The 56,313-nt window shown below is 72.9% G+C and carries 51 protein-coding genes (2 of these 51 only partly in view); 36 read left to right on the forward strand and 15 right to left on the reverse strand.

Annotated features, from left to right (window positions below; genetic code table 11):
* The 13 genes from ACIGFK_RS01495 to hypE form a co-directional block, all read left to right on the forward strand.
* Window positions 1-388, forward strand: partial view of a nickel-dependent hydrogenase large subunit gene (locus tag ACIGFK_RS01495; protein ID WP_376656132.1) — the 3' portion only. 1,397 nt of this gene lie to the left of the window's left edge; 388 of the gene's 1,785 nt are visible here — the last part of the coding sequence; its start codon lies off the left edge, out of view; the stop codon is at window positions 386-388.
* Window positions 385-924, forward strand: a complete 540-nt coding sequence (locus ACIGFK_RS01500) for a hypothetical protein (protein WP_376656133.1) — start codon at window positions 385-387, stop codon at window positions 922-924. The genes ACIGFK_RS01495 and ACIGFK_RS01500 overlap by 4 nt, the downstream gene beginning before the upstream one ends.
* The gene (locus ACIGFK_RS01505; protein ID WP_376656134.1) at window positions 921-1,577 is read left to right on the forward strand and encodes a DUF5947 family protein; all 657 of its coding nucleotides are present in this window, start codon (window positions 921-923) and stop codon (window positions 1,575-1,577) included. Before ACIGFK_RS01500 ends, ACIGFK_RS01505 begins: the two co-directional genes overlap by 4 nt.
* A complete protein-coding gene (locus tag ACIGFK_RS01510) occupies window positions 1,574-2,317 on the forward strand; it encodes a DUF6084 family protein (protein WP_386463368.1) in 744 nt (247 codons plus the stop codon). Before ACIGFK_RS01505 ends, ACIGFK_RS01510 begins: the two co-directional genes overlap by 4 nt.
* Window positions 2,314-3,759, forward strand: a complete 1,446-nt coding sequence (locus ACIGFK_RS01515) for a hypothetical protein (protein ID WP_376656136.1) — start codon at window positions 2,314-2,316, stop codon at window positions 3,757-3,759. Before ACIGFK_RS01510 ends, ACIGFK_RS01515 begins: the two co-directional genes overlap by 4 nt.
* Window positions 3,756-4,262, forward strand: a complete 507-nt coding sequence (locus tag ACIGFK_RS01520) for a hydrogenase maturation protease (protein ID WP_376656137.1) — start codon at window positions 3,756-3,758, stop codon at window positions 4,260-4,262. The genes ACIGFK_RS01515 and ACIGFK_RS01520 overlap by 4 nt, the downstream gene beginning before the upstream one ends.
* 10 nt (window positions 4,263-4,272) lie before the next feature.
* Window positions 4,273-4,374: a DUF6893 family small protein gene (locus ACIGFK_RS01525; protein WP_376656138.1), complete on the forward strand. Its 102-nt coding sequence runs from the start codon at window positions 4,273-4,275 to the stop codon at window positions 4,372-4,374.
* Between the two features lie 168 nt (window positions 4,375-4,542).
* Window positions 4,543-4,956: a hydrogenase maturation nickel metallochaperone HypA gene (locus ACIGFK_RS01530; RefSeq protein ID WP_376656139.1), complete on the forward strand. Its 414-nt coding sequence runs from the start codon at window positions 4,543-4,545 to the stop codon at window positions 4,954-4,956.
* 3 nt (window positions 4,957-4,959) lie between these two features.
* Window positions 4,960-5,754, forward strand: coding sequence for a hydrogenase nickel incorporation protein HypB (gene hypB / locus ACIGFK_RS01535; protein ID WP_376656140.1), 795 nt, complete (start codon window positions 4,960-4,962; stop codon window positions 5,752-5,754).
* The gene (gene hypF / locus ACIGFK_RS01540; RefSeq protein WP_376656141.1) at window positions 5,754-8,171 is read left to right on the forward strand and encodes a carbamoyltransferase HypF; all 2,418 of its coding nucleotides are present in this window, start codon (window positions 5,754-5,756) and stop codon (window positions 8,169-8,171) included. The genes hypB and hypF overlap by 1 nt, the downstream gene beginning before the upstream one ends.
* Window positions 8,140-8,475 carry a HypC/HybG/HupF family hydrogenase formation chaperone gene (locus tag ACIGFK_RS01545; protein ID WP_376656142.1) on the forward strand — a complete coding sequence of 112 codons (336 nt, stop codon included), beginning with the start codon at window positions 8,140-8,142 and terminating at the stop codon, window positions 8,473-8,475. Before hypF ends, ACIGFK_RS01545 begins: the two co-directional genes overlap by 32 nt.
* A complete protein-coding gene (gene hypD, locus ACIGFK_RS01550) occupies window positions 8,472-9,605 on the forward strand; it encodes a hydrogenase formation protein HypD (RefSeq protein WP_400050126.1) in 1,134 nt (377 codons plus the stop codon). Before ACIGFK_RS01545 ends, hypD begins: the two co-directional genes overlap by 4 nt.
* Complete coding sequence (gene hypE / locus ACIGFK_RS01555; protein WP_400050127.1) at window positions 9,598-10,659, forward strand: hydrogenase expression/formation protein HypE; 1,062 nt, start codon at window positions 9,598-9,600, stop codon at window positions 10,657-10,659. Before hypD ends, hypE begins: the two co-directional genes overlap by 8 nt.
* A 45-nt stretch (window positions 10,660-10,704) precedes the next feature.
* On the opposite strand, the gene ACIGFK_RS01560 is transcribed toward hypE, so the two are convergent.
* The 3 genes from ACIGFK_RS01560 to ACIGFK_RS01570 are packed head-to-tail and all read right to left on the reverse strand — an operon-like array spanning window position 10,705 to window position 14,734.
* Complete coding sequence (locus ACIGFK_RS01560) at window positions 10,705-11,904, reverse strand: NAD(P)/FAD-dependent oxidoreductase (protein WP_400050128.1); 1,200 nt, start codon at window positions 11,902-11,904, stop codon at window positions 10,705-10,707.
* Window positions 11,901-13,301 (reverse strand): FAD-dependent oxidoreductase, encoded by a 1,401-nt coding sequence (locus ACIGFK_RS01565; RefSeq protein WP_376662024.1) that lies wholly within the window; start codon window positions 13,299-13,301, stop codon window positions 11,901-11,903. Before ACIGFK_RS01565 ends, ACIGFK_RS01560 begins: the two co-directional genes overlap by 4 nt.
* Window positions 13,298-14,734, reverse strand: a complete 1,437-nt coding sequence (locus ACIGFK_RS01570) for an FGGY family carbohydrate kinase (RefSeq protein WP_376662025.1) — start codon at window positions 14,732-14,734, stop codon at window positions 13,298-13,300. Before ACIGFK_RS01570 ends, ACIGFK_RS01565 begins: the two co-directional genes overlap by 4 nt.
* Before the next feature lie 292 nt (window positions 14,735-15,026).
* Here ACIGFK_RS01570 and ACIGFK_RS01575 point away from each other — a divergent pair, with 292 nt between their 5' ends.
* The 3 genes from ACIGFK_RS01575 (at window position 15,027) to ACIGFK_RS01585 (ending at window position 18,133) form a co-directional block, all read left to right on the forward strand.
* Window positions 15,027-16,007, forward strand: a complete 981-nt coding sequence (locus ACIGFK_RS01575; protein ID WP_376662026.1) for a hypothetical protein — start codon at window positions 15,027-15,029, stop codon at window positions 16,005-16,007.
* A gap of 91 nt (window positions 16,008-16,098) precedes the next feature.
* Complete coding sequence (locus tag ACIGFK_RS01580) at window positions 16,099-17,631, forward strand: amino acid permease (RefSeq protein WP_376662027.1); 1,533 nt, start codon at window positions 16,099-16,101, stop codon at window positions 17,629-17,631.
* A 169-nt stretch (window positions 17,632-17,800) separates the two neighbouring features.
* The gene (locus ACIGFK_RS01585; protein WP_386463341.1) at window positions 17,801-18,133 is read left to right on the forward strand and encodes a carboxymuconolactone decarboxylase family protein; all 333 of its coding nucleotides are present in this window, start codon (window positions 17,801-17,803) and stop codon (window positions 18,131-18,133) included.
* Window positions 18,134-18,398: 265 nt separating this feature from the next.
* Here ACIGFK_RS01585 and ACIGFK_RS01590 read toward each other — a convergent pair whose 3' ends face one another.
* Together ACIGFK_RS01590 and ACIGFK_RS01595 are read right to left on the reverse strand one after the other, a co-directional pair.
* Window positions 18,399-19,655 carry an acyltransferase gene (locus ACIGFK_RS01590; protein WP_376661019.1) on the reverse strand — a complete coding sequence of 419 codons (1,257 nt, stop codon included), beginning with the start codon at window positions 19,653-19,655 and terminating at the stop codon, window positions 18,399-18,401.
* 2 nt (window positions 19,656-19,657) lie between these two features.
* Window positions 19,658-21,748 carry a bifunctional polysaccharide deacetylase/glycosyltransferase family 2 protein gene (locus tag ACIGFK_RS01595; RefSeq protein ID WP_376661030.1) on the reverse strand — a complete coding sequence of 697 codons (2,091 nt, stop codon included), beginning with the start codon at window positions 21,746-21,748 and terminating at the stop codon, window positions 19,658-19,660.
* A 59-nt stretch (window positions 21,749-21,807) separates the two neighbouring features.
* Here ACIGFK_RS01595 and ACIGFK_RS01600 point away from each other — a divergent pair, with 59 nt between their 5' ends.
* Entirely contained in the window at window positions 21,808-22,299 is a 492-nt protein-coding gene (locus ACIGFK_RS01600; protein ID WP_386463338.1) for a hypothetical protein, read from the forward strand.
* Between the two features lie 450 nt (window positions 22,300-22,749).
* On the forward strand, window positions 22,750-23,694 hold the full coding sequence (locus ACIGFK_RS01605; RefSeq protein WP_386463336.1) for a glycoside hydrolase family 16 protein: 945 nt from the start codon (window positions 22,750-22,752) through the stop codon (window positions 23,692-23,694).
* Here the strand turns inward: ACIGFK_RS01605 and ACIGFK_RS01610 are convergent.
* Window positions 23,672-24,403: a substrate-binding domain-containing protein gene (locus ACIGFK_RS01610; protein ID WP_376661022.1), complete on the reverse strand. Its 732-nt coding sequence runs from the start codon at window positions 24,401-24,403 to the stop codon at window positions 23,672-23,674. The genes ACIGFK_RS01605 and ACIGFK_RS01610 overlap by 23 nt on opposite strands.
* Before the next feature lie 75 nt (window positions 24,404-24,478).
* On the opposite strand from ACIGFK_RS01610, the gene ACIGFK_RS01615 reads away from it, so the two are divergent.
* From ACIGFK_RS01615 to ACIGFK_RS01645, 7 genes are all read left to right on the forward strand, one after another.
* A complete protein-coding gene (locus ACIGFK_RS01615; RefSeq protein ID WP_386463331.1) occupies window positions 24,479-25,246 on the forward strand; it encodes an IclR family transcriptional regulator in 768 nt (255 codons plus the stop codon).
* 104 nt (window positions 25,247-25,350) lie between these two features.
* Entirely contained in the window at window positions 25,351-26,562 is a 1,212-nt protein-coding gene (locus tag ACIGFK_RS01620) for a 4-hydroxybenzoate 3-monooxygenase (protein ID WP_400050129.1), read from the forward strand.
* Between the two features lie 30 nt (window positions 26,563-26,592).
* Entirely contained in the window at window positions 26,593-27,618 is a 1,026-nt protein-coding gene (locus tag ACIGFK_RS01625) for an amidohydrolase family protein (protein ID WP_400050130.1), read from the forward strand.
* Between the two features lie 16 nt (window positions 27,619-27,634).
* Window positions 27,635-28,324: a 4-carboxy-4-hydroxy-2-oxoadipate aldolase/oxaloacetate decarboxylase gene (gene ligK, locus ACIGFK_RS01630; RefSeq protein WP_376661026.1), complete on the forward strand. Its 690-nt coding sequence runs from the start codon at window positions 27,635-27,637 to the stop codon at window positions 28,322-28,324.
* A 2-nt stretch (window positions 28,325-28,326) separates the two neighbouring features.
* Window positions 28,327-29,247: an amidohydrolase family protein gene (locus ACIGFK_RS01635; protein WP_400050218.1), complete on the forward strand. Its 921-nt coding sequence runs from the start codon at window positions 28,327-28,329 to the stop codon at window positions 29,245-29,247.
* 25 nt (window positions 29,248-29,272) lie between these two features.
* The gene (gene ligA / locus ACIGFK_RS01640) at window positions 29,273-30,583 is read left to right on the forward strand and encodes a protocatechuate 4,5-dioxygenase subunit alpha (RefSeq protein ID WP_376661028.1); all 1,311 of its coding nucleotides are present in this window, start codon (window positions 29,273-29,275) and stop codon (window positions 30,581-30,583) included.
* A 1-nt stretch (window position 30,584) separates the two neighbouring features.
* Window positions 30,585-31,559 (forward strand): Gfo/Idh/MocA family oxidoreductase, encoded by a 975-nt coding sequence (locus tag ACIGFK_RS01645; RefSeq protein WP_400050131.1) that lies wholly within the window; start codon window positions 30,585-30,587, stop codon window positions 31,557-31,559.
* Window positions 31,560-31,807: 248 nt separating this feature from the next.
* On the opposite strand, the gene ACIGFK_RS01650 is transcribed toward ACIGFK_RS01645, so the two are convergent.
* The 5 genes from ACIGFK_RS01650 to ACIGFK_RS01670 form a co-directional block, all read right to left on the reverse strand.
* Window positions 31,808-33,220 (reverse strand): NAD(P)/FAD-dependent oxidoreductase, encoded by a 1,413-nt coding sequence (locus ACIGFK_RS01650; RefSeq protein WP_376657753.1) that lies wholly within the window; start codon window positions 33,218-33,220, stop codon window positions 31,808-31,810.
* Between the two features lie 165 nt (window positions 33,221-33,385).
* Window positions 33,386-33,847, reverse strand: a complete 462-nt coding sequence (locus ACIGFK_RS01655; RefSeq protein WP_376657754.1) for a MaoC family dehydratase — start codon at window positions 33,845-33,847, stop codon at window positions 33,386-33,388.
* A 68-nt stretch (window positions 33,848-33,915) separates the two neighbouring features.
* A complete protein-coding gene (locus tag ACIGFK_RS01660; protein WP_386463321.1) occupies window positions 33,916-35,469 on the reverse strand; it encodes a long-chain fatty acid--CoA ligase in 1,554 nt (517 codons plus the stop codon).
* A gap of 11 nt (window positions 35,470-35,480) precedes the next feature.
* Window positions 35,481-36,380, reverse strand: a complete 900-nt coding sequence (locus ACIGFK_RS01665) for an amidohydrolase family protein (protein ID WP_376657756.1) — start codon at window positions 36,378-36,380, stop codon at window positions 35,481-35,483.
* Between the two features lies 1 nt (window position 36,381).
* A complete protein-coding gene (locus ACIGFK_RS01670) occupies window positions 36,382-37,293 on the reverse strand; it encodes an SDR family oxidoreductase (protein WP_400050132.1) in 912 nt (303 codons plus the stop codon).
* Between the two features lie 217 nt (window positions 37,294-37,510).
* Here ACIGFK_RS01670 and ACIGFK_RS01675 point away from each other — a divergent pair, with 217 nt between their 5' ends.
* On the forward strand, window positions 37,511-37,930 hold the full coding sequence (locus tag ACIGFK_RS01675; protein WP_400050133.1) for a MarR family winged helix-turn-helix transcriptional regulator: 420 nt from the start codon (window positions 37,511-37,513) through the stop codon (window positions 37,928-37,930).
* Between the two features lie 28 nt (window positions 37,931-37,958).
* Here ACIGFK_RS01675 and ACIGFK_RS01680 read toward each other — a convergent pair whose 3' ends face one another.
* The gene (locus ACIGFK_RS01680; RefSeq protein WP_376657759.1) at window positions 37,959-38,669 is read right to left on the reverse strand and encodes a TetR/AcrR family transcriptional regulator; all 711 of its coding nucleotides are present in this window, start codon (window positions 38,667-38,669) and stop codon (window positions 37,959-37,961) included.
* Window positions 38,670-38,763: 94 nt separating this feature from the next.
* Here ACIGFK_RS01680 and ACIGFK_RS01685 point away from each other — a divergent pair, with 94 nt between their 5' ends.
* Window positions 38,764-40,398 (forward strand): amidohydrolase, encoded by a 1,635-nt coding sequence (locus ACIGFK_RS01685; RefSeq protein ID WP_376657760.1) that lies wholly within the window; start codon window positions 38,764-38,766, stop codon window positions 40,396-40,398.
* Here the strand turns inward: ACIGFK_RS01685 and ACIGFK_RS01690 are convergent.
* The gene (locus ACIGFK_RS01690) at window positions 40,365-41,456 is read right to left on the reverse strand and encodes a LacI family DNA-binding transcriptional regulator (RefSeq protein WP_400050134.1); all 1,092 of its coding nucleotides are present in this window, start codon (window positions 41,454-41,456) and stop codon (window positions 40,365-40,367) included. The genes ACIGFK_RS01685 and ACIGFK_RS01690 overlap by 34 nt on opposite strands.
* A 131-nt stretch (window positions 41,457-41,587) precedes the next feature.
* Between ACIGFK_RS01690 and ACIGFK_RS01695 the strand changes: the two genes are divergently transcribed.
* From ACIGFK_RS01695 to ACIGFK_RS01720, 6 genes are all read left to right on the forward strand, one after another.
* Window positions 41,588-43,222 carry an ABC transporter substrate-binding protein gene (locus ACIGFK_RS01695; protein WP_386463311.1) on the forward strand — a complete coding sequence of 545 codons (1,635 nt, stop codon included), beginning with the start codon at window positions 41,588-41,590 and terminating at the stop codon, window positions 43,220-43,222.
* Entirely contained in the window at window positions 43,219-44,172 is a 954-nt protein-coding gene (locus ACIGFK_RS01700; protein WP_386463308.1) for an ABC transporter permease, read from the forward strand. The genes ACIGFK_RS01695 and ACIGFK_RS01700 overlap by 4 nt, the downstream gene beginning before the upstream one ends.
* Window positions 44,169-45,047, forward strand: a complete 879-nt coding sequence (locus ACIGFK_RS01705; protein WP_400050135.1) for an ABC transporter permease — start codon at window positions 44,169-44,171, stop codon at window positions 45,045-45,047. Before ACIGFK_RS01700 ends, ACIGFK_RS01705 begins: the two co-directional genes overlap by 4 nt.
* A 5-nt stretch (window positions 45,048-45,052) precedes the next feature.
* Window positions 45,053-46,072 (forward strand): ABC transporter ATP-binding protein, encoded by a 1,020-nt coding sequence (locus tag ACIGFK_RS01710; RefSeq protein ID WP_376657783.1) that lies wholly within the window; start codon window positions 45,053-45,055, stop codon window positions 46,070-46,072.
* Window positions 46,069-46,875, forward strand: a complete 807-nt coding sequence (locus ACIGFK_RS01715; RefSeq protein WP_400050136.1) for an ABC transporter ATP-binding protein — start codon at window positions 46,069-46,071, stop codon at window positions 46,873-46,875. The genes ACIGFK_RS01710 and ACIGFK_RS01715 overlap by 4 nt, the downstream gene beginning before the upstream one ends.
* A gap of 227 nt (window positions 46,876-47,102) precedes the next feature.
* Window positions 47,103-48,821 (forward strand): GAF domain-containing protein, encoded by a 1,719-nt coding sequence (locus ACIGFK_RS01720; RefSeq protein ID WP_376657766.1) that lies wholly within the window; start codon window positions 47,103-47,105, stop codon window positions 48,819-48,821.
* Between the two features lie 13 nt (window positions 48,822-48,834).
* Here ACIGFK_RS01720 and ACIGFK_RS01725 read toward each other — a convergent pair whose 3' ends face one another.
* Together ACIGFK_RS01725 and ACIGFK_RS01730 are read right to left on the reverse strand one after the other, a co-directional pair.
* Window positions 48,835-49,314, reverse strand: a complete 480-nt coding sequence (locus ACIGFK_RS01725) for a pyridoxamine 5'-phosphate oxidase family protein (RefSeq protein WP_376657784.1) — start codon at window positions 49,312-49,314, stop codon at window positions 48,835-48,837.
* A gap of 171 nt (window positions 49,315-49,485) precedes the next feature.
* A complete protein-coding gene (locus ACIGFK_RS01730) occupies window positions 49,486-50,361 on the reverse strand; it encodes a universal stress protein (RefSeq protein ID WP_376657767.1) in 876 nt (291 codons plus the stop codon).
* A 237-nt stretch (window positions 50,362-50,598) separates the two neighbouring features.
* Between ACIGFK_RS01730 and ACIGFK_RS01735 the strand changes: the two genes are divergently transcribed.
* From ACIGFK_RS01735 to ACIGFK_RS01745, 3 genes are all read left to right on the forward strand, one after another.
* The gene (locus ACIGFK_RS01735) at window positions 50,599-52,962 is read left to right on the forward strand and encodes a phosphoketolase (protein WP_376657768.1); all 2,364 of its coding nucleotides are present in this window, start codon (window positions 50,599-50,601) and stop codon (window positions 52,960-52,962) included.
* A gap of 140 nt (window positions 52,963-53,102) precedes the next feature.
* Complete coding sequence (gene ppdK, locus ACIGFK_RS01740) at window positions 53,103-55,811, forward strand: pyruvate, phosphate dikinase (RefSeq protein WP_400050137.1); 2,709 nt, start codon at window positions 53,103-53,105, stop codon at window positions 55,809-55,811.
* A gap of 82 nt (window positions 55,812-55,893) precedes the next feature.
* Window positions 55,894-56,313, forward strand: partial view of an oleate hydratase gene (locus tag ACIGFK_RS01745; RefSeq protein WP_400050138.1) — the 5' portion only. It continues 30 nt past the right edge of the window; the window shows 420 of its 450 coding nt (coding positions 1-420); the start codon lies at window positions 55,894-55,896; its stop codon lies beyond the right edge, outside the window.

The raw sequence follows: 56,313 nt of genomic DNA on the forward strand, positions 1-56,313 counted from the left end.
CCGGGCCGGCCGCACGCAGACCTGGGAGAAGTTCGAGGTGCCGAGCGAGTCCATCGGTGTCGGCTTCACCGAGGCCGTGCGCGGCGTCCTGTCGCACCACATGGTGATCCGGGACGGCAAGATCGCCAACTACCACCCGTACCCGCCGACCCCGTGGAACGCCAGCACCCGCGACACCTTCGGCACTCCGGGGCCGTACGAGGACGCCGTCCAGAACACACCGATCTTCGAGGAGAACTCCCCGGAGAACTTCAAGGGCATCGACATCATGCGTGCCGTGCGCAGTTTCGACCCCTGTCTGCCCTGCGGCGTCCACATGTACGTGGGCGGCGGCAAGACGGTGAAGTCGATGCACGTCCCCACCGGCCTGAGCGGACTGGGCGGATGAGCGCGGCGACGGCAGGGGCCCGGGAGGCGGGGCTGCGGGTCGAGGAGGTCCTCGACCGGCTGGCCGCCTCGGGCGACCGCGAGGCCGCGGCGGCGGCCGAGGAACTGGTGCGCGTGCTCATGGAGTTCTACGGGTCCGGGCTCGCCCGGATCGTGGAGCGCCTCGGCGGGGAACCGGGCGGCTCCGCCGCCCTCGCCGGGCTGCTGGACGACGAGCTCGTCGCCGGCCTCCTCACCCTGCACGACCTGCACCCCGAGGACGTGCACACCCGGATCGCCCGCGCGCTGGACGCCGTACGGGAACCGGTGGAGGTCGCCGGCTTCGACGAGGCCACGGGCCTCCTCCGGCTGCGCTCCACCGCAGCCGGCGGGGGCTGCGGCTGCGGCAGCACCGCCGACGCGTCGCGGCAGCGGATCGAGGACGCCCTGGCCGCCTTCGCGCCCGAGGTGACCTCGGTGGAGCAGGCGCCCGCGGAGGCACGGCCCGCGCTGCTGCAGATCGGCACCCGCCCGCAGAGCCCGGCGCGCGTTCCGTGAGCCCGCGCCACCCGCAGGCCGCACCCGCGCGCGGCCTGCGGCGTTTCACCGCCCCCCGGGCCCCGCGCCCGGAGACCTGCGAACTGTGCGGGGTGGTGGTGGCCGAGGACGCCCACCGCCACCTGGTGCAGACCGAGGAGCGGGCCCTGGTCTGCGCCTGCACGGCCTGCGCCCTGCTGTTCGACCGCCCGGGCACGGCCACCGGGCGGTACCGGGCCGTCCCCGACCGCTACCTCACCGATCCCGGGCACCCGTTGGACGACGGCGCGTGGGAACTCCTGCAGATCCCGGTCGGCGTCGCGTTCTTCTTCCGCAACGCCGCGCTCGACCGGCTCGTCGCGCTCTACCCGAGCCCGGCCGGGGCGACCGAGAGCGAACTCGATCCGGAGACCTGGCAGCGCGTCCTGGGCCCCGGCCGGCTCGCCGGACTCCTCGAACCCGACGTGGAGGCCCTGCTGCTGCGCCGCTCGGAGGGCCGGACCCGGTGCTACCTGGTGCCGATCGACATCTGCTACGAGCTGGTGGGGCGGATGAGGTTGCTGTGGCAGGGCTTCGACGGCGGGGCCGAGGCCCGCGCCGCACTGGACGCCTTCTTCGCCCAGGTGGAACTCCGGGCCAAGGCCCCGGCCGCGGCAGGGGAGGCACGGGCATGACCGGCTTCGCCTTCGCGGTCACCGGGGTGCGCGCCGACCCGTACGCGGCCGGCCCCACGCTGGTGTTCCGGCTGCGCATCACCGCCACCGGGGCCGAACCCGGCGAGGCCGTCCGCGTCCACGCCCTCGCGCTGCGCTGCCAGGTGCGCATCGAACCGGCCCGGCGCAGCTACGGCCCGGGCGAGGCCGCCGCGCTCCACGACCTGTTCGGCGAGCGCTCCCGCTGGGGCAGCTCGCTCCTGCCCGTCCAGTTCGCGCACGTCCCGGTCATGGTCCCGAGCTTCACCGGCGAGACCGAGACCGAGGTGGCCGTGCCCTGCACGTACGACATGGACATCGCGGCCACCCGCTACTTCGACGCCCTGGAGGACGGCGAGGCCCCGCTGCTGATGCTGTTCTCCGGTACGGCGTTCACCGGCTCCGGCGGCTTCCGCGTCGAGCCCGTGCCCTGGGACCGGGAAGCCGCGTACCGGATGCCCGTCGCCGTGTGGCGGGAGATGGTCGAGCAGCACTTCCCCGGCTGCGGCTGGCTGCGGCTGCCCCGCGACACCATGGCGGACCTGCTCGCCTTCCGCTCCCGCCACGCGCTGGCCTCCTGGGAGGCGACCGTACGGGCGCTGCTGGAGCGAGCCGATGGCACGGAGCCGCTCGCGGCGGCGGCCCCGGATCCGCCCGCTGCCGTGCCGGACCCGGTCCGGGGCGGCGTACTGCACCGCGTCATCGGGAGGGCCGCGCCATGACCACCACGTCCACGTCCACGTCCCCGCCCGGGTCCCGCTTCGCCGTCGCCCGGCAGGTCGCCGACGCGGTCCTGTTCGAGGGGTACGTGCTCTACCCGTACCGGGCCTCCGCGGCCAAGAACCGGCTGCGCTGGCAGTTCGGCGTGCTGGTCCCGCCCGCGTGGGGCCCGGCGCACGACGAGCACTCGTTCCAGCGCACCGAGCTGATCATGGAGCCCCGCGGAGCGGCCGCCCTCTCCGTCGAGCTGCGCTTCCTGCACGCGCAGCGGCGCACGGTCGAAGAGGCCCTCGGGGACGGCTCGTTCGCGGCCGTGCCCGAGCTGCACCTGTCCGACCGGGTCCTCGTCCCCTGGGACGAGGGCACCGAGGAACGCGTCGAAATGACCGTTCCCGTGGCCGAGTTGACGGCCGGGGAGATCACCCTCGCCTTCGCCCGGCCCGCCCGGACGCAGACCGAGGCCGTCCTCGACGCCGACGGCCGGGAACGTGGCCGCCTGGTCCGGCGGACCGAGCCGGTCGAGGGCGTGGTACGGCTCCGCGCCACGGAACTCGACGTCCCGTACCGGGCGTTGAAGCTCACCGCCGCGGTGGAGAACACCACCTCCTGGACGCCCGGGGCGGACGGCGCCGACCGCGACTCCGCGCTGCCCCGGTCGCTGGTCGCCTCGCACCTGCTGCTGGGGCTGAGCGCCGGTTCCTTCCTGTCGATGACCGACCCGCCCGAATGGGCCGCGGACGCCGTCGCGGGCTGCGGGAACCGGCACACCTGGCCCGTGCTCGCCGGGGGCCGCGACTCCCGAGGAAATGGCCGCGCCGACGTGGTCCTCTCCTCCCCGATCATCCTCGAGGACCATCCTGCGATCGCCCCCGAGAGCGCCGGGGCCATGTACGACGCCACCGAGATCGACGAGATCCTCGCCCTGCGGACGGCCGCCCTGACCGACCAGGAGAAGCGCGAGGCGCGCGGCACGGACGCCCGGGCCGCCGCCGTGATCGACCTGGCCGACAACATGCCCCCCGAGGTGCTGGAGCGCCTGCACGGCGCGGTCCGGGCACTGCGGGAGATCACCGGACCGCAGCCGTCCGGGGACCCCGGCGTCCCCGCGTTCTTCGAGGAGGACGCCGTGTTCAGGCCGGACACCCCCTGGTGGGATCCGGAGCATTCCGACGCGGCCCCGGCACCCGACCGGATCCAGGTCGACGGGACGTCCGTGGGCCCGGGCAGCCGGGTGCTGCTGCGCCCGGGGCTGCGGCGCACCGACGCCCAGGACCTGTTCCTCCAGGGCCGGACCGCCCTGGTCGAGGCCGTCCTGCACGACGTCGACGGGGGCGTGCACCTCGCGGTCACCGTCGAGGGCGACCCGGGCGCCGACATCCGCCGGGAGCAGGGCCGGTTCCTGTACTTCCAGCCCGACGAGGTCGCCCCCCTGGAGGACGCGTGAGCGCCCGGACCCTGGTGGCGGGCATCGGCAACGTCTTCCTCGGCGACGACGGCTTCGGCGTCGAGACCGTACGGCAGCTGTCCGTGCCCGGGAGCCGGCTGCCGGACCACGTGGAGGTGGTGGACATCGGCGTACGCGGTGTGCACCTGGCCTACCAGCTGCTGGACGGCTACGACACGCTGGTACTGGTCGATGCCACCTCCCGCGGCGGCCCGCCCGGGACGCTCTACCTGATCGAGGCCGCCGGACCCGGCTCGATCGCTCCGCAGGCCCCCGTGCTCGACGGGCACCAGATGTCGCCCGACGCGGTGCTGGCCCTGCTCGACACCCTGTGCGCGGGCACGGGCGGCACCCGGCCGCGGCGCATCCTCGTCGTCGGCTGCGAACCCTCCTGCCTGGAGGAGGGGATCGGGCTGAGCGGCCCGGTGGCCGCCGCCGTGCCGGAGGCCGTACGGATGGTGCTGGACCTGCTGGAGGACGACCGCAATGCCGTCGCCAACTGAGGAGAACCCCATGAAGAAGGTCATCGTCTTCGGCGTGGCCGCCGCCCTCGCCGCGGTGCTCGTCTCGGTCCTGCCCGACCTCAAGCGGTACTTCGACATCAGCCGGATGTGACCCCGCCCCGCGCGGGCACCCGCCGGGGCGGTCGCCCGGCACCCGCCGGGCGACCGCCCGGCGACCGCCCGGCACCCGAACGGCGTACGGGCCGCACGGCGCGTCGGCGTGCCCGTGCGGCCGGTGCGCCGCCTGCCGGTCTAATGAGGCCCGGCAGGACGGAGTCCCATGCACGAGATGTCGATCGCCATGGCCGTGGTCGGCCAGGTCGAGGAGGCCGCGACGGCCGGCGGCGCGAGCGCGGTCACGTCGGTCCGGCTCCAGGTCGGTGAACTGGCCGGAGTGGTGCCCGACGCGCTCGCCTTCTGCTTCGAACTGGCCTGCGCCGGCACGCTCCTCGAAGGGGCCGAGCTGGTGACGGAACCCGTGGCGGCCCGGGCGCACTGCGGATCCTGCGGGGACGACTGGGCCGTCGGCATGCCGCCGCGGCTGCTGTGCCCCGGCTGCGGCCTGGCCACGCACGTCGAACTCCGTTCCGGGCGCGAGCTGCAGATCCTCAGCGTCCGCTGGGAGGACGGCCCCGCCGGCCCTCCGGGACTCCCCGTCCCGTCCACCTGCGAACCGATCTCCGAGGAGCACTGAAGCATGTGCCGTGTGGTCGACCTGAAAGCGGCGGTCCTCGCCAAGAACGACTCCACCGCGCAGACCCTGCGCGGTGAACTCGGCGCCCGCGGCACGACGGTGGTCAACCTGCTGTCCAGCCCGGGCAGCGGGAAGACCGCGCTGCTGGAGCGGGAACTCGGCTTCGCCCGGGAGCGCGGGGTGCCGGTCGCCGCGCTGACGGCCGACCTGGCGACGGAGAACGACGCGCTGCGGCTCGGGCGTTCGGGCGTACCCGTCAAGCAGGTGCTCACCGACGGGCTGTGCCACCTGGAAGCCGGAATGCTGGGGCGGCACCTCGACGGGTGGCTGCCGCAGGACACGCGGCTGCTGTTCGTGGAGAACGTCGGCAACCTCGTCTGCCCGGCCTCCTACGACCTGGGCGAGTCCCTGCGCGTCGTACTGGCGTCGGTGACGGAGGGCGAGGACAAGCCGCTGAAGTACCCGACGGCGTTCGGGACGGCCCACCTGGTGGTCGTGACGAAGACGGACATCGCGCGGGCGGTGGAGTTCGACGAGGCGGCCTTCCGCGCGAACGTGCAGCAGGTCAACCCCGGCGTGGAGGTGGTGCTGACCTCGGCCAAGGCGGGCGAGGGCGGGGGCGTGCTCCTGGACCGGGCGCTCGCGGTCGCCGACGGACACCCGGTGCACGCACCGGTCATGGCACAGCAGCACCACGCGCACCACCACCACGGCCACGGTCATGACCACGACCACGACGGCCACGACGGCGGTCCCGGGCACGTCCACCCCCGTCCGGCCGCGGCGCCGACCCGCTGATGGAGGCCGTGCAGCGGCGCCGGGTCCTCGTGCGCGGGGTGGTGCAGGGCGTCGGCTTCCGGCCGTACGTGTACACCCGCGCGACCGGACTGGGCCTCGCCGGGCACGTCACCAACACCCCCGAAGGCGTGGTCGCGGAGGTCGAGGGAGCTCCCGGCGCCGTGTCCGCCTTCTGCGAGCGGCTCGCCGCGGACGCCCCGCCGCTGGCCGTCGTCGACGCCGTCGACCACTGCGAGATCCCCGTCGCGGGCGGCGCCGGCTTCTCCATCGTCGCCTCCCGCTCCGGCGGACCCGCGCGCACCCTCGTCTCCCCCGACACCGCCACCTGCGCCGACTGCCTGGCCGAGCTGGCGGATCCCGCCGACCGGCGCCACCGGCACCCCTTCATCACCTGCACCCACTGCGGCCCCCGGTTCACCATCGTCACCGGGCTGCCGTACGACCGGGCCCACACCACCATGGCCCGGTTCCCGATGTGCCCCGACTGTGCCCGGGAGTACGCCGATCCCGCCGACCGGCGGTTCCACGCGCAGCCCGTGGCCTGCCCCGCCTGCGGGCCGCGGCTGCGGCTGCTCGCCGGGTCGCCGCCGCGCGAGGTGCCGGGGGCCGACCCGGTGGCCGGGGCCCGCCGGCTGCTGGCCGAGGGTGCGGTCCTCGCGGTGAAGGGGCTCGGCGGCTACCACCTCGCCTGCGACGCGACCCTGCCCGGCGCGGTGGCCGGACTGCGGCGCCGCAAGGCCCGCGGGGACAAACCCTTCGCCCTGATGGTCCGCGCCCTCACCGACATCGAGCCCCTCGTCGAGCTCGGCCCGGCCGAGCGGGCCCTGCTCACCGGTCCCGTCCGGCCCATCGTCCTGCTGCGCCGCCGGCCGGCACCGGACGGCCCGGCGGCGGTCGTCGTCGCCGACGCCGTGGCCCCCCGCTCCCCCGACCTCGGGGTGATGCTCCCGTACACGCCCGTGCACCACCTGCTGCTCGGGCTCCCCGGCGACCCGCCCGGCCCCCGCCTGCTGGTGATGACCAGCGGCAACCTGTCGGGAGAGCCCATCGTCACGGACGACGCCGAGGCCCTGGACCGCCTCGGGCACCTCGCCGACGCCTGGCTCACGCACGACCGCCCCATCCACGTGCCGTGCGACGACTCCGTCGTACGGGTCTGCGACGGCGAGCAGCTGACCGTACGACGCTCGCGCGGGCACGCCCCGCTGCCGCTCGCGCTGCCGTCGTCCGTCCCCGCGGCGCTCGCCACCGGAGGGGACCTCAAGAACGCCTTCTGCCTCGGCGAGGGCCGCAGGGCGTGGCTGTCCGCGCACATCGGGGACATGGACGACCTGGCCACCCAGCAGGCCTTCGAACGCGCCGAGCAGCAGCTGGAGTCGATCACCGGGGTGACGCCGGGGCTGCTCGCCGCCGACCGGCACCCCGGCTACCGCTCCGCGCAGTGGGCCGTGCGGAACGCGGGCGCCCGGCCCCTGGTCCGCGTTCAGCACCACCACGCGCACATCGCCTCGGCGATGGCCGAGCACGGCCTCGACGGCGGCCGGCGGGTGATCGGCATCGCCTTCGACGGCACGGGCTACGGCGACGACGGCGCGGTGTGGGGCGGTGAGGTCCTGCTCGCCGACTACGGTGGATACGCGCGCTTCGCGCACCTCGCGTACGTCCCCCTGCCGGGCGGCGACGCCACCGTGCGGCGCCCGTACCGGATGGCGCTGGCGCACCTGTGGGCCGCGGGCATCGACTGGTCCCCGGACCTGCCTCCCGTGCGGGCCTGTCCGCCCGACGAACTGGTCGTACTGCGGCGCCAGTTGGAGCGCAACCTGAACTGCGTGCCCACCTCGGGCATGGGCCGGCTCTACGACGCCGTCTCCTCGCTGGCCGGGGTCTGCCACCACGCCGGGTACGAGGCCCAGGCCGCCATCGAACTGGAGGCGGCCGCGGTGGCGGCCGGCGGCTCCGGGCCCGTCTACCGGTTCGCGCTCCGCGTCCCGGAAGCGGGCACGGCCGATCCTGCCGCCTCTCCCCCGCTGACCGCCGATCCGGGGCCCGTCCTGGCCGCCGTCGTGGCCGATCTGCGCGCGGGCACCCCGCCGACGGTGATCGCGGCCCGGTTCCATGCCGCGGTCGCCGCCCTCGTCGGTGAGTTGTGCCTCGCGGCGCGCGGGCGGCACGGGCTGGACACCGTCGCCCTGACCGGCGGGGTCTTCGCCAACTCGACCCTTTCGTCGGCCTGTTCCCGGCTGCTGCGGGAGCACGGCTTCACCGTACTGCGCCACCACCGGGTCCCCCCGAACGACGGGGGGCTGGCGCTCGGCCAGCTCATGGTGGCGGCTGCGACCGCGACCGCCGGCTGCGCCGACGGACACCCACAGCGAGGAGGAACCCATGTGCCTGGCGGTGCCCGGCAGAGTGATTGACATCGGGGAGCAGGACGGCACCCGGATGGCCACGGTCGACTTCGGGGGCGTGCGCAAGGAGGTGTGCCTGGAATACCTGCCGGACCTCCAGGTCGGCGAGTACGCCATCGTCCACGTGGGCTTCGCCCTGCAGCGCCTGGACGAGGAGTCGGCCAAGCAGACCCTCGAGCTCTTCGCCCAGCTCGGCATGCTCCAGGAGGAGTTCGGCGACCCGTGGGAGCGGGCCGCCGCGGAGGCCGGCGGCGCTCCCTGGCCCTTCACCGACGACCCGGACGACGTCCCGCAGGAGGCGGCGCAGCAGTGAAGTACATCGACGAGTTCCAGGACCCCGCCCTCGCCAAGCGGCTGCTCGACGAGATCCACGCCACCGTGACCCGCCCCTGGGCGCTGATGGAGGTCTGCGGCGGCCAGACGCACACCATCATCCGGCACGGGATCGACCAACTGCTGCCCGATCAGGTGGAGTTGATCCACGGGCCGGGCTGCCCGGTGTGCGTGACGCCGCTGGAGGTCATCGACAAGGCCCTGGAGATCGCCTCCCGGCCCGAGGTGATCTTCTGCTCCTTCGGGGACATGCTCCGCGTGCCGGGGACCGGCCGCGACCTCTTCCAGGTGCGCAGCGAGGGCGGCGACGTGCGGGTGGTCTACTCCCCGCTCGACGCCCTGCGGATCGCCCGGCAGAACCCGGACCGCGAAGTGGTGTTCTTCGGCATCGGCTTCGAGACCACGGCGCCGCCCAACGCGATGACCGTGTACCAGGCGAAGAAGCTCGGCATCCGCAACTTCAGCCTGCTGGTGTCCCACGTACGGGTGCCCCCGGCGATCGAGGCGATCATGACCTCGCCGAGCTGCCGGGTGCAGGGCTTCCTGGCCGCCGGGCACGTGTGCAGTGTGATGGGAACCGCCGAGTACCCCGATCTGGCCGCGCGCCACCGCGTCCCGATCGTGGTGACCGGTTTCGAGCCGCTGGACATCCTGGAGGGCGTCCGCCGGGCCGTGCTGCAGCTCGAGCGCGGGGAGCACACCGTCGACAACGCGTACGCGCGCGCCGTCCGCCCGGAGGGCAACCCGGCCGCGCTGGCGATGCTGGAGGACGTCTTCGAGGTGACCGACCGGGCCTGGCGCGGCATCGGCGTCATCCCCGCCAGCGGCTGGCGGCTGTCGTCCCGCTACCGGGACTTCGACGCCGAGCACCGCTTCTCGGTGGGGTACATCGCCACGCAGGAGCCGGCCGAGTGCCGCGCCGGCGAGGTGCTCCAGGGCCTGCTGAAACCCCACGAGTGCGAGGCCTTCGGCACCACCTGCACCCCGCGCACCCCGCTCGGCGCCACGATGGTCTCCAGCGAGGGCGCGTGCGCCGCGTACTACCTCTACCGGCGCCTGGACATCCCGAACGCCGCGAAGGCCCCGCTGGAGGCGAACCCCGTTGTCTGAGACCGCACTCGACGTCACCGGCTGGACCTGTCCGGCACCCCTGCGCGACCGGCCCCGCGTGGTGATGGGCCACGGGGGCGGCGGCGCGCTCTCCGCCGAACTCGTCGAGCACGTCTTCGCGCCCGCGTACGGCGGGGAGGTGCTCGGCCGGCTCGGGGACTCGGCCGCCCTGACCCTCGGCGGGGCCCGGCTGGCCTTCTCCACCGATTCGTACGTGGTGCGCCCGCTGTTCTTCCCCGGCGGCAGCATCGGCGACCTGGCGGTCAACGGCACGGTCAACGACCTGGCGATGAGCGGGGCCCGGGCCGCCTACCTGTCCTGCGGGTTCATCCTCGAGGAGGGCGTCGAGATGTCCACGGTGGCGCGCGTGGCCGGGGCGCTGGGAGCTGCCGCCCGGGCCGCGGGCGTCGAGGTGGCGACCGGCGACACCAAGGTCGTGGAGGCGGGCCACGGCGACGGCATCTACGTCAACACCGCGGGCATCGGCCTGATCCCGGACGGGGTGGACCTGCGCCCGCAGCGGGTGGTGCCGGGCGACGTGGTCATCGTCAGCGGTGAGATCGGCCTGCACGGCGTGGCGATCATGAGCGTCCGCGAGGGGCTCGGCTTCGGCGTGGAGATCGAAAGTGACTGCGCGCCGCTGGGCGGCCTCGTCCAGGCGATGCTCGCGGTCACGCCCGACCTGCACGTGCTGCGCGACCCCACCCGCGGGGGGCTCGCGGCCTCCCTGTGCGAGATCGCGGCCGCCTCGGGCGCCGGAGTCGTGGTCCAGGAGGGCCGGGTCCCGGTCCCGGAGGCCGTGCGGAACGCGTGCGCGATCCTCGGCCTGGACCCGTTCTACGTGGCGAACGAGGGCAAGCTGGTGGCGTTCGTGCCCCGGGAGCACGCCGACGCCGTCCTCGACGCGATGCGCGCCCACCCGCTGGGCCGGAACGCGGCCGTGATCGGCGAGGCGGTGGAGGCCCACCCCGGCATGGTGGTGGCGCGGACGGGGCTCGGCGGCACGCGCGTGGTCGACCTGCCGATCGGGGAACAGCTGCCGAGGATCTGCTGACTCCGGGCCGTACGCCGGTCAGAGGTGACCCCGGTTCCCCGGGCCTCAGCCGATGGCCAGCACCACCGGGCCGCCCGCCGGGTCGACGCGGGTCGTCCAGGTCGACGGCACCCTCAGGGAGCGGGACGGGGACAGGCGGCCCACGGCCCGGCGCCGCCACAGCAGCCGGCCGTCCTGGCGCACCGTCACCACCGGGGCGGTCAGCGCCTCCCCGGAGCGCAGCAGCAGCGGGCGCCCGGCGGTCCCGGTGACCCGGTTCGGCGTCACCCACACGAGCGGGGCCCGGACCTCCAGGGGCGGCCCGGGCTCCGGCCAGGGGGCACCGGCCAGGTGGGCCAGGACGGGGGCGGCCGCGGCGGCGCCCTCCGCCGCCGCGGTGGCCGCGCTCTCGATGCCGTGGAGGGCGTTGCCGACGGCGAAGACGCCCGGCTGCGCCGTGCGGAAGGACGCGTCGACGCCGGGGCCCCTGGTACCGGGGTCGAGGGGGACTCCGCCGCGGCGTGCCAGTTCGTGGTCGGGGATCCAGTCTCCGGTGAAGACCACGGTGTCGCAGGCGAGGAGCCCGGACCGGCCGTCCCGGTGGCGGACGAGGACGCCGGTCAGCCGGCCCCGGCCGCGCAGTTCGCCCACCGTGGTCGCCGTGAGCAGCGGTACCCCCGGCACGGCGGCGGCGCGCGGGTGCTCCGTGACCATGGCCACCACGTCCGTGCCCGCCCGCCGCAGCGTGCCCACCGCGTGGCGGGCGACGGGCTCGGCGCCGACCACCACGGCCCGCCGCCCGACGGGCAGGCCGAAGCGGTGCACCGACTGCAGGAGCTCGCCGGTGGTCAGCACCCCCTGCGGACGGGAGCCCGGCACCAGCCGGGCGCTGCGGGGGCGCTCCCGGGCGCCGGTGGCGAGGACGACGGCCCGGGCCGTGATGCGTTCCGGGCCCGCCGGGCCCGTGGTCTCCAGCGCGAGGGGGCCGGCCCAGCCGGTGGCGCTGACACCGGTGCGGACGGCGGCCCCGGCGGCGAGTGCGGCCTGCGCGGCCCTCCGCGCGTACTCGGGGCCCCGGGTCCAGGGGCGCGGCGGCCGGCCGAAGCCGCCGTGGTGGAGGTGGCGCGGCATCCCGCCCGCCTCCTCCTCGCGTTCCAGGACCTCGACCCGCCCGGCGCCCGCCTGTGCGAGCCGGGCGGCTAGGGCGAGCCCGGCGGGGCCCGCGCCGACCACCAGTACGTCGACGGTCCGCTCCGTACGGTTCACCCGCGGGCCTCCTCGAACAGCGCGCGGACGGCGGCCCCGCAGTGGAAGCCCTGGCAGCGGCCGCCGCGGGCGCGCGTGCGCCGCCGCAGGCCGTCGAGCGAGCCGGGCGGGACAGTGGCGGCGAGCGCGTCGCGGATCTCCCCGCGGGTCACGCGCTCGCAGTGGCAGACGATGCGGCCGTACTCCGGGTCCGCCGCGATCATCGCCGCGTCCTGGTAGGGCCGGGGGAAGGCCTCGCCGAGGTTCGGCATCCGCACCGGCTGCAGCTCCCGTGCGCCGCCCACCGGCAGGCCGCCCTCGGCGAGCAGGCCGACCACGTGGGCGGCGATCGCCATCGAGGCGGTCAGCCCGGTGGAGCGGATCCCACCCACGGTCACGTAGCGCTGCGCGGGATGCGCCCGGATCGCGTAGTCCTCCTGCCCGGTGGCCGCCCGCAGCCCCGCGTAGACGGCCGTGACCTCCTCCTCCAGGAGCGCCGGCAGGATCCGCCGGCCCTTCTCGCGCAGCAGCGCGAGGCCTTCGGCGGTCGACCCGGTGGCCGTCTTGTCCTCCAGGTCCTCGGCGGTCGGCCCGAGCATCACGTTCCCGTACACGGTCGGCGATACGAGCACTCCCTTGCCGCGCTCGTCCGGCACCGGCAGCAGGATGTGGCGTACGAGGCCGCGCGCGAGCTCGTCGAAGACGATCAGCTGGCCGCGGCGGGGCGTCACGGCGAAGTCCGCATGGCCGAGGAGGCGGTCGATCTCGTCGGCGTACAGGCCCGCCGCGTTGACCAGGTGCCGGGTGCGCAGGGGGCCCCGGCCGGTGGCCAGGGTGTGCGGGTCGCCGGATTCGACCGACCTCACCGGGCAGTTGAGGTGCAGGTCGACCCCGGCCCGCACGGCCTGCGTCGCGTAGGCGAGGGTGGTCGTCCAGGGGCAGATGACGGACTCGTCCGGCACGTACAGGGCGCCCAGTACGCCGGGGCCGAGCTCCGGCTCGCGGGCGCGTACCTCGTCGGCCGGGAGGATCCGGGCCGACCGGTAGCCGTTGGCCCCGGCCTTGGCGGCCAGTGCGGGCAGCGCCGCGAGCTGCTGCTCGTCCCAGGCGACGAGCAGGGCCCCGAGGGGTTCCACCGGGATGCCGCTCTCCGCCGCGTAGGCGGCGAGCAGCCGCTGCCCCTCCCGGACGAGCCGGGACTCCAGGGAGCCGGGCACCGCGTCGAAGCCGGTGTGGAGGATGGCGGTGTTGGCCTTGGAGGTGCCGTTGCCCACGTCGTCGGAGGCGTCGACCAGGGCGATCCGCAGGGGCAGCCGGGCCAGTTCGCGGGCGATGGCCGAGCCGACCACGCCGGCGCCGACGACCGTGACGTCGTAGGCGGGGCCGCCGGGCAGCGGGCCGCGGGTGGTGACGGTCATGCCGGGCCGTCGAGCAGGGCGGAGACGGCCGTCCGGAAGCGGGCGCGTCGCTCCGCCGCCTGCCCGGAGCCGGCGCGCGGCTCGTACACGGCGGAGGGCTTCCACTGCGGGACGGCTTCGTGCACGGTGAGGGAGGGGTCGAGCCCGAGCCGGGCGACCGCGCCGACGCCGAGGGCGGTGGCGTCCGGCAGCGCCGACACCTCGACGGGGATCTGCAGCAGGTCGGCCTGTGCCTGCATGAGCAGGGCGGAGCGGGTCAGGCCGCCGTCGACGCGCAGGGCGGCCAGCGGTGCGCCCAGGTCGGCGGCGACCGCGTCCGCGAGCTCCGCGACCTGCGCGGCTATGCCGTCGCACAGTGCGTGGACGAGGTGCCCGGCGGTCGTGTCGAGGCCGAGGCCGCTGACCGAGCCGCGCAGGTCGCCCCGCCACCAGGGGGCGGCGAGCCCGGCGAGCGCGGGGACGAAGGTGACGCCGCCGGCGTCCGGGGCGGTCCCGCCCACGGTGTCGATGTCCTGGGCGCCGGAGATCACGCCGAGGTCGGTGAGCCAGCGCACGGCGGAGGCGGCCGTGTAGACCTGCCCGTCCAGGCAGTAGCTGGTCGCCCCGCCGAGCCGCCAGGCGACGCAGCCGACCAGTCCGGTGGTGCTGCGGCGGGGGCGCGGGCCCGTCTGCGCGAGGAGGAACGCCCCGGTGCCGTAGGTGCACTTGGCGGTGCCGGGCTCGGTGACGCGCTGGGCGAGCAGGGCGGCCTGCTGGTCGACGAGCAGGCCGGTCAGCGGCAGCGGGGGCCCGAACGCGGTCGTGGTCCCGATGTGCGCGTCGGCGTCGACCACTTCGGGAAGCCGCTCGCCGGCGAGGCCGAAGGCGTCGAGCGCGGCGGGCGACCAGTCGACGGTGTCGAGGTCGAGCAGCTGGGTGCGGCCCGCGGTCGCCGCGTCGGTGACGAAGGCACCGGTGAGCCGGTGCACCAGCCACACGTCGCTGGTCGTCACGACGCCCTCCCGGGTCAGGCCACGGCGTATCCAGGCCATCTTCGGCGCGGCGAAGTACGGGTCGAGGGGGAGGCCCGTCCGCTCCTGCAGCAGTGCGGCGTGCGGGGCCAGTTCGGTGCACAGCTGCTCGGCCCGGCGGTCCTGCCAGACGATCGCGTCGGTCAGCGGTTCACCGCTCGCCGGGTCCCAGGCGAGCACGGTCTCGCCCTGGTTGGCCAGGCCCACCGCCGCCACCGGCTCGCCGGCCGCCGCGAGGGCGGCGCGCCCCGCCTCGACGACCGAGTCGAGCAGCTCACGGGGGTCGACCTCGACGCGGCCGCCGGGCAGGTGGGCGGGCCGCACGGGAGCGGAGGCGGAGCCGATCACCCCGCGTACGGGACATATGACGAGGGCCTTCGTTCCCGACGTCCCCTGGTCCACAGCGAGCACCGGGCCCGTCATCGCGACTCCGTCCGTGTTGTCCGCCGGCTTGACCGTCGGTCGGAAGACTTCACCAGGGGGGCGCCGCCCGTCAAGATCGGCAAGGGTTCGCCCGCGGGACATCTGACGCGATCTCACATTCCGGACGTGGCTTGATAGTTGCATTCCGAAAAGAACCGTGATGCAGATGCTCACAGTCGCTCTATAGTGATCGCCGATTACCCGGCGCGACGGCCATTGCGATGCGAGGACCCATGACCACCACCGACGCACGACGCGCCCGCCCCCGCCACCCGTCGACCGGGACGAGGTGATGGCGGGCAGCGACTTCAGGCCCGTCTACCATCCCGCGGGTCACGACAACGAGCTGCGTGTCGCCGTGCAGGACCTGCGCACCGGCCGCTGGGTGTCGATGGCCCAGTTGCTGGACCGCACGGACGGCTGGGGGCTGTGGACCCAGCGCACCCAGGTGCTCGCCGCCGTCGCCGCCGGATCGGACGTGGTCCAGGCGTGGCGCGCCGAGGAACCGCGTAGCGTCGCCGCGTCCGTCATGCACACCCGTGTCGTCGTCGAACGCACCGTCCGGGCCCACCGCGCACGGCACCCCCGCACGCACCAGTTATGGCAGGAGGCGTGGCTGGCGTGCCGGGACGCCGCCGAGCTCAGCCCGGCCGACCCCGTGCCGTGGGTCTGCCTGCTCGCGCTCGCCCTCCTCGACGAACAGCGTTCCATGGACGAGCACCGGCTCGCACCGCCCGCCATGATGCTGCCCCCCGGCCCCTGGGGCATCCTCGCCCAGGCCGACAAGCGCGACCCGCACAACCGCGAGGCGTACCACCGGATGCTCCAGTTCGTGTGCGCGGGCACCCCCGGTCCGCTCACCGAGGCCGCCAACTTCGTGCAATGGGCGGCGGGTTCCGCAGCGACCGGGTCCGCCGTCCACGCCCTGCCGCTCTACCTGAGCGTCGAGCGCTACCGCCGTGAACGCGGCCAGGAGAAGGCGCTGGACCTCCACTGGGTCAGCGACGGCGCGCTCCGGGACGCCGGGCACGCCCTGGACACCTGGTTCCGGCACGCCGACGTGCGCCGCGCCTCCCCGCTCGATCTGAACCACCTCGCCCACGCCCTGTGGGGAGCCCACCGGTTCGGCGAGGCGGCCGAGGTCTTCGGTGCGATCGGCCGGTACTGGACCACCCTGCCGTGGGCCCACCGCACCCGCGACCCGGCCGACCAGGAACTGGCCGCGGAGGTCTTCCTGCAGGCCAGGTCCCGCAGCCTGGCCGACCGCGGCTGACCCTCCTTCCCGCAGTCCGCCCGCTGCGGCCCCGACACCCCCACCCCCGCTCGCGTCCCCGCATTTCACGAACCCCCGGAGGTACCCCGCCATGTCCCGAACCGCGCCGACCGTCCGCCAGGACAGCGTGGCCCCACCACGGCAGGACGAGGAGGAACGGCTCAGAGAGCTCGGCTACCAGCCCGTCCTCGCCCGCCGGATGGGCGGCTTCGGCAACTTCGCCATCAGCTTCTCCGTCATCTCCGTCCTGTCCGGCTGCATGACCCTGTACGGCTTCGGCCTGGGCACCGGCGGTCCGGCCGTGATGCTGTGGGGCTGGGCCGGCGTCGGCCTCTTCGTGCTCTGCGTGGGTCTCGCCCTCGCCGAGGTGACCAGCGCCTACCCCACCTCGGGGGCGCTCTACTACATGGCCGACCGGCTCGGCGGACGCCGCTGGGGCTGGTACACGGGCTGGCTGAACCTGCTCGGCCTACTCGGCGCCATCGCGGGCATCGACTACGGCGCGGCCCTGTTCACCGGCGCCTTCCTCAACCTCCAGTGGGGCTTCGTACCCACCCCCGGATCGACCTTCCTGATCTTCCTGGCCATCCTGCTGCTGCACGCCGTGCTCAACCTCTTCGGCGTCCGCCTGGTCAGCGTCCTCAACTCGATCAGCGTCTGGTGGCACCTGGGCGGTGTCGCGCTCATCGTCGGCGCCCTGGCCTTCGTCCCCGACCACCACCAGTCGGTCTCGTTCGTCTTCACCGAGTTCGTCAACGACACCGGCTGGGCCAACCCGTTCTACGTCGCCGCGGTCGGCCTGCTGCTCGCGCAGTACACGTTCTCCGGCTACGACGCCTCCGCGCACCTCTCGGAGGAGACCTCGAACGCCTCCGTGGCCGCCGCCAAGGGCATCGTCCGCTCCATCTGGGCCTCGTGGCTGGCCGGGTTCGCGCTGCTCGCGGGCCTGACCTTCGCCATCCAGGACTACGCGGCCGTCGCCGGCACCGCCACCGGTGTCCCGCCGGCCCAGATCTTCCTCGACGCCCTGGGCTCCGGGGGCGCCAAGGCCCTGCTCCTCGTCGTGATCGTCGCGCAGCTCTTCTGCGGCAACGCCGAGGTCGCCGCCGCGAGCCGGATGGTCTTCGCCTTCAGCCGCGACAACGCGCTGCCCGGCTCCGCCCTGTGGCGCAAGGTCAGCAGCCGCACCCAGACGCCGGTCCCGGCCGTATGGCTCGCGGTCGCCGTCGCGGGCGTGCTGGCGCTGCCCTCCCTCTACTCCGCCACCGCCTACGGGGCCGTGACCGCCATCAACGTCATCGGCATCACCCCGGCCTACGCCATCCCGATCTACCTGCGCCTGCGCGCCGGCAACCGCTTCCAGCCCGGCCCGTGGAGCCTGGGCCGCTGGAGCAAGCCGATCGGCTGGACCGCCGTCGTCTGGGTGGCCGTCGTCACCGTCCTGTTCTGCCTGCCGCAGAAGTCGCCGGTCACCATCGACACGATGAACTACGCGGTGATCGCCCTGGCCGTGGTCCTGGTCCTGGCCAGCGCGTGGTGGTACGTCGCCCGGCGCTCGTACGGGACGCCGTCGGCGTACGGCAACGCCCGTGAGCAGGCGGAGATCGCCGAAGGCATCGTCTGAGCACTCCGCCGGGCGTTCCGCGCGCGCACCGGACGGCCGGTGCGCGCGCCGCCCGCACAGTGGAGATGCAGCCCCATGGGAATGTCCCTACCGTCGATACAGGTGTTCGGCGCAGGGGCTCCTTCCCCGCCTCCGACGCGTCGGCGCCCCGACACCCAGGAGGCTCACCATGACGACAGCATCCGACCACCCCGTCCTCGACACCCTGGCCGCCATGACCATGGACTCGATCGAACGGTGCGGGCTGCCCGCGGACACGCTGATACTCACCCGCCTCGCCGCGCTCGCCGCGATGGACGCACCCGCGCTGTCCTACGTCGCACACATCGATCCGGCCATCAAGACCAACCTGACGCCCGCCCAGGTGCAGGACGTCCTGGTCGCGATCGCCCCCATCGTGGGCACCGCCCGCGTCATGTCCGCGGCCACCCACATCGCGGAGGCCCTCGGATTCGTCATCGCCGTGGCCGAGGCGGAGGCCGAGGCGAAGCTCGAAGGGTAGCCGGACCCCCGGGGACTCCTCGAGCTGTTCGCCGTCCTCGCTCAGCACGCCGAGCGCGCCGAACCGGGCGTCGACCAGGCCCATGGCGGTGGTGATCACGCGCCGCGCGGCGCGTCCTCGGTTCCACCGCAGGCACCCCCGCTGCCCACCGCACGGATTCCGCCCGGCCGGACACGTAGGGTGAACGGCCGCACCGGCGCGTGACGGCGCAGGGGCCGTTCCGGATCGCTCCGGAACGGCCCCTGGTCCTCCGTGCGGCTCCGCGTCACTCCGCGGCCCGCCGCTTGCCCCGCTGGCGGCGCGGGTACGGGAAGAGCCGTGGCGAGCGCTTGGCGGCCACGTCCTCGACCCAGCCGAAGGTCAGCACGAGCAGCCCGATCAGCGGGATGGCCACCATGAGCGTGAACCACTGGCTGGACAGCAGCCACTGGAGGTTCGTGTAGAAGAAGGGGATGCTCCAGAGGGGGTCGATCAGCGGGATGGCGCACACCAGCGCGACCTGGTGCCACAGGTAGACGCTGACGGCACGCGAGTTGAGCAGGCTGACGAGGCCGTTCCAGCGTTCCAGGGGCCTCGGCCACTGCTCCCAGGACGGGCTGACGTGGAGCAGCATGGCGACGAACCCGAGGGACCACAGGGCCTGGGCGATCGGCCAGGCCTCGATGTCGGTCGGCTGGGACGGATCGGCCGGCCGGGTGTTCAGGTACCAGAGGCCGGCCACCATGACCAGCGGCGCGATGGACGGCACCACGTACTGGGGGATCTTCTTGAGGAGCCCCTCCTGGTGCGCCATGCCGAGGATCCAGCAGGAGCCGAACATGGTGAAGTCGTTGGCGGTCTCCCAGACCCGGCCGTAGATGAACTCCTGCTCGGCGAAGAAGGTGTTCATGACGATCACCACCGCCAGCGGCGTGAACAGCGTCACCACGGGGAACTTGCGCAGGGCCCGGAGCATCAGCGGCGAGAGCAGGACGTACCAGAGGTAGGCCCGGAGGTACCAGAGCGGCACGATGACCTGCGCGGCCCAGGTCGCTTCCACGTGGTGCTCGAAACCGGAGAACCCGCCCAGCTCCTCCCCGAACGGCGGGGTGCTCAGCGGCAGCAGCCAGAACACCAGCTTGCCCCACCACCAGTTGGGGTGGCCCTCGGAGTCGGGGCCCCAGCCGTCGAGGATCTGGAGGGTGATCATGATGGCGCCGAACAGCCACATCGGCGGCAGGAGGCGGCGCAGTCGGCCGCGGATCACGCCGAGGGCGGGGCGGCTGAGCGAGCGGGTCATCAGCGAGCCGGCCAGCGCGAACATCACGCCCATCGACGGGAAGACGAGGGGCAGCCAGAACCAGCCGAAGTTGTGGTAGAGCACCACACGGCCCAGCGCCAGCGCGCGCAGCAGGTCGAGATAGCGGTCCCGGCCGCCCTTGCGCCGGACCGGCGCCTCCGGCTCCGGCTCCGGTATCAGGATGGGCGGAACCCTCAACTGCATGGTTTCCGCGTGGCGCACGTAGTCGACGGATGCAGGCATGATCAGGCCTCCACGGGTGCGGTGGCGACCTCGCCGGTGCGCCGCAGCTTCTGCCAGCGCAGTCGGCCACCGGTCATCGCCGTGATCGCGGACTGCAGCAGGACGATGTACATCAGCTGCCGGTAGACCAGCTGCTGGATCGGCAGGCTGATCAGGTGCCAGGGCTTCTCCCGGTCGAGCCGGAAGGCGTACCAGGACAGCGCGGCCTGGAGCAGGATGAACCCGCCCCAGCTGGACAGGGTGATCGGGGCGTCGCCGAACAGCACGCCGTACACCAGGAACATGTCGACCAGCGGCGCCAGCAGCGGGGCGACCACACCGAACAGCACGATGAGCGGCAGCCCGAGCCGGCCGAAGCGCCCGGCCGGACCGCGGGAGGTCACCGCGCCGCGGTGCTTCCACAGGGCCTGCATGCTGCCGTAGCTCCAGCGGTACCGCTGGGACCAGAGCTGCTGGAGGCTGGCGGGAGCCTCGGTCCAGGCGCGGGCCTCCTCGGCGTAGACGACCCGCCATCCTTCGCAGAGCACCGCGATGGTGATGTCGGTGTCCTCGGCGAGGGTGTCCTCGCTCATCCCGCCGACCTGCTGCAGGGCTTCCTTGCGGAAGGCTCCCACCGCGCCGGGGATGGTGGGGATGACGCCCAGCACGTCGTACATCCGGCGGTCCAGGTTGTGGCCGAGGACGTACTCGATGTGCTGCCAGGCGCCGATCAGGCTGTCCCGGTTGCCGACCTTGGCGTTGCCCGCGACCGCGCCGATCGTCGGGTCGGCGAAGGGCTGGACGAGCTCGCGCACGGTGGACGGCTCGAAGACGGTGTCGCCGTCCATCATGACGATGATGTCGTGCGAGGCGGCCGCGACGCCGGCGTTGAGCGCGCTGGGCTTGCCTCCGTTGACCTTGCGGATCAGCCGGACGAACGGCAGGTCCATCTCCTCGACGGCGTCCGCGGTGCCGTCCGTCGAGCCGTCGTCGATGACGATCACTTCGATGGGGTAGTCACTGACGGCCAGGGAGTTCAGGGTGTTGGCGATGCACTCGATCTCGTTGTAGGCCGGCACGAGCACGGTGACCGGCTCGGTGACGGGTTCCCCCCAGCGGTCCGGCCGTTTGTTGCGACGGGCGTGGATCGGCGCGAGGACGATCATCAGCGCGAACCGGCCGAAGTTGAGGAAGCCGACGAGGGCCAGCAGTGCGACCAGGACCGGCAGGGTGTGCACGGAGAACTGGGTGGCCCAGATGAACCCCTTGCCCGCCCACAGCTGGAAACCGTGCACCGGCACGGTGGCGCTGGAGGCGCCGAGCGCTTCGGAGATGGTGGTGAAGCGGTAGCCCTGCGCCTGCAGCTTGTCGATGATCTGCGTGAGCGCGGCGATGGTCTGGGTACGGTCACCACCCGCGTCGTGCAGCAGGATCATCTCGCCCGCGCCGGGCTTGGACGGCATCGCCGCCTTGACGATCTCCTCGACGCCGGGCCGCTTCCAGTCGTCGGTGTCCTTGTCGATGAACGCGGTGAGGTAGCCGCGCGCGCCGACGTACTTGATCACCGGGTAGTTCCAGTCGTCCAGCGCCGTGGCGTCGGAGGAGTACGGGGGGCGGAACAGCGCGCTGTGGACGCCCGCGACGCCGGCCAGTGCCAGCTGCGTCTGCGCCAGCTCCCAGCTGATCCGGGCGTGGGACTGGTACACCAGGTCGGGGTGGGTGAAGGTGTGCACGCCGAGTTCGTGGCCGTCCGCGACGATGTCCCGGATCAGGTCCGGGTAGCGCGTGGTCATGGCGCCGGTCACGAAGAAGTCCGCCTTGATGTGGCGGGACTCCAGCAGGGCCAGGATCTTCGGGGTCCACTCGGGCGAGGGACCGTCGTCGAAGCTCAGGACCACGGTGCGGTCGGGTATGCGGTAGCTGACGGGGTGCTCGTTCTTGCTGCCGCGCGCGTCGATGACCGGCCCGCCCTTGAGCAGGTTCTGCGGCACGGTGTCCTTGTCGACCGAGATCGCGATCCGGGAGTCGTGGAACGCCTCGTTGTTGGCCAGGCCGCGCAGGACGAGCAGCGCGAGCAGGCACGCCAGCAGGGACAGCGGCATGAAGAAGCGCAGCGGCGGGGCGGCCAGACGGCGCGGCCTCAGCAGGGACTGCCGGCGGCGGGACCGGGACAATGACGCTCCTGGAGATGGGTGGTGCGGACGATCAGCTGCGCTTGGCGGGCTGGCCCGAAGGCGTGGCCCCGCGCTGCACGGTGGTCGTGGGCTTCGAGGGGGTGGCCGCGGGCTTCGTCGCACCGGCCGGGGGCTTCGACGTGCCGGCCGAGGGCTTCGTCTGGGGCGTCGCGGACCCCTTGGCCGTCCGGGGCGAGGACGACGAGGACGGAGCGGCCTGCCCGGTCGACGGGCTGGGCGACTTCGCCGGCACGGGTGAGGACGAGGGGGCGGGCGGCAGCGAGGGCTGCACCGGTATGCCCATGGCCGGGGCGTCCGCCTGGACACCGATCAGGCTGCTGCCCATGGCAACTGCGAGGATCGCTCCGACGACGGAAACCGGCCATCCGAACCCGCGCAGCAGACGGCCGCGCAGACCCGACTGGTCGACGAACACCGGTGCTGAGGCGGGTTCTTCGAAGTCCGACTCGGGAATTTCGGACAAAGGCTGATATGTCGATCCGCGTTCGATGGGATCGAAAACTGAGCGCACCTTGCGAGGCCTTTCATTGCAGGGTACGTAGACCGCGGGACCGCAGGGCGAACGCTAGTGCACCGACCTGAATCGACTTGGGTTCCATGTCTGGATTTAGGACCATCCGATCAGGTGTTGTAATCGGATCGAAATGCCAATCGGCAGTACCGATCAGTAGATGCGTCCGTACGCTCTCCGGGTACCGGACAGTACGCTTTTAAGCCAAATCGTTTCTGCTGGCACCGCACCGCCGGAAGCCGCAAATGCCACCCCGGCAGTCACCCCGGTGTTCACCCGGGCGGTCGCTCCGGTGCCCACCCGGCGCCTTAGGATGACCCCCTCGTCGGACCGTTCATCGGATCGGTCGGTCCGATCGTCATGCAGAGGGCGTGTCCAGGTACCGCCTCTACGCCCCCAAGGAGCCCGTGTGAGCCAGTCCCGCCGCACTTCTCGTCGCCGCGCGTGGACCGCGCTCACGCTGCCCGCCCTCCTGTGCGTGCTCGCCGCGTGTTCCGGCGGCCCGGCATCCGGCAAGGGCGCCGGCGACGGCCGGCCCAGTGCCTCGCCGACCCCGTCCGGACCGCCGGGAACCCTGTTCGACAACTTCCACTACAGCGGCGCGGACGACCCCGCGCTCGCCGCCCACGGCTGGGAGGTCCGTACCGGCGGGGGCGGCCCCGGGATCCAGGACAGCTGGAACACCGCGGGCGCGGGCTTCCCCGCCGACACGACCGCCCAGGGCGGCAAGGTCCTGCAGCTGCAGTCCTCCACCGACGGCACCAAGCAGGGCACCAAGCAGGTCGAGGTGCTGACCACCGGCAAGAACCTCTTCACGGGCACCTACGCCGCCCGGGTCTACTTCAGCGACAAGCCCTCGAGCGGCCGGGGTGGCGACCACGTCGTCCAGACCTTCTTCCCGATCTCCCCCTCGGACGCCTCGGCGAACTACAGCGAACTCGACTTCGAGTACCTGCCGAACGGCGGATGGGGCACGGCGGGCCCGCGACTCGACAACGTCAGCTGGTACAAGGCCGACCCGCCGGACCGGGTCAACAAGTCGACGAAGCAGCGCCTCGAGGGCTGGCACCTGCTGATGATCACCGCCATGGACGGGAAGGTCGTCTACTCCCTGGACGGCAAGGAGACGTTCACCAGCTCCGGCAAGTACGTCCCGCGCGAGAAGATGGACATCCACTTCAGCAACTGGCTCATCGACCTCCCTTCCACGGGCGGCCGGCGCACCTGGGACATGAAGGTCAACTGGGTCTACTACAAGGCCGACCAGGTCGTCTCCCAGGCGGACGTCCAGAAGACGGTGGACGGCTTCTACAGTGCCGGCACCAACTACGTCAACACCGTCCCGAAGGGCTGACGCCTTCCGGGGGCACGTCCCCCGGAGCCCGCATGCCCATGGAGCGGGCGGTTGCGGACCCCGTGTCGGAGCCGAGGAGGCCGAGCACTTCGAGAGCGAGGTCCGGCCGGGATGCCGAGGCCAGGACGCCTCCGCTGAACGTCGAGCTGATGGCGGTGTCCCCGGGCAGCGGTCCGGCGACGACGACTCCCGGCAGGTCCATCAGCTCGCTGCGCTGCTGGAACGCCAGGTCGGCCCGGCCGGAGGACAGCAGACTGCCGGCCGGCACGCCCGGGGGTGCCTGGACGAGCCGGCCGGCGAGCGCACCGGCGAGGCCCAGCCGGCCGATCAGCTCGACCAGGGCCGTTCCGCTGGGACCGGTGGAATAGGCGATGCCCTGCGCCGCTTCCAGGGCGGACCGCAGGTCGGATTCCGAGGCGAGCTCCGGAACGGGTGATCCCTCCGGCACGGCGGCGACGACCTGGGAGATCCACAGCGGGCGCACGGTGCCCTCCGCGAGGTGGCCCTCCTTCTCCAGTGCGGTCATGGCCCCGTCGGCGAGTACGAGCAGGTCGGCCTCGGCGCCCTCGCGCACCCGCCGTGCGACCTCGACCCCGCCTGCCGCCTCGAAGCGCACGGAAAGCCCGTGCACGAGCCGGATCTGCTCGGACAGCTCGGCCAGCAGGGGCCTCGTCGCCATCGAGGACAGCCCGGAGATCACTCTGTTCACGTCGCCTCCTTGGTGTGCGGCAGATCGTACGGCGCTCGGTGCAGGGCCTCAAAGGCGGTCTGCGAGACTGGCCGCGTGAGCACAACCCGGAGCACGGCGGCTGGAAAAGTCCTGGACGTCCTCTCGGCCTTCGACCGCGAGCACCCGTCGCAGACACTGTCGGAGATCGCCCAGCGCACCGGCCTGGCCCTGAGCACGACGCACCGGGTCGTCGCCGAACTCGCGGCGTGGGGGGCGCTGGAGCGCGCGGAGGACGGGTCCTGGCACATCGGCCTGCGGCTCTGGGAGATCGCCTCGGGATGCCCGCGCACCCAGATCCTGCGCGATGTGGCGCTGCCCTTCATGCAGGACCTCTACGAGGCGACCCACGAGAACATCCAGCTGGCGGTGCGCGAGGGCACGGAGCTCGTGTTCGTCGAGCGGATCGCCGGGCACCGGTCGGTGGAGCTGCTGACGATGGTGGGGGCCCGGTTCCCCATCGGCTCGACCGGGATGGGGCGCGTCCTGCTCGCGCACGCACCGGTGGACATCCAGGAAGAGGTCCTCGAATCCCCGCTGCGGGCCTGGACCCCGCACACCGTCACCGACCCGAAGACGCTCCGCGCGCAGCTCGACCGCATCCGCCGCGAACAGGTCTTCGTCAGCGACCGGCAGCTCTCCGAGAGCACCGTCGCGGTCTCCGCGCCCGTACGGATCGGCCGGCACGGGCCCGTCAGCGCAGCCCTCGGGATCGTGATCACGGCACGTGGGGCGAGCCGGGCGCGCGGACTGCGCGAGCCGCTGCTGAGGGCCGCGTACGGGATCTCCGACGAGCTCGGCCGGCGTACCCGCGCCGCCGCCTGAGATCCGGGCGGGCTTCCGCCTGACGGAAACACCGCAGACCGGCCGCGGTCCTGGCTGTCAACGTTCGACGTGTTCCCCACGTCCACCGTTGCCCAGGAGATGCCATGGCAGACGCCGTCGTCGACACCGTTGCCTCGGTTCCCGTCGCAGTCGTCGGGGCCGGTCCGGCCGGTCTGATGCTCGCTCACCGGCTGGGACGGGCCGGAGTCGGCACGATCGTGATCGACACCCGCACCCGTCACGAGATCGCGACGACGCAGCGCGCCGGAATCCTGGAGGCCGACGCGGCCCGGGACCTGGTCGAGACGGGTGTCGGCGACCGCATCCTGCGCGAGGGCCACGAACACGAGGGCACCGAGCTCCGCTTCGGCGGGCGGCCGCACCGGCTCGACTTCAAGGAGCTGGTGGGCGCGTCGGTGTGGCTCTATCCGCAGACCGACGTGTTCACCGACCTGGCCGACGCGCGCGACCGCGACGGCGGCACGGTCCACTTCGGGGTGAAGGACAGCGAGGTCCTCGACATCACCACCGGTGCTCCGCGCGTCCGGTACACCGCGGCCGACGGCGCCCGGCACGAGATCCGGGCGCGGTACGTCGTCGGCGCGGACGGATCGCGCAGCATGTGCCGCAACCTGGTCCCCGAGGACCGGCGGGTTCGGTACGGCAAGGAGTACCCGTTCGCGTGGTTCGGCATCATGGCCGAGGCGCCGGCGAGCGCACCCGAGCTGGTCTACGCCCATTCCGAGCACGGCTTCGCGCTGATCAGCCAACGGACCGCGACCGTGCAGCGGATGTACTTCCAGTGCGCCCCGGACGAGTCCGTCGGTGCCTGGCCGGACGACCGCGTCTGGGAGACGCTCCAGGCACGCGTGGCGGGGGAGGACGGCTTCCGCCTCAAGGAGGGCCCCATCCTCGAGAAGACGGTCCTGCGGTTCCGGTCGTTCGTGCAGGAGCCGATGGGCTGGGGCTCGATGCTGCTCGCCGGAGACGCCGCGCACACCGTGCCGCCGACCGGCGCCCGCGGGCTCAACCTCGCACTGCACGACGTGAAGGTCCTGGCCGACGTCCTCCTGCGGGCCCTCGGCACCGAGGGCGAGGCCGCCCTGGCGGAGTACGAGCCGCGCGCGCTGCAGCGGATCTGGCGGGCACAGAACTTCTCCCACTGGATGACCCGGCTGCTGCACACCCCGCCCGGCGCCTCACCGTTCGACCTGCGGCGCCAACTCGGCGAGCTCGACAACGTGGTGGGCACGCGCGCCGGCCGTGCGTATCTCGCCGAGCAGTACACGGGCTGGCCCGCCGCCTCCCGCGGCTGACCCGACGAGACCCCCAGGAGACATCCCGACATGATCATCGACTGTCACGGTCACTTCACCACCGCGCCCCCGCAACTGGCCCAGTGGCGCGACCGGCAGGTCGCCGCCGCCGGGTCCCCCGCGGACGCCCCCGACCCGGACGACCTCGTCATCACCGACGACGACCTGCGCCGGGCGATCGAGGACAACCAGCTGCGCCTCATGGACGAGCGCGGCAGCGACCTGACGATCTTCTCCCCCCGGGCCAGCTTCATGGCCCACCACATCGGCGACTTCCGGGTGTCCGAGACGTGGGCACGGATCTGCAACGACCTCGTCCACCGCGTCGCCGGGCTCTACCCCGACCGCTTCGCGATGGCCGCCATGCTGCCGCAGTCCCCGGACGTCGACCCCGCCACCTGCCTGCCCGAACTGCGCCGCGCGGTCGAGGAGCTCGGCGCGGTCGCGGTCAACCTCAACCCCGATCCGTCGGGCGGCAGCTGGACCGCACCGCCGCTGACGGACCGGAGCTGGTACCCGCTCTACGAGGCGATGGCCGAGTACGACATCCCGGCGATGATCCACGTCAGCACCTCGTGCAACCCGGCCTTCCACACCACCGGCGCCCACTACCTGAACGCGGACACCACGGCGTTCATGCAGCTGCTCCAGGGCGACCTGTTCGCCGACTTCCCCTCGCTGCGCTTCGTGATCCCCCACGGCGGGGGCGCGGTTCCCTACCACTGGGGCAGGTTCCGCGGCCTGGCGATGGCGCTGGGCCGGCCGGACCCCGAGACGCTCCTGGACAACGTCTTCTTCGACACCTGCGTGTACCACCAGCCCGGCATCGACCTGCTCACGCAGGTCGTCCCCAGCCGGTCCGTGCTCTTCGCCAGCGAGATGATCGGCGCCGTCCGCGACATCGACCCGCGCACCGGCCACCACTTCGACGACACCCGGCGGTACGTCGAGGCCACCGCGCACCTCACCGACGACGAACGGGCCGCCGTCTACAGCGGCAACGCCCTGCGCGTCTACCCCCGCCTCGCCGCCCGGCTCACCGCCTCCGGCAACTGACCCAGGAGAAGGACCGATGGAACACACGCGGCTCGGTGTCGTCCACACCGCGATCACCCGCGCCGACCCGGAGGACGTCGCCGCCCTCTCGGCGTTCGGCGTCGCGACCGTCCACGAGGCGATGGGCCGGGTGGGACTCATGCGCCCGTACCTGCGCCCCGCCTACACCCGGGCCCGGCTCTGCGGCACGGCGGTGACCGTGCTCCTGCAGCCCGGCGACAACTGGATGCTCCACGTCGCCGCCGAGCAGATCCAGGAGGGCGACGTGGTCGTCGCGGCCTGCACGACGGAGAGCGAGGACGGGTTCTTCGGCGAACTGCTCGCCACCTCGTTCCGCGCCCGCGGCGGCCGGGGCCTGGTCATCGACGGCGGCGTGCGCGACGTGGCCGAACTGGAGGAGATGGACTTCCCCGTCTTCGCCCGGGCGGTCAACGCCAAGGGCACCGTCAAGGCCACCCTCGGCTCGGTCAACGTCCCGGTGGTCTGCGCCAACGCCCTGGTCAGGCCCGGGGACGTGGTGGTGGCGGACCGCGACGGCGTCGTGGTGGTGCCACGCGAGCGCGCCGCCGAGGTCGCCGCGGCCGCGGCCCGGCGCGAGGCCGGCGAGGAGGGCAAGCGGGCACGGTTCCGCGCGGGCGAGCTCGGCCTGGACCTGTACGGCATGCGCGGCCCGCTGGCCGAGCTCGGCCTGCGCTACGAGGACTGATGATGACGACGCACTACGAGAAGACCCCGGGCTGGCTGGACTGGTACGCCGACCCGAGCCGGCCGCGGTTCCGGATGCCCGAGGGGGCCGTCGACGCGCACTGCCACGTCTTCGGCCCGGGAGCCGCGTTCCCGTTCGCGCCCGAACGGAAGTACACCCCGTGCGACGCGTCCAAGGACCAGCTCTTCGCGCTGCGCGACCACCTGGGCTTCGCCCGCAACGTCGTGGTCCAGGCGACCTGTCACGGCGCCGACAACAGCGCCATGGTCGATGCCCTGCGGTCCTCGGGAGGACTGGCCCGGGGCGTGGCGACGGTGCGGCCGGACGTCTCGGACGCCGAGCTGCGGGAGCTGCACGAGGCCGGGGTGCGGGGCGTGCGGTTCAACTTCGTCAAGCGGCTCGTCGACGCGGCTCCGCAGCAGGACCTGCGGGACGTCGTCCGGCGGATCGCGCCCTACGGGTGGCACGTGGTCGTCTACTTCGAGGCGGCCGACCTCGCGGGCCTGCGCGACTTCTTCCTGTCGATCCCGGTTCCGCTGGTCATCGACCACATGGGCCGGCCCGATGTCGCCCGGGACCCGTACGGCCCGGAATTCGGCGCGTTCCTGGACTTCATGCGCGCCAGGCCGGACATCTGGTGCAAGGTGACCTGTCCCGAACGGCTGTCCGTGAGCGGCCCGCCGGCTCTCGGCGGCGAGCGGTCGGCGTACCGCGACGTCGTCCCGTTCGCACGCCGCGTGGTCGAGGAGTTCCCCGACCGGGTGCTGTGGGGGACGGACTGGCCGCACCCGAACCTCGCCACCCACATGCCCGACGACGGCCTGCTCGTCGACTTCGTCCCGAGCATCGCGCCGACGCCGGAGCTGCGGCAGCGGCTCCTCGTCGACAACCCGATGCGCCTGTACTGGCCGGAAGCCGGCTGACCCGTCTCACGATCGGAGCCCGACCTTGTCGCTGGACAAGACCTACAAACTGGTGCCGGGGACCACCGTCTTCGACGCCGAGCAGTCCGCCCGGGGCTACCACCTCAACCAGTTCTGCATGTCGCTGATGACGGCGGAGAACCGCGCCCTCTACCTCGCCGACGAGCGCGCCTACCTGGACGCGTGGCCGCTGCGCGAGGAGCAGAAGCAGGCGCTGCTGGACCGTGACCTCAACGCCGCGATGCGCGAGGGCGGCAACATCTACTTCCTCGCCAAGTGGGGTGCGACGCTGGGGCTCTCGTTCCAGCAGATGGCCGGTTCGATGACCGGGATGACCGAGGAGGAGTACCGCGCGATGATGGTCGGCGGCGGCCGCTCCGTCGAGGGCAACCGCATCGATCACGCCGTCCTGGAGGCGGCCCACGCCGATCGGACTCCCCCTGCCGCACACGCCGTGATCACCGGTGCGGTCTTCACCTCGCACGTGCCGGCGATCGGTGCGGCGATGGACCACGACAGGACCGACGAGCCCTACTGGAGGCCGGTCTTCGAGGGCTACGAGTATGCCAAGGCCTGGGAGGAGGAGAACCGCCCGGACGTGGTCTTCCTGGTCTACAACGACCACGCGTCCGCGTTCGACCTGTCCCTGATCCCGACGTTCGTACTCGGCACCGGCGCGGCCTGTGCCACCGCCGACGAGGGCTACGGCCCCCGCCCCGTCCCCGGCATCGAGGGCGACCCCGATCTGGCCGCCCACATCGCGCATTCGCTGATCAGGGACGACTTCGACCTGACGCTCGCCAACGAGATGACCGTGGACCACGGCCTGACCGTCCCGCTGTCACTGATGTTCGGGGACGTCGAGAAGTGGCCGTGCAAGGTGATCCCGTTCCACGTCAACGTGGTGCAGTACCCCGTGCCTTCGGGCGCCCGGTGCCTCGCCCTCGGCCGGGCACTGCGGAAGGCGATCGAGTCGTACGACCGGCCGCTGAAGGTCCAGGTGTGGGGCACCGGCGGCATGAGCCACCAGCTGCAGGGCCCGCGCGCCGGACTCATCAACCGCGAGTGGGACAACGCCTTCCTCGACAGGCTCGTCGAGGACCCCGTCGGCCTGTCGCAGGTACCGCACCTGGAGTACGTCGAGGAGGCGGGCTCGGAGGGCATCGAACTGGTGATGTGGCTGATCGCCCGCGGGGCGATGAGCGACCTCGACGGGTCGGGGGACATCGAGGTCAAGCACCGCTTCTACCACGTGCCGGCGTCCAACACCGCCGTCGGCCACCTGATACTCGAGAACCACACCCGGGCCCAGGAGCCCGCCGAAGGAGTGAAGTGACATGAGCGACGACCGGACCCTGCGGGTGGCCCTGGCCGGCGGCGGCGCCTTCGGCGCCAAGCACGCGGCCGCGCTCAGGCGGATCGAGGGCGTCGAGGTGGCCGCCGTCGTGAGCAGCACCCTCGAACGTGCGCAGAAGTTCGCCGCGGAGCAAGGGATCGGCCGTGCCGCGGCCTCCCTGGACGAGGTGCTGGCGATGAACGACGTCGACGCCGTCGTCCTCGCCACCCCCACCCCGATGCACGCCGCGCAGACGCTGGCCTGCCTCGACGCCGGCAAGCACGTCCAGGTGGAGATTCCCCTGGCCGCCTCCCTCGGCGACGCCGAGGCCTGTCTGGCGGCGCAGGAGCGCACCGGGCTGGTCGCCATGGTGGGCCACACCCGGCGCTTCAACCCGAGCCACCAGTGGGTGCGGCGGCAGATCCAGGCCGGGCAGTTCAACATCCAGCAGATGGACGTGCAGACGTACTTCTTCCGCCGCACGAACCTCAACGCGCTGGGCGCTCCGCGCTCCTGGACCGACCACCTGCTGTGGCACCACGCGGCGCACACCGTCGACCTGTTCACCTACCAGACCGGCTCGCCGATCGTGCAAGCCCACGCGGTCCAGGGCCCGGTCCACCCCGAGCTCGGCATCGCGATGGACATGTCGGTCCAGCTGCGCGCGGCGAACGGCGCCATCTGCACCCTGTCCCTGTCGTTCAACAACGACGGACCGCTCGGCACCTTCTTCCGCTACATCGGCGACACCGGCACCTACATCGCCCGCTACGACGACCTCGTCACGGGCAGGGACGAGCCGATCGACGTCAGCGGGGTCGACGTCTCGATGGACGGCATCGAGCTGCAGGACCGCGAGTTCGTCGCCGCCATCCGCGAGGGCCGCGAGCCGAACTCCTCCATCGCCCAGGTCATGTCCTGCTACCGGACTCTGGCGGGCCTGGAGGAGCAGCTCGACGCTGCCGCGGGCGCGTGAGCACGGCACCGGTGACGGGCCCGGGCGGCGCGCCGCGCCGGATCGGACCGTTCGAGGTCCCGGCGACCGGCCTGGGCTGCATGAACCTCAGTCACGCCCACGGCGTCCCTCCGACGCCGTAGGCGGCCGCGTGCTCGCCGCCCACCGGGGCGGACGGAACGGGGCAGGACGACAGGACGGGCTCATCGTGCCGGTGGCACGGTGAGCCCGTCCTGTCGTCCTGCCGTCCTGTCGTCCTGCCGTGCGGGTCAGCTGCCGAAGCCGAGACCGAGGCGGTCCAGGGTGCGCAGCCAGAGATCGCGGCGGCCCTCGTTGCGGTCGGCGCGGGCCAGGGACTTCTGGGTGATGCCGATGCCGATCGAGCGGAAGGGCTCGGGCGGGAAGGGCAGCGGCCTGCGGCGTACGAGGTCGAGGGCGGTGCGCTCGGTGGATGCGCCGGTCAGCAGGTCCAGCATCACCTCGGCGCCGAAGCGGGTGGCGCCGACGCCGAGGCCGGTGAATCCGGCCGCGTAGGCGACCTTGCCGCGGTGGCTGGTGTCGAAGAACACGCAGAAGCGCGTGCTGGTGTCGATGGCTCCGCCCCAGGCGTGGCTGAAGCGGAGGCCCTCCAGTTGCGGGAAGGTCTTGAAGAAGTGGCGGGCGAGCGTCGCGTAGGTCTCGGGGCGCCGGTCGTGCTCGGCGCTCACCCGGCCGCGGAAGTGGTGGACCACGTCGTAACCGCCCCACAGGATGCGGTGGCCGGTGGTGATCCGGACGTAGTGGAAGTAGTTGGCGGGGTCGGCCCAGCCCTGCCGGTTGTGCCAGCGGACCGAGGCGAGCTGCTGCTCGGTCAGCGGCTCGGTCATCAGCGCGTAGTCGTAGACCGGCACCGTGTAGGGGCGATGGCGGCGGAGCAGCGAGGGGTAGGCGTTGGTGGCGAGGGCCACCCGTCCGGCGGTGATCCGTCCGTAGGGGGTGCGGACGGAGACGACCGCGCCGTGCTCGTCGAGTCCGAGGGCGGGGGTGTGTTCGTGGATGCGGACGCCGAGGTCGAGGCAGGCGCGCTTGAGACCCCAGGCGAGGCGGGCCGGGTTGACCATGGCGGTGTCGCTCTTGTTCCAGACCGCACCGAGGAAGGTCGGGGAGGCGATCTCGGCGCGGACGGCGTCGGCGTCGAGGACGGCGACGGTGGCACCGTGGCGAGCGGCCGTTTGCGCTTCCTCCGCGAGCCACTCGACCTGGTGGGGTTCGGTGGCGACGGTGAGGGAACCGGTGCGCTCCCAGTCGCAGTCGATGCCGTGGCGGGCGAGAGTGTCCTCCATGGCCTGGAGGTTCTCCCTGCCGAGGCGTTCGAGGACGTCGATCTCGCGGGGCCAGCGCTCCAGGCCGTTGGCGAGGCCGTGCGTGAGGCTCGCCTCGCAGAAGCCGCCGTTGCGGCCGGAGGCCGCGCCGCCGGCCTCCGCGCCCTCGACGAGGACGACGTCGAGGGAGGGGTCGCGTTCCTTGGCGATGAGCGCCGTCCACAGGCCCGTGTATCCGCCGCCGACGACGAGCAGGTCGCAGGTGGTGGGGCCGACGAGGGCGGGGGTGGCCCCGGGGCGGTGCGGGTCGTCGAGCCAGAACGGGGTCGGTGCGGCGTCCCGGAGGGAGAGCAGGGGGTCGGTGTCGGCCATGTGGGCCATGTGTGGGCTTCCTTCGGGAGGCGCGGGAGCCGCCCGGTGGGGCTGCCGCGAGGGTTCCGGTTCGAGCTCGAAGCCGGCCGGCGGGCGGGCGGGGTCGTCGCTGCCCCGCCCGCGTCGGGGCGGCCCGGTCCGCGCCCGTGCGGAAGGCGGGCCGGGCCTGGCCGGTCAGGCGTAGTGGCGGTACACGGCCTCGGCGACGCAGGCCGGCTTGTCGCTGCCCTCGACCTCGACGGTGAAGGTGATCGGCATCTGCACGCCGTTGCCCTTGACCTCCTCCACCCTGCCGACGGCACCGTGGAGACGGATCTTCGCGCCGACCCGGACGGGGCTGGGGAAACGGACCTTGTCCAGGCCGTAGTTGACGCTCATCTTGGTGCCGGTGATGCTGAGCAGCTCGCCGAAGAGCGGGATGATCAGGGACAGGGTGAGGTAGCCGTGGGCGATGGGGCCGCCGAAGGGGCCGTCCTTGGCCTTCTCCGGGTCGGTGTGGATCCACTGGTGGTCGTCGGTGGCGTCGGCGAAGGTGTCCACCCGGTCCTGGGTGATCTCGAGCCACTCGGTGCGGCCGAGGTCGGCTCCGCTGAGGGAGGTGAGTGCGTCGAGGCCGTCGGCGATGGCGATGGGCATGATGAAGCCTTTCGATGGTGCGGGCGACGCCGTGCGCGCCCTGGGGGAACGTCCTGCTCGAACGCCGGTCACGGCCGGCGGTGTTCGGCGGGACCGGTGGCGAAGGCGTCCCGGACGGCGGACTTCACGATCTTTCCGGAGGCCGTGCGGGGCAGGCCGCCCGTGAGGACGACCGACTTCGGGATCTTGTACTTCGCGAGCCGGCCGCGGAGGTGGCCGAGGATGTCGTCCTCGCCTGCGCGGGCCCCCGGCTTGAGGACGACGACGGCGCGGCCGACCTCGCCCCAGACCGGGTCGGGAATGCCGATGACGGCGCATTCGGCGACGGCGGGGTGGCCGAGGAGGGCGTCCTCGACTTCGGCCGGGTAGACGTTCTCGCCGCCGGAGACGTACATGTCCTTGACCCGGTCGACGATGTAGGCGTAGCCCTCGGCGTCGGTCCGGGCGATGTCGCCGGTGCGGAGCCAGTCGCCGTCGGTGAAGGCGGCCGCGGTGTCCTCGGGCCGGTTCCAGTAGCCGGTCATGGTGTGGGGGCCCTGGACGAGGACCTCGCCGCGTTCGCCGGGCGCGGTGTCGCTGCCGTCCGGCCGGACGATGCGGGTGTCGGTGAAGAAGTGCGGGACCCCGGCGGAGCCGGCCTTGTCCACCGTCCGCTCCCGGTCGAGGAAGAGGACACCGGGGGACGCCTCGGTCATGCCGTAGCCCTGGCTGAAGGCGAGGCCGCGGTCGGTGTACGCGGCGATGGTGCGGGCCGGGACGGGTGCTCCGCCGCAGTTGAGGGTTCGCAGGCTGGAGAGGTCGGTGCTCGCCCAGCGCGGCCGGGCGGCCATGGCGTCGTACATCGTGGGGACGCCGAACAGGTACGTGACCCGCAGGCGTTCGACGGTGTCCAGGACCAGGTCGGCGTCGAAGGCGGCGAGCAGGACCACCCGGCCGCCCTTGAGGAGGGTGGGCAGGCAGGTCATGTTGAGGGCGCCGGTGTGGAACAGCGGGGCCACGACCAGGGTGACCTCGTCGGCGGTGAGGTCGGTGTCGACGAGGACGTTGACGCTGTTCCAGGTGATGTTGGCGTGGGAGAGGACGGCTCCCTTGGGACGGCCGGTGGTCCCGGAGGTGTACATGATCATGCACGGGTCTTCGGGGCGCACGGCCACGTCCGGAAGCCCGTCGGTGGCGCCGGCCGGCAACTCCTCGTAGGCGAGGGCGTCGTCGCCGGGTCCCTCCGGCCCGTCGAGTGCGATCCGGTGGCGCACCCCGGCCTCGTCGGCGGCGGCGCGTGCGGCCTCGGCCTGCTCGGGGGCGTGGACGAGGACGACGCTGCCCGAGTCGGAGAGGTTGTACGCCAGCTCCGGGGCGGCCAGGCGGGTGTTGAGGGGGACGAAGACCGCGCCGAGCGCTCCGGCGGCGAACAGCGTCTCCAGGAAGGCCGGATGGTTGGGACCCAGGTAGGCGATCCGGTCGCCGCTCCCGACGCCCAGGGCGCGCAGGCCGTGGGCGAGCCGCTGGACGCGGCGGTGCAGTTCCCGGTAGGTCAGGGTGCGGTCCCCGTGGACGACGGCGGTCCGGTCGGGTGTCTTGCGGGCCCGGCGCGCCGGCCAGGAGCCGATGCCTTGGTTCAGCACGAGGGTTTCCTTCAGTCGGTGGACAGGCCGAGCAGCCGGGCGGCGTTCTCCTTGAGGATCTTCGGCCGGACCTCGGGCTTGATGTCGAGTGCGGCGAAGTCGGCGAGCCACCGGTCGGGGGTGATGACCGGGTAGTCGGAGCCGAAGAGGACCTTGTCCTGGAGCAGGGTGTTGGCGTAGCGCACGAGCTGCGGCGGGAAGTACTTCGGGGACCAGCCGGACAGGTCGATGTAGACGTGCGGCTTGTGGGTGGCGACCGCGAGGGCCTCGTCCTGCCAGGGGAAGGACGGGTGGGCCAGGACGATCCGCAGTTCGGGGAAGTCGACGGCGACGTCGTCGACCGCCATCGGGTTCGAGTACTTCAGCCGGATGCCGCCGCCGCCCGGGACGCCGGCGCCGATGCCGGTCTGGCCGGTGTGGAAGAGAGCCGGTACGCCGAGTTCCTCGATGGCCTCGTACAGCGGGTAGGCGAGGCGGTCGTCGGGCGAGAAGGCCTGGATGCTGGGGTGGAACTTGAATCCGCGCACCCCGTGCTCCTCGACCAGGCGCCGGGCCTCGCGGACGCCCGCGCGGCCCTTGTGCGGGTCGATGCTGGCGAACGGGATCAGCACGTCGGCGTGGGCGGCGCAGCTCTCCGCGATCTCCTCGTTGGAGATCCGCGGGTGGCCGGTGGCGTGCTCGGCGTCGACGGTGAAGACGACTGCCGCCATGCGGCGTTCGCGGTAGTGCGCGGCCATCTCGTCGATGGTGGGCTGCCGGTGGCCGTGGGCCTTGAAGTACGCCTCGGATGCGCCGAACAGCTCGGGGCTCAGGGCCCCGTGGCCGTCCTCGGAAACCTCGGCGTGGGTGTGCACGTCGATGGCGGTCAGCGCGTCGAGGTCGAGCGCGGGCTTGCGGGGGCGGTCGGTCATCTCACGCCTCCGGGGCCTGGGGCGCGGGGATGCCGTAGGTCTCGGGCTCGGCGCCGACGCCGTCCGGCCATGCGGCGGCGATGGCGTCGCCGCTCCAGCCCCCGTCGGCGAAGGCGACGGCCTTCTCCTGCGGGTGGGCCCACAGGGCGAGACGGTCGCCGCCGATGCCGATGGCCTGCCCGGTCACTCCGTCGGAGTCGTCCGAGGCCAGGAAGGTGATCAGGCCGGCGACGTCCTCGACGGTTCCGAGGCCCTCGTCCTTGCGCAGCCAGTCCGGCAGCGGCTCGCCGGTGCGCTCGGCCTCCTCGATGACCGGGGCGAACGCCGGGATGGTCCTGGTCATCTCGGTGGCGGCGACGGGTACGACGGCGTTGACGGTGATGCCGGCGCGGCCCAGTTCCATGGCCCAGGTGCGGGCCATGGCGACGATGCCGGCCTTGGCGGCGGCGTAGTTGCCCTGGCCGAAGTTGCCGCGCTGGCCGGCGGGCGAGGAGATCAGGACGAGGCGGCCGCCGGTGCCCTGCTCGCGCATGCGGACGGCGGCGGCGCGGGCGCAGGTGAACGTGCCGCGCAGGTGGACCCGTACGACGTCGTCGAAGTCCTCGTCGGTCATCTTCCACAGCACGCGGTCCCGCAGGATGCCGGCGTTGGTGACGAGCACGTCCAAGCGGCCGAACACCCCGACCGCCGCGTCCACGAGCCGCTGGGCCGCTTCGCTGTCGCCCACGGCCGCTGCGACGCCGGTCGCGGTGCCTCCGCGGGACGTGATCGAGGCGACGGCGGCGTCCACCGTGTCCTTGTCGACGTCGTTGACGACGACGGCGGCACCCGCGGCGGCGAGGGCCTGGGCGTACGCCAGTCCGAGACCGCGTCCGCTGCCGGTGACGACGGCGACCTTGCCCTGAAGATCCATGAGAGGTGCCTCCCGAAAGAGATGAAGGGGGTGAAAGAAGCGAAAAAGGAATCCCGGAAGCAACGGCCGAGCCGCGATCGACAGGAATCCTGATGAACGCAGTCTGAGCAATCGGCAGGATTCCTGTCAATGCCCTAGGGTGAGGCGGCACCGCGTCCCGGTCACACGGCACCGGGAGCGGCACGAGCCGCCCCCTGCGGGCCGTCACGACGGGAGGATGCACGTGAGCACGTCGCTGCTCTACCTGATCAAGAGAACGGAGCTGGCGGTGCGCGCCCGGCTCGACGAGATGCTCAAGCCCGCGGGGATCACGGCGCTGCAGTACACCGCCCTGACGGTGCTGGAGCGGCACGACGGCATCTCCGCGGCGCAGCTCGCCCGCGACTCCTTCGTCACCGCCCAGTCGATGGCCGACATGGTCCGCGCGCTGGAGGGACGGGGCCTGATCCGCCGCGAGCCCAATCCGGCCAACCGCCGCGAGCGCCTCATCCTGCTCGCCGGCCCGGGGCGGCACCTGCTCGCCGAGTACGCCGAGCCGGCCCGCCGCATCGAGGAACGCATGACCGCCGGTCTGGGCCCCGAGCAGACCGAGGCGTTCCGAGCGGCGCTGAACGAGTCCTGGCGGGCCCTGTCCTGACCCGGCGCACCTGCGGGGCGGACGCCGCTCAGGTCTCGGCCGCCGCCGGGAGCATCGCCGCCATCGCACTGAGCATCAGTTCCAGGGCGAAGGGGTAGCCGCTGTCGCGCATGTCGGCGGCGAGCAGCGGGAAGGTCGCGGCGATGTTCGGATGGGTGTCGGCCGACAGCCGGCCGTAGACCGAGTTCCAGACCGCCTCGTCCGCCTCCCGGGCACTCTTCGGCAGGGCGAGCGCGGCGGCGTCCTGGGCGGCGAAGGCCAGGGCCTGGTCGACGAACGCGTGGTAGGCGCGGACGGCGAGGACGTCCGGGAAGCCCGCCGAGCGGAGGATTCCGAGGATCCGCTCGACGGCCCGGGTCTCGTGGGGGCGTCCCGTCGTGCGGTATGCGCCGAGAACGGCCGCCTGCGGGTGGGACAGGTAGCAGGCGTGGATCCGCAACCCCATCGAGCGCAGGTCCTCCCGCCAGTCCCCGGTCGCCCGCCAGCCCTCCTGCGCCCTGCCGATCATCTCGTCCGCGAGGGCGAGGAGCAGGGCGTCGGTGTTGTGGAAGTAGCGGTAGAGCGCGCTGGGGTCGGCGCCGAGTGCGGCGCCCAGTCTTCGCACGGAGAGCGCCTCGGCACCGTGCTGGGCGACCAGCCGCAGCGCCGTCTCGACGATGAGCTGCTCCGAGAGGACCGCGCCCTGCTTGGTGGGTCTGCGGCGCTTGCGCCCGCCTTCGGGGATGACACGTTCGGACATGGCCGGGACCTTACGTCAACACCATTGACGTGTAAACGGCCTTCCCGATTCCATGGCGCCCACCCCCCGTCGCCTCACGTTCTGGAGCTTTCGAATGGCCAAGGCCGATCTGGTCTTCACCCGCGGCCCCGTCTTCACGGTGGACCCGGCGCGCACCCGGGCGACCTCGCTCGCCGTCATCGGCGACAGGATCGCGGCCGTCGGCCACGACGAGGTGCGGGAGCTCGTGGGGCCCGGCACCGAGGTGGTCGACCTGACGGGGAAGCTGCTGCTCCCCGGCTTCCAGGACTCCCACGTGCACCCGGTCTTCGCCGGGGTGGAGCTGGCCGAGTGCGATCTGACCGAGACCGTCACCGTGGACGACTACCTGGCCCGGATCCGTGCGTACGCCGACGCGCACCCCGACCGTGAGTGGATCACCGGTGGCGGCTGGTCGATGGAGAGCTTCGAGGGCGGACTGCCGACCCGGCAGCTGCTCGACTCCGTCGTCCCGGACCGCCCGGTCTTCCTGGCCAACCGGGACCACCACGGTGCCTGGGCCAACACCCGGGCGCTCGAACTCGCCGGGATCACCGCCGCCACCCCCGATCCCGCCGACGGCCGGATCGAGCGCGAGCCGGACGGCACTCCCAGCGGCGTGCTCCAGGAGGGCGCCACCTCGCTGGTCGGCAGGCTGCTGCCGCCGAGCACGCAGGCCGAGCTCCTCGCCGGGCTGCTGCGGGCCCAGAAGCTGCTGCACTCCCTCGGCATCACGGGGTGGCAGGACGCGATGCTCGGCGAGCTGGGCGGCCGGCCCGACCCCTCGGACGCGTACCTGACCGCGGCGCAGGACGGCACCCTCACGGCCCGGGTGACCGGGGCCCTGTGGTGGGACCGGGCGCGGGGCGCCGAGCAGATTCCCGAGCTGGTGGCCCGGCGCGAGAAGATGCGGGCCGGGCGGTTCCGCGCGACCTCGGTGAAGATCATGCAGGACGGCATCGCGGAGAACTTCACCGCCGCCATGACCTCCCCGTATCTGGACGGCTGCGGCTGCGCCACCGCCAACAGCGGCTTGAGTTTCATCGAGCCCGGGGCGCTGCGCGGATACGTGACGGAGCTCGACGCCCTCGGCTTCCAGGTGCACTTCCACGCCCTCGGCGACCGTGCCGTGCGCGAGGCCCTCGACGCGATCGAGGCGGCGGTGGCGGCCAACGGACACCGCGGCAACCGCCACCACCTCGCCCATCTCCAGGTCGTCCACCCCGAGGACCTCACCCGCTTCGCCGCGCTCGGCGCCCTGGCCAACATCCAGCCCCTGTGGGCGGCCCACGAGCCCCAGATGGACGACCTGACCATCCCGTTCCTGGGCCCGGAGCGCGCCGCCTGGCAGTACCCGTTCGGCGACCTGGTGCGCGCCGGCGCGACCCTCGTCGCGGGCAGCGACTGGCCGGTGAGCAGCCCCGATCCGCTGGCGGGCCTCCACGTGGCGGTGAACCGCCGGGATCCCGAAGCCGACCACGACCGGATCTTCTACGCCGAGCAGCGGCTCGACCTGCCGACCGCGCTGGCCGCCTACACCGCCGGGGCCGCCCATGTGAACGGTCACGACGACGCGGGCAGCCTGCGCGTCGGCAACCTCGCCGACCTGGTCGTCCTGGACCGCGACATCCTCACGGCGCCCGCGGAGGAGATCGCGGAGGCCCGGGTGGAGCGGACCTATGTCGGCGGCCGGCTCGTGCACTCGGTCTGAGCGGACCGGACCGATGACGCCCGTACGTCGAGTCGGGTCGGGACGAGCACCCCCGCCGCCTCCCGTTCGCCGTGTTCCAGGACCGCCACCAGCATGTCGACGCCCGCCTCCGCGATCGCCTCGGGCCGCAGGCTCAGGGTGGTCACGGGCGGCTCGGTGTACTCGGCGGTGACGTCCTCGCTCACGCAGACGAGGAGCAGGTCGCCGGGGACCTCGTAACCGAGCCGGCGCGCCGCGTCCAGGACGAGCGGCGGACTCGCCTCGGCCACGACGAGGAGGGCGTCGGGGCGTCCCGGGCCGGCCGCCGGGTCGCCCGCGAGGGCGGTTTCGACGGCGCGGATGACGGGACCGTTGCCCGGACTCCCGGCCCGGACGACCCGTTCCGGCACTCCGTGGACCGCGCACCACTCGTGGTGTGCGGCCAGCACCTCGGTGTGGAAGCTGGTGGTGCTGTCCGGTACCAGGAGGACGGGCCGGCGGGCGCCCTGCTCGCGGACGTGGTCGAGGGCGCCCCGCACGGCGCGGCCGGCGTCCACGTCCACCCAGTACGCCCCGGGCCGCCCCTCGACGGAGCGGTCGCTGAACACGGGGTTGCGGGCGGCGTGGAGGTCCTCGACGATCGGGTCGTCGGCGACGGGGTCGGCGACGACCACCGCGTCGAGCGACAGGTCGGCCCACTCACTCTGCAGGGACCCGGCGGGCAGCAGTACCACGGCGTAGCCGCGCTTCAGCGACGTCGCCGCGGTGGCTGCGGTCAGCCGGGCGAAGTACGGCGACTCCAGGAAGGTCCAGGGGGCGTCGGCGAACTCCCCGACCACGTAACCGATCAGTCTGGCCCGTCCCGCGCGCAGCCGGCGCGCGGCGGCGTTGGGCCGGTAGCCCATTCTGCGCGCGGTCTCGCGGGCCTTCTCCCGGACCTCGGGAGAGAGCCTTCCGGTGCCGTTCAGCGCCGCCGAGACGGTCGTCTTGGACAGGCCCGCCTCGCGGGCCACGTCGACGAGGCGGACGCGCGGGAGGGGCGGCGAGGGCTGCCCGCCATGCGGTGGGACGTCGGTCATGCGACTGATGCTGCCACCCTCGTGACCTTTGCAAAACCGTTCCCGCACAACCTTGTGCGGGAACGTTCCCGCATCAATACTCGCTCCATCCCCCAGCGCCCGTCACTACACCCGTAAAGGGGTGGGTCTGCATGCGCATGCCCCGAACCATCGCGCTCCTCCTCTGTACCGCCGCCGTCGCGGCCGCCACCAGTGCCTGTTCCGGCGCCACCCCGCCCAAGACCGCCGGCGGCTCGGACTTCAAGGTCACTCCGCTCTCGCCGCCCGCCCAGGGCCCCCTGGACTCCTTCACCTGGTCCCTGTACGCCGAGCCGTACACGCTCGACTACGCCCTCGCGTACGACTACCCGCCGAACACCGTGCTGGCCAACGTGTGCGAGCAGCTCATGCGGGTCACCCCCGACATGAAGATCGAGCCGGGCCTCGCGGTGAAGTACGACCGCCCCGACCCGCTCACGCTGGTCTACACCCTGCGCCCCGACGTGAAGTTCCACGACGGCACGACCATGACCGCCGACGACGTGGTCGCCTCCCTCCAGCGCCAGATGGACCCGGCGACCGGCTCCCCCTGGGGCTCGGCGTTCAAGAACGTCAAGGCCGTCGAGAAGACCGGCCCGCTGGAGGTGACGCTCCGGCTCACCAAGCCCGACGTCCTGCTCCACGAGCTGATGGCCGCCTCCCCCGGCACCGTCGAGAGCGCCGCCACCCTCGCCGCGGCCGGCAAGGACTACGGCACCCCGGGGGGCAAGGTCAACTGCACCGGTCCGTACGCCCTCGACACCTGGTCCCAGGGCACCGGGATCACCCTGAAGAAGCACGGCGCGTACTGGGACCCGCAGCTCGCCCCCAAGACCGACACCGTGAAGTTCACGTTCATCGAGGACACCGCGGCCCGCACCAACGCCTTCCTGTCCGGCACTGCCGACGGCGGATACATGGTGGCCCCCGCCACGGTCGGACAACTGCGTTCCGGCGCCAAGGGCAGCGTCCTCTTCGGCCCCAACACCGCCGCGTCCAACCTCGCCGTGCTCGACTTCAAGGGACCGCTCGGCGACCCGAAGGTCCGCCAGGCCCTGTCCCTGGCTCTCGACCGGAAGAACATCATCAAGGCCGCGGCCGGCGGCCTCGGCGTCCCCGCCAAAGCCCCCGCCGCGCGGGGCGCATGGGCGCTGGCCCCGGAGAAGACCGCCGCGCTCTTCGACACCCTGCCCGAGCCCGTCTACGACATCGCCGCCGCGAAGAAGCTCGTCCAGGAGGCCGGCGCCGCCGGCCGCAAGATCACCCTGGTCACCAGCACGCTCGCTCCCGAGATCAGCGTCGTCGCCAACGCCGTGCAGGGCGCCGGCCGGGAGATCGGCCTGGACGTCGAGCTCAAGTCGGTGGCTCCCGAGGCGTACAGCAGCATCTTCGTCGACCCGGCCGCCCGCGCCGGCCTGGACCTGGTCATCACCAACGGGTACGACAACACGCCCGACCCGCTGGAGTTCTACCAGTACCTGCGCACCGGCGACTTCGGGAACTACGGCAACTGGTCGAACGCCGAGTACGACGCCGCCTTCGACCGGGCCAACGCCGAACCCGACGCCGCCAAGCGTGCGGAGCTGACCGCCGAACTCCAGAAGATCGCGATGCGCGAGCTGCCGATCATCCCCCTCTACGAGGCGCCCTACATGGTCTACCTCGGCAAGCGCGTGACCGGCGCCCCGACCGGGATCGCCCAGCTGTACTACCCGTGGGCCGCGACGATCGGGGCCCCGGCGAAATGACGCGCTACCTCATCGGACGCATCCTGGGCCTGGTGACGGTTCTGTTCGTGACCTCCCTCGTGGTCTTCGGCAGCGTCCACCTGGCCCCCGGCGACCCGGTGTCGTTCCTGCTCCACGGCCGCCCCGCGACCCCCGAGGCCGTGGCGGCCCTGCGCTCCCAGTACCACCTGGACGACCCGCTGCCCGTGCAGTACGCGAAGTGGCTCGGCGGCGTCTTCCAGGGCGACTTCGGCACCTCCGCCCAGTTCCACCAGGACGTCTCCGCGCTCATCGGATCGCGCCTGCCCGGCACGGCCCTGCTCGTCGGGTACGCGGCGCTGCTCGTCGCCCTCATCGGCGTGGCGGCCGGGGTCCTCGCCGCGCTGCGGCCCGGGCCGCTGGACCGGGCGGTGCTGCTCGGCAGCGGTGTCGCCACGGCCACCCCGTCCTTCGTGACCGCGATCGCGCTCGTGTCCCTCTTCTCCGTCCGCCTGGGCTGGTTCCCCGGCCCCGGCGGCACGCCCGTCGGATTCTCCGAAACCGTGTACCACCTGACCCTGCCGGCCTTCGCCCTGGCGCTGACCTTCGCGGGTCTGCTGGCCCGGGTGACCCGCTCGGCGATGCTCGACGAACTCGGCCGGGAACACGTCGAGGTGGCGCACGCCCGCGGCGTCCAGGGTCGGACCGTGGTCCGCAAGCACGTCCTGCGCAACGCGCTCGGCCCGGTCGTCACCGTCGGCGGCACGATGCTCGCAGGCCTCCTCATCAGCACCTCGATCGTCGAAACCGCCTTCGACGTGCCCGGCCTCGGCTCCCTGCTCGTGCAGTCGGTCACCGCCAAGGACTTCGCCGTCGTGCAGGCCATCACCCTGCTCAGCGTCGGCGCGTTCGTCCTCGTCAACCTCGCGGTCGACCTGCTCGCACCCCTCATCGACCCCCGGCTGTCGCTCCACGGGGAAGGCTCCTCATGACCACCACCGCTCCTCCGGAGCCCGCCGTCCTGCGCCGCCGGCCCGGCCTGCGCCCCCTGCGCCTCCTCGCCCAGGGGCCGTTGTTCACCGCCTCGGTCGCGGTGCTCGCCATCCTCGTCCTGATCGCCGCGCTCGCCCCCGTCCTCGCGCCGTACGACCCCGAGGCCCTCGACCTCACGGCGAGCCTGGCCGGAACCACCGGCGAGCACCTGCTCGGCACCGACCAGTCCGGCCGGGACGTCCTGTCCCGGCTGATGTACGGGGCCCGCACCGGGCTGCTCGGCCCGCTGCTCGTCGTCGGCGTCTCCACCCTGCTCGGCACCCTGCTCGGCGTGGTGGCGGCCTGGCGCGGCGGTTGGGCGGACTCCGTCCTGTCCCGCTCGATGGACATGGTCTTCGCGATTCCCGGACTCCTGCTCGCCATCCTGCTCGTCTCGGTCGTCGGCTCGGGGATGACCGCGCCCGTGATCGCGATGGCGGTGGCCTACACCCCGTACGTGGGCCGGCTGGTACGCGGCATCGCGCGCCAGGAGAAGGCCCGCCCGTACATCGAGTCCTACCGGGTACAGGGCTGGTCCGGCTGGACCGTCTGCCTGCGCCACCTGCTGCCCAACATCGCCGCCACCGTCTTCGCCCAGTCCGCGATGAACTTCGGGTACGCGCTGATGGACCTGGCGGCGCTCTCCTACCTCGGCTTCGGTGTGCAGCCACCCACCGCCGACTGGGGGGCCATGATCAACGAGGGCCAGGCCGCCGTCCAGCAGGGGGCGATGCTCCCGGCCCTCGCGCCTTCCGCGTGCATCGTGCTCGCGGTGGTGGCGTTCGGCATCGTCGGCGAGGGCCTCGCCGACCGGATCGCGAGGCGGAAGCGGTGAACCGCATGAAGGAACAGCGGGAAGAGAAGGGCGCGACCGCGGTCCCGGCCGACGGCCGCAAGCCGGTGCTGGAGATCGACGGGCTCGGGATCCGGCTGCCCGAGGACCGGGCCGGGCGGCCGATCCTGGACGGGGTCGGCCTGCGGGTGGGCGCCGGGGAGAGCGTCGGCCTCGTCGGCGAGTCCGGCTCGGGGAAGTCGGTGGCGTGCCGCAGCGTCCTCGGGCTGCTGCCCGCGGGCGCACGCACCAGCGGCGAGGTCCGGGTCGCCGGCCGGGACGTACTGACCATGAACCGCACGGAGCTGGCCGAGCTGCGGGCCCGGCAGGTCGCAATGGTCTTCCAGGACCCGCGTGCCTCGGTCAACCCGCTGCGCCGCGTCGGCGACTTCCTCACCGAAGGGCTCCGCGCGGCCGGGACCCCGGCCGCCGCGGCGGACGCGCGGGCCCTCGAACTCCTCGACGCGGTCGGCATCCGGGACCCGCGGGGTGCCATGCGACGCCGTCCCCACGAGTTCTCCGGCGGCATGCTCCAGCGGGTGGTCATCGCGGCGGCGCTCGCGGCCGAACCCGCGCTGATCGTCGCCGACGAGCCGACCACCGCCCTGGACGTCACGACCCAGGCGGAGATCGTCGAACTCCTCGCCCGGCTGCGGGCCGAGCGCGGCACGGGCCTGCTCTTCGTCACCCACGACCTCGAACTGGCCGCCACCGTCTGCGACCGGGTGTACGTCATGTACGCGGGCCGGATCGTGGAGACGCGCGGCACCGACGAGCTGTTCGACGCCCCGCGGCACCCGTACACCGCGGGGCTGCTCGCCTGCACGCCGAGCATCGAGGCGGGCGCGCCCCCGCCCCGCCCCATCCCCGGGCGGCCCGTCTCCCTGGCCGAGGCGCCGCCGGGCTGCGCCTTCGCCGCGCGCTGCGCCCACGCGGTGCCGCGCTGCTCCGAGGAGAAGCCCGCACTCACCCGGCACGGCGACGGATTCGCCGCCTGCCACCGCGCCGACGAAGGGATCACGCTGTGACCGCCTCAGCGAAGGGGGGACCGGCCGCCGAGGGACTGGTCGTCGAAGGTCTGCGCAAGCAGTACGGGGACCACACGGCGGTCGACGGCGTCTCCTTCTCCCTGGCGCCCGGGGCCTGCCTCGCGATCGTCGGGGAGTCCGGCAGCGGCAAGACGACCACGGTCCGGATGCTCGTCGGCCTGGAGCGCCCGGACGGCGGGACCGTTCGCCTCGACGGCCGGGACCGCTCCGCCCAGCCCCGGCGGCGGGCGGAACGGCTGGCCAGGGCCCGGGAGATGCAGATGGTCTTCCAGGATCCGTACCTCTCGCTCGATCCCCGGGTGACCGTCGCCGGGTGCCTGGACGAGGTGCTGCGCCTCCACACGGATCTCGACGCGGCCGGCCGCGGCACCCGGGTCACCGGGCTCCTGGACCAGGTCGGGCTCGGCACGCGCGAGGCCGCCGCCCTCCCCCGCGACCTCTCGGGCGGCCAGCGGCAGCGGGTGGCGATCGCACGCGCCCTCGCCGTGGGGCCCCGGATCCTCGTCCTCGACGAGGCGGTCGCCGCGCTCGACGTGTCGATCCAGGCGCAGATACTCGAACTCCTCACCCGTATCCGCGAGGCATCGGGGATCGGCTACCTGTTCGTCACGCACGACCTGGCCGTGGTCCGGCACATCGCCGACGAGGTCCTCGTGCTCAAATCCGGCCAGGTCGTGGAGACGGGCCCGGCCTCGCAGGTCCTGGACGCCCCGGAACACCCGTACACCCGGCTCCTGCTGGACTCGGTCCCCCGCCGCAGGCGCTCCCCCGCCGGCCCCTGACCGCCGCCCCTGGGCCCGCGTCCGGGCCTCCGCCGCCGACGGCGCGAGGCCGCCGGCGCGGGCCCGGCCACGACGTGCAACGGGGCCGCGCCGATGGCCCGCGGACGCACGGAAGGCCGTCCTCTCGCAATTCATGCAGCAACAACCGGCTCCCCGTACGGAACGATCCCTTCCGGGCCACGTCGTATCGATACCCTGGCATGCGGCAGGCAGCCGCTGGAGGGGACATGGGTGTGGAGGATCCGTTGGCACGGGCACCGAGGATGCGGCTGGACGAGCTGCTGGACGAACTCCAGGTCCGGATCGACGCCGTACGCGGGACCCGCGACCGGGTACACAGCCTGCTCGAAGCGGTCGTCTCCGTCGGACGGGAACTGGATCTGCCCCAGGTGCTCCGGCGCATCGTGGAGGCGGCCGCGCTCCTGGTCGACGCCGACTACGGCGCACTCGGAGTCATCGGCCCCGACGGCCGCAGCCTCTCACAGTTCCTCACCGTGGGGCTCACCGACGAGGAGATCGCCGTGATCGGCCCCCTCCCGGCGGGCCACGGACTGCTGGGCGAGATCATCCACCACCCCGAGCCGCTGCGGCTGACGGACCTCGGCGCGCACTCGTCCTCGTACGGCTTCCCGGCCCACCATCCGCCCATGCGCACCTTCCTCGGCGTTCCGATCCGGGTGCGCGACGAGGTGTTCGGCAACCTCTACCTGACCGACAAGCGCGGCGGTGCGGACTTCGACTCCGAGGACGAGTCCGTGATCACGACGCTGTCCGTCGCAGCGGGTGTGGCCATCGACAACGCCCGGCTGTACGAGGGCTCGCAGCGCCAGCAGCGGTGGCTCCGGGCCAACGCGGAGATCACCGAGAGCCTGCTGTCGGGCAGTTCCCGGCCGGCGGTGCTGGAGCTGATCGCCCGCCGGGCTCAGGAGATCACCGGGGCCGTGATCGCCGACATCGCCATGCCCGTCCCCGGCGCCGAGAGCCTGGTCGTCGAACTCACCCTGGGCGGGGACTTCGAGGCCCGGCGCGGGCTGGTCCTCCCACGGGCCGGGACGCTGTCCGGCGAGGCGCATGCACTGACCGAGCCGGTCAGCACGGCCGCCCTGTCAGGTGACGAACGGTACGTTTCCGACGCGCAGGCCGCGGAGGGTTTCGGACCGGCCGTGGCCGTACCGATGGGGACCGCGGGCCGGGAGAGCCGGGGCGTCCTGCTGCTCGCGCGCCGGGTGGGAGAGTCCGTCTTCACCGAGGCCGAGCTGGAGCCGCTCCTCGCGTACGCCGGGCAGGCGACTCTCGCCTTGGAGCTCGCCGAACGGCGCCGGGACGCCGAGCAGTTGGTATTGCTGGAGGAGCGCGACCGGATCGCCCGGGACCTGCACGACCTCGCCATCCAGCGGCTCTTCGCCACCGGTATGACCCTCCAGAGCGCCGTCCGGCTCGTCCAGCACGATGGCGCCGCCGAGCGGGTGGGCCGCGCCGTGGACGACCTGGACGAGACCATCAAGATCATCCGCTCGACCATCTTCGGCCTGCGTGCGAAGGACCGCGAGGCCGGCTCCGGCCTGCGGGCCCGCGCCGCGCGAGCGATCGGCGAGGCGGCGACCGCGCTCGGCCATCCGCCCCGCCTGAGCATGGAGGGTCTGCTCGACACGGACGTCCCGGGGCACGTCGCCGATCACGTGATGGCCGTGCTGGGTGAGCTGCTCAGCAATGCCGCCCGGCACTCCGGGGCCTCACGGGTGGGCGTCACGCTCAGGGCCACGCAGACCGAGATAGAGCTGACCGTGTCGGACAACGGTACGGGCATCCCGGCCCAGGGCCGCCGCAGCGGCCTCCAGAACCTCGACGAGCGGGCAAAGGTGCTGGGTGGGACCTTCACCATCGACAGCCCCGAAGGGGGCGGCAGTCGCCTCGTCTGGCGAGCGCCGCTCCCCGTGGTGGCCTGACGCACCCGGCTGGTCAGGCGCCGACGGCGGGGCCCGACCGCCTCGGCCCGGCCTCCAGCCGGAATCCGGTGACGAGGTCGGAGCGGATCCGCAGGGCACTGGTCATCCGGTGCCCCGTCCAGGGCCGCAGCAGCGTCTCGTACCGGTTCACATCGCCGGAGTCCGCGACGGCGCTCGCGTAGCCGGTGACGACGACGCTCCAGCCCAGATGCGTCTCGGGGTCGATGGCGTCGGCCTCGTAGGCGACCACGACTGCGTGATCGTCCGCCGGCGCCACCAGGGCCGCCAGGGCCCCGCCGTCGTGCATCCGGATGATGACGTCCTCACCCTCGACGAGGTGGTGCACCGGACGCACGGCCGGCAGGGCGTGCCGGGTGAAGACGATGCGGCCCAGGGACACGGTGCCCAGCAGCCTCAGCGCTTCGTCCCGGTCCAGCTCGTGCAGGTGCCGGGCGGCTGCCGTGCCACCGTCCCGGCCGTCCGGTCGCCCCATGGCCCCGCGTTCCATCACGCGCCCTCCGTCCGGGCCCATCGGTCCGTTCATGTGCGGGCCCCAGCCTCCCTCGCGCCCGCGCACCGCAGCCGGGCCGAACGAACCGGCGTCCGCCGCCGACCCCCGGGCTCCCACGCCGTCCCGAGGCGTCATGGCCTCGGGCTCACGGCCTCAGACATGCGGTACGACGGCGACCGGGCAGCGTGCGTGGTGGAGCGCGGCGTGGGCCACGGAGCCGGTCCTCGGCCCCATCGGCGACCGGCGGACCTGCCGTCCGACGACGAGCAGCTCGGCATGCGAGGCCGCCGACAACAGCACTTCCGCCCCGCTGCCCATCTCAACGTGTTCGACGACCTCCACCTCGGGGTACTTCTGCCGCCACGGCTCCAGCGCCTGCTCCAGCGCCGCCTTCTCGTACGGCTCCAGACCCCCGAACTGGTCGGCGAGCCACATCGATCCCGGGCTGTAGCCGTAGACCGGGGGCAGGCTCCAGGCGCGTACGGCTCGCAGCGTGGCGTCACGGGCGGCTGCCGCCTCGAAGGCGAACCGCAGTACGTCGCCGCACTCCGCCACGCCGCCCTGCTGCCCGACGACGACTTCGCCCTCCCCGGTGCCGGGAGCCGGCGCTCCATGTGCCTTGCGCACCGAGACGACGGGGCACTCCGCGGCGGCGATGACCTGCTGGCCGTAGGAGCCCAGCAGGAATCCGAGGACGGCGCCGTGGCCCCGGGAGCCGATGACCAGCGTCCCGGCCTCCTTTCCGGCCCGCAGCAGGGCCGGCACGGTCGCGTCCTGCACTACGTCCGCCGACAGCTCCAGCCGGGGGTACCGGTCGGCCAGGTCGGCCTCGGCCGCCTCGAGGATGTCCTGCGCACGGCGTGCCGCGGACTCCCGGTCCTGGGTCAGGGGCAGGTCGAGCGGCTGCCAGAGCCAGGCGTGTACGAGTCGCAGCCGCACGTCCCGGCGCACGGCTTCGCGTGCGGCCCAGTCTGCGGCGGCCAGGCTTTCGGGAGATCCGTCGACTCCGACGACCAGGGTGCGATTCACGTATCTCGTCCTTTCGCGATCAAGCGGATTCACGGGGATGGTGGGGCTGGTGTTGCACCGGCCGGGGGAACCGGCGCAACCTGCTTCACCTTCCCTCCCCGGGGCAGGCCCGAAGAAGGGCCGACGGTCCCCCTGCGAGGGCCGGTCCTCCCCTGCCGCCGCGGGTCGGACCGGGCACAGGGTGTCGGTGCCGGGTCAGCCGGCGAACGTCCCGGACCGCCGCACCGAGGAGCGGACATGACCGCGTACCCGATCCCGGAACTGGATGCCCACTGGCGCGCCGCCAACTACCTGGCGGCCGGACAGATCTATCTCATGGACAATCCGCTGCTGGCCGAGCCCCTGCGGCCCGAGCACATCAAGCCCCGGCTGCTCGGCCACTGGGGCACCTCGCCGGGCCTCAACCTCGTGCACACCCACCTCAACCGCGTGATCAAGGAGCGGTCGCTGGACGCCCTGTGTGTCTGGGGTCCGGGGCACGGCGGACCCGCCGTCCTCGCCAACTCCTGGCTGGAGGGCACCTACTCCGCGACCTACCCGGGGGTGACGCGGGACGCCGCCGGCATGGGCACGCTGTTCCGGCAGTTCTCCTTCCCCGGCGGGGTGCCGAGCCATGTCGCGCCCGAGACCCCCGGCTCGATCCACGAGGGGGGCGAGCTCGGCTACTCCCTCGCGCACGCCTACGGCGCCGCCTTCGACCACCCCGGCCTCCTGGTCGCCTGCGTCATCGGCGACGGCGAGGCCGAGACCGGGCCGCTGGCCGCCTCCTGGCACTCGAACAAGTTCCTCGACCCGGTCCACGACGGAGCCGTCCTGCCGATCCTGCACCTCAACGGGTACAAGATCGCCAACCCGACGGTACTGTCCCGGATCCCCGACGGCGAGCTGGACGCCCTGCTGCGGGGCTACGGGCACGACCCGCTGTACGTCACCGGCAGCGATCCGGCCCACGTCCACCAGGCCATGGCCCGCGCCCTGGACCATGCCGTGGATCGCATCGCGCTGATCCAGCGGGAGGCGCGCGCGGCGGGTGCGGACCCCGGGCGGGACCGCCCGCGCTGGCCCGTGATCGTCCTGCGCACTCCCAAGGGGTGGACGGGCCCGGCGACCGTCGACGGCGACCCGGTCGAGGGCACCTGGCGGGCCCACCAGGTCCCGTTGGCCGCCGTACGCGAGAACCCCGCGCACCTGAAGCAACTGGAGGACTGGCTGCGTTCGTACCGGCCGCAGGAGCTCTTCGACGCCGACGGGCGGCCGCTGCCTCACGTGCTGGCGTGTGTGCCGGAGGGAGGCAGGCGCCTCGGCGCGAGCCCGTACGCCAACGGGGGCCGCCTGCTGAGGCCTCTCCCCCTTCACCCGCTCGACGGCTGCGCCGTACCCGTGGAGAAGCCGGGGGCCACCCTCCACGAACCGACCCGGGTGCTGGGGCGCCTCCTCACCCAGGTCATGCGCGACACGGCGGGACGGCGGGACTTCCGGGTCTTCGGGCCCGACGAGACGGCCTCCAACCGGCTCGACGGACTGTACGAGGTCACGGGCAAGGCCTGGCAGGCCCTCGCCGAGCCCACCGACCGCCACCTGTCCCAGGACGGCCGGGTCATGGAGATCCTGTCCGAACACCTCTGCCAGGGCTGGCTGGAGGGCTACCTCCTCACCGGCCGCCACGGGCTCTTCTCCACGTACGAGGCCTTCGCCCACATCGTCGACTCGATGGTGGCCCAGCACATCAAGTGGCTGAAGACCTCGCGTGAGCTGCCCTGGCGGGCTCCCCTGGCCTCCTTCAACTACCTGCTCACCTCTCACGTCTGGCGCCAGGACCACAACGGCTTCTCCCATCAGGACCCCGGATTCGTCGACCACGTCCTCAACAAGAGCCCCGATGTCGTCCGGGTCTACCTGCCTCCGGACGCCAACACCCTGCTCGTCGTGGCGGACCGTTCCCTGCGCAGCAGGGACCGGGTCAATGTGATCGTCGCCGGGAAGCAGCCGTGTCACGACTGGCTTTCGATCGACCAGGCGCGCACCCATTGCGCCCGCGGGGCGGGGATCTGGGAGTGGGCGGGGACGGACCACGGCTCCGCCGCGCCCGACGTCGTGCTCGCGTGCGCCGGCGACGTACCCACCCTGGAGGTCCTCGCCGCCGCCGCACTGCTGCGCGAGCACCTGCCCTCCCTGGCCGTACGGGTGGTCAACGTCGTGGACATCGCCCGCCTGATGCCCCGCGAGGAGCATGCGCACGGTATGACGGACGCCGAGTACGACGCCCTGTTCACCCCGGACAAGCCGGTGGTCTTCGCGTACCACGGCTATCCCTGGCTGATCCACCGGCTGGCCTACCGCCGCACCGGCCACCCGCACCTGCACGTACGCGGCTACAAGGAGTCGGGGACCACGACCACGCCCTTCGACATGGTCGTACGCAACGACCTCGACCGGTACCGGCTCGTCATGGACGTCATCGACCGCGTCCCCGGACTCGCCACCGGCCGCGCCGCCGCCCTCCGTCAGACCATGGCCGACCAGCGGATCCGCCACCACGACTGGATCCGCGCCCACGGCACCGACCTCCCGGAGATCACCGGCTGGTCCTGGCCCCACTGACGAGGACGCCCGGGCTCCGGAGCCACGCCCGACGGGACCGGTCGGGCCCCGATGGGGACCACTGGGCCCTCCCGCAGTGGGCGCCCCGCGCTCAGGGTGGAGATGACGACCGGCATCCCCCGAGAAGACGGGCAGGCACGATGACGACCTACGTGTACGACTTCATCGAGGGCAGCCGGGAGATGGCCGGGCTGCTCGGCGGCAAGGGTGCCGATCTCGCGGAGATGGCCCGCATGGGCCTGCCCGTACCGCCGGGCTTCACCGTCACCACCGAGGCCTGCCGCGTCTTCCTCGCCACCGGTGCGCCGCCGGAGGGGCTCGACGACGAGATCGCCCGGCACCTGGCGGCCCTGGAACGTGCGGCGGGCAGGCGGCTCGGGCAGGTCGACGACCCGCTGCTGCTGTCCGTACGGTCCGGGGCCCGGTACACGATGCCCGGGATGATGGACACGGTCCTGGACATCGGGCTGAACGATCTGGCGGTCCTGGGGCTCGGCAAGACGCCCGAGCGCGAGCGCTTCGCCTGGGACTCGTACCGGCGGCTGGTGCAGATGTTCGGCAGCACGGTCATGGGGGTGGACAGTGCACTGTTCGAGGCCCTGATCGGCGACCTGGAGCGGGAGCACGAGGCTGCCGACGACAGTCGGCTCGACACCGTGGACATGATCCGGCTGGTCGAGTCGTTCAAGGACCTGATCGCGGAGCGGACCGGTGAGGAGTTCCCGCAGGACCCGGCCGAGCAGCTGCGGCGCACGGTCCTCGCCGTCTTCTCCTCGTGGAACGGCGAGCGGGCCCGGACCCACCGCCGCCGCGAGCACATCCCCGAGGACCTGGGCACCGCCGTCTGCATCCAGAGCATGGTCTTCGGCAACCTCGGGCCCGACTCCGGGAGCGGCGTCGCCTTCACCCGGGACCCGGCCACCGGACGGCCGGGCGTTTACGGCGAGTACCTGTCCAACGCCCAGGGCGAGGACGTGGTGGCCGGCATCCGCAACACGGTGCCCCTCCAGCGGCTGGCGGACCTCGACCCCGGCTCCTACAAGGAACTGGGCGCCCACATGGCCCGGTTGGAGGGCCGGTACCAGGACATGTGCGACATCGAGTTCACCATCGAGCGCGGGAAGCTGTGGATGCTCCGGACCCGTGTCGGCAAGCGCACCGCCGAGGCCGCCTTCGGCATCGCCGCCCAGTTGGCCGACGAAGGCCTGATCTCACCGTCGCAGGCGCTGGACCGGGTGGACGGCGACGCCCTGGCCCACCTGATGTCCCCCCGGTTCGACACCTCGGCCCCGGACGTGGGCGAGGTGGTCGCGCGCGGGGTTCCCGCGTCGCCGGGAGCCGCCGTGGGCGCCGTCGTGTTCGATTCGGCCGAGGCGGTCCGCCGGGCCGGAGCCGGTGAACAGGTGGTCCTCGTAGGGCAGGAGACCACCCCCGACGACCTGCCCGGCATGATCGCCGCCCAGGCGGTGCTGACCGCCCGGGGCGGGAAGACCAGCCACGCGGCGGTCGTGGCACGACGCATGGGCAAGGTCTGCGTGTGCGGGGCCGGGGGCATCACCGTGGACCTGGCGCGGCGGTGCCTCACCACGGCGGACGGGGTGACCCTCACCGAGGGCACGGTCGTCTCCGTGGACGGGACACAGGGCGTGGTGCGGCTGGGCGCCGTGCCGCTGGCCGAGTCGGAGGTCACGCAGTACTTCGAGGCCGGCGGACGGGCGCCCGAAGACGAAGCCCGGCAGATCGTCCACGACGTGCACCGGCTGATGGCCCTGGCGGACTCGGCGCGGCGCCTCGAGGTCCGGGCCGACGCCGACACCCCCGAAGACGCCGCCCGCGCCCGGCGGTTCGGCGCCCGGGGCATCGGCCTGTGCCGGACCGAGCACATGTTCCTGGGCGAGCGGCGCCCCCTGGTCGAGGCCGTGATCCTGGCCGGCACCGACGCCGGGCGCACGCGGGCACTGGCGGCGCTGATGCCCCTGCAGCGGGAGGACTTCACCGGCATCCTGGAGGCGATGGACGGACTGCCGGTCACCGTGCGACTGCTCGATCCGCCGCTGCACGAGTTCCTGCCCGACCGGACCGAACTCGCCGTCCGGATCGCCCGGGAGGAGGCGGCCGACCGGACCCCCGCCGCACGGGACCGCGAACTGCTGGCGGCCGTGGAGCGGATGCACGAGTCGAACCCGTTGCTCGGGCTGCGCGGCGCACGGCTGGGTCTGGTGGTTCCCGGGCTGGTGGCCATGCAGGTACGGGCCCTCGCCGAGGCCGTCGTCGCCCGCAAGCGGGCCGGCGGCGACCCCCGCGCGGAGATCATGGTCCCGCTCGTGAACGACGCCCGGGAGCTGCGCCTGGTACGGGACGAGGTCGACGCGGTGCTCGCCGATGTCTCCGAGGAAAGCGGGATCGCGCTCGACTGCCCCGTGGGGACGGTGATCGAACTGCCGAGGGCGGCGCTGACCGCAGGCCGGATCGCCCGTGACGCGCACTTCTTCTGCCTCGGGACGAACCTTCTGACCCAGACCACGTGGGGCTGCTCGCGCGACGACGCCGAAGCGGCGTTCTTCCCGACGTACCAGGACCGGGGCGTCTTCGAACGGTCGCCCTTCGAGACGATCGACCGCGAAGGCGTGGGCCGGCTCGTGGAGATCGCCGTCGCGGAGGGCCGGGCAAGCCGGCCGGACCTGACGATCGGGGTCTGCGGGGAGCACGGCGGCGACCCCGCTTCCGTGCACTTCTTCCACGCGGCCGGGCTGGACTACGTCTCCTGCTCCCCGTTCCGCGTGCCGGTCGCCCGACTGGAGGCCGGCCGCGCCGCGCTTTCGCCGTCGTCCGCGGACAGCAGCGCCTGAGGAGACCCCTGCGGGCCATGCCGGCACGGGAGTCGCCCGAGCGGAACAGGGGGAGGCTCCCCGTCCGTCGAAAGGCTTGGCCATGTCGGACGAAACGCGGGAGCCCCGGGCGTATCCGGTCGGTGGCGGAATCGCCTCGCCGGCCGCGGCGGTCTGCCCCGCAGGGAACGCGGGCATGCAGGGCTGGGACATCCGCATCCTGGAGGAACCACCGCAGGCGGGCGGCGCACCCGACGGGGGCGGCGCTCCGGGGACCGGCTGCGTCACCCGGGGCGGACGGACGGTGGAGACGGCCCGGCTGCCCGCACTGCCCGCGTCCGTCATCGGGCATGCAGGACAGAGGACTTCTTCTCCCCGCAGCCCGCACCCGAGGCGTCACCTCCTTGACCACCCCTGCCTGCGCCCGGCGGGATCCGCCCCCGAGCCGGGGCCGAACGGCCCTCGCCGGGCAGGGCCAAGAGTCCCGCGGAACGGGGCCGTTGGGTCACACCGCAGGGACCGT

Origin of the sequence: Streptomyces sp. NPDC085524 (genome assembly GCF_044541755.1) — a bacterium.
In the GTDB taxonomy this organism is placed as follows: Bacteria; Actinomycetota; Actinomycetes; order Streptomycetales; family Streptomycetaceae; genus Streptomyces.

What these genes read in the sequence shown, in the direction of transcription:
- ACIGFK_RS01525 (WP_376656138.1), top strand. Translation starts at nt 4,273, where the DNA reads ATGAAGAAGGTCATCGTCTTCGGCGTGGCCGCCGCCCTCGCCGCGGTG.
- ACIGFK_RS01590 (WP_376661019.1), bottom strand. Translation starts at nt 19,655, where the DNA reads ATGCCTGCATCCGTCGACTACGTGCGCCACGCGGAAACCATGCAGTTG.
- ACIGFK_RS01725 (WP_376657784.1), bottom strand. Translation starts at nt 49,314, where the DNA reads ATGGGGCGACCGGACGGCCGGGACGGTGGCACGGCAGCCGCCCGGCAC.
- ACIGFK_RS01635 (WP_400050218.1), top strand. Translation starts at nt 28,327, where the DNA reads ATGACGACGCACTACGAGAAGACCCCGGGCTGGCTGGACTGGTACGCC.
- ligK (WP_376661026.1), top strand. Translation starts at nt 27,635, where the DNA reads ATGGAACACACGCGGCTCGGTGTCGTCCACACCGCGATCACCCGCGCC.
- hypB (WP_376656140.1), top strand. Translation starts at nt 4,960, where the DNA reads ATGTGCCGTGTGGTCGACCTGAAAGCGGCGGTCCTCGCCAAGAACGAC.
- ACIGFK_RS01625 (WP_400050130.1), top strand. Translation starts at nt 26,593, where the DNA reads ATGATCATCGACTGTCACGGTCACTTCACCACCGCGCCCCCGCAACTG.
- ACIGFK_RS01620 (WP_400050129.1), top strand. Translation starts at nt 25,351, where the DNA reads ATGGCAGACGCCGTCGTCGACACCGTTGCCTCGGTTCCCGTCGCAGTC.
- ACIGFK_RS01665 (WP_376657756.1), bottom strand. Translation starts at nt 36,380, where the DNA reads ATGACCGACCGCCCCCGCAAGCCCGCGCTCGACCTCGACGCGCTGACC.
- ACIGFK_RS01585 (WP_386463341.1), top strand. Translation starts at nt 17,801, where the DNA reads ATGACGACAGCATCCGACCACCCCGTCCTCGACACCCTGGCCGCCATG.
- ACIGFK_RS01645 (WP_400050131.1), top strand. Translation starts at nt 30,585, where the DNA reads ATGAGCGACGACCGGACCCTGCGGGTGGCCCTGGCCGGCGGCGGCGCC.
- ACIGFK_RS01680 (WP_376657759.1), bottom strand. Translation starts at nt 38,669, where the DNA reads ATGTCCGAACGTGTCATCCCCGAAGGCGGGCGCAAGCGCCGCAGACCC.
- ACIGFK_RS01675 (WP_400050133.1), top strand. Translation starts at nt 37,511, where the DNA reads ATGCACGTGAGCACGTCGCTGCTCTACCTGATCAAGAGAACGGAGCTG.
- ACIGFK_RS01580 (WP_376662027.1), top strand. Translation starts at nt 16,099, where the DNA reads ATGTCCCGAACCGCGCCGACCGTCCGCCAGGACAGCGTGGCCCCACCA.
- ACIGFK_RS01545 (WP_376656142.1), top strand. Translation starts at nt 8,140, where the DNA reads ATGTGCCTGGCGGTGCCCGGCAGAGTGATTGACATCGGGGAGCAGGAC.
- ACIGFK_RS01700 (WP_386463308.1), top strand. Translation starts at nt 43,219, where the DNA reads ATGACGCGCTACCTCATCGGACGCATCCTGGGCCTGGTGACGGTTCTG.
- ACIGFK_RS01695 (WP_386463311.1), top strand. Translation starts at nt 41,588, where the DNA reads ATGCGCATGCCCCGAACCATCGCGCTCCTCCTCTGTACCGCCGCCGTC.
- ACIGFK_RS01515 (WP_376656136.1), top strand. Translation starts at nt 2,314, where the DNA reads ATGACCACCACGTCCACGTCCACGTCCCCGCCCGGGTCCCGCTTCGCC.
- ACIGFK_RS01510 (WP_386463368.1), top strand. Translation starts at nt 1,574, where the DNA reads ATGACCGGCTTCGCCTTCGCGGTCACCGGGGTGCGCGCCGACCCGTAC.
- ACIGFK_RS01690 (WP_400050134.1), bottom strand. Translation starts at nt 41,456, where the DNA reads ATGACCGACGTCCCACCGCATGGCGGGCAGCCCTCGCCGCCCCTCCCG.
- ACIGFK_RS01710 (WP_376657783.1), top strand. Translation starts at nt 45,053, where the DNA reads ATGAAGGAACAGCGGGAAGAGAAGGGCGCGACCGCGGTCCCGGCCGAC.
- ACIGFK_RS01685 (WP_376657760.1), top strand. Translation starts at nt 38,764, where the DNA reads ATGGCCAAGGCCGATCTGGTCTTCACCCGCGGCCCCGTCTTCACGGTG.
- ppdK (WP_400050137.1), top strand. Translation starts at nt 53,103, where the DNA reads ATGACGACCTACGTGTACGACTTCATCGAGGGCAGCCGGGAGATGGCC.
- ACIGFK_RS01530 (WP_376656139.1), top strand. Translation starts at nt 4,543, where the DNA reads ATGCACGAGATGTCGATCGCCATGGCCGTGGTCGGCCAGGTCGAGGAG.
- hypF (WP_376656141.1), top strand. Translation starts at nt 5,754, where the DNA reads ATGGAGGCCGTGCAGCGGCGCCGGGTCCTCGTGCGCGGGGTGGTGCAG.
- ACIGFK_RS01600 (WP_386463338.1), top strand. Translation starts at nt 21,808, where the DNA reads ATGACGCTCCTGGAGATGGGTGGTGCGGACGATCAGCTGCGCTTGGCG.
- ACIGFK_RS01500 (WP_376656133.1), top strand. Translation starts at nt 385, where the DNA reads ATGAGCGCGGCGACGGCAGGGGCCCGGGAGGCGGGGCTGCGGGTCGAG.
- ACIGFK_RS01655 (WP_376657754.1), bottom strand. Translation starts at nt 33,847, where the DNA reads ATGCCCATCGCCATCGCCGACGGCCTCGACGCACTCACCTCCCTCAGC.
- ACIGFK_RS01720 (WP_376657766.1), top strand. Translation starts at nt 47,103, where the DNA reads ATGGGTGTGGAGGATCCGTTGGCACGGGCACCGAGGATGCGGCTGGAC.
- ACIGFK_RS01570 (WP_376662025.1), bottom strand. Translation starts at nt 14,734, where the DNA reads ATGACGGGCCCGGTGCTCGCTGTGGACCAGGGGACGTCGGGAACGAAG.
- ACIGFK_RS01705 (WP_400050135.1), top strand. Translation starts at nt 44,169, where the DNA reads ATGACCACCACCGCTCCTCCGGAGCCCGCCGTCCTGCGCCGCCGGCCC.
- ACIGFK_RS01565 (WP_376662024.1), bottom strand. Translation starts at nt 13,301, where the DNA reads ATGACCGTCACCACCCGCGGCCCGCTGCCCGGCGGCCCCGCCTACGAC.
- ACIGFK_RS01575 (WP_376662026.1), top strand. Translation starts at nt 15,027, where the DNA reads ATGGCGGGCAGCGACTTCAGGCCCGTCTACCATCCCGCGGGTCACGAC.
- ACIGFK_RS01735 (WP_376657768.1), top strand. Translation starts at nt 50,599, where the DNA reads ATGACCGCGTACCCGATCCCGGAACTGGATGCCCACTGGCGCGCCGCC.
- ACIGFK_RS01650 (WP_376657753.1), bottom strand. Translation starts at nt 33,220, where the DNA reads ATGGCCCACATGGCCGACACCGACCCCCTGCTCTCCCTCCGGGACGCC.
- ACIGFK_RS01670 (WP_400050132.1), bottom strand. Translation starts at nt 37,293, where the DNA reads ATGGATCTTCAGGGCAAGGTCGCCGTCGTCACCGGCAGCGGACGCGGT.